Raw genomic sequence first — 55,128 nt, forward strand, 5'->3', positions numbered from 1 at the left:
TCTTCCGCCAGATGGTGTCAGAAATGGACGCCTATGACCGCTTTGGGCGCACCTGCTGGGACAAGATCGGTTAGTTTGCGCCACATACGCATTGTCAGGCCTCATTTCTCGCCGGCAGACGCCACCAGAACGCGAAATCCTTGCGCGCGTCGTCTGCTTGTGGCTCACTCCTGAAAGGACCAGATAACCGGGCTCGGGGGAGCAAGACACATGATCCTGTTCGTACATGGCGTACCGGATACGCCTTTTCTCTGGCAGCCGCTAATCAAGGCGCTCGCCCTCAAGCCTGACCAATGGATCGCGCCGGCCCTGCCAGGCTTTGGCTGCCCTGTGCCCGATGGGTTCAATTGCACCAAGGAAGCCTATGCCGATTGGCTGATCGGCCAAATGGAAGCCGTTGGGGAACCCGTGAATATCGTGGGCCATGACTGGGGCGCACTACTGACCCTGCGCGCATGTTCCCTGCGTCCGGATCTCGTGGAAAGCTGGTGCGTCACCAATGCCGTGATCGATAGCCAGTATTCAGGCCACCGCATGGCCCGCATGTGGGCAACGCCGCTGCTGGGTGAGTTGGTGATGCGCGGCATGCGCGACTCAGCCCGCCTGTCCGCCGCCCTGATCGAGAGTGGCCTGCCTGCCGCGATTGCCGCGCATGAGGTGCCACTGGTCGACAGGACGATGCGCCAGTCGATCCTCAAGCTCTATCGATCGGCAAGGGGCCTGCGTTTCTCGGGAGACTGGGAAGAGGACCTCGCGAACCTGCCGTCCAAGGGCCAGCTCTACTGGGGCGAGAACGACCCGTTCGTGAATCTGTCCGTGGCCCAGCGTTTTGCCCAGAACTGGAAAGTGCCGCTACATGTGGAGCCTGATGCCGGCCACTGGGCCTGCGCCGAACACCCTGGCAGCTTTGCCTTGGTCCTCAAGGAATTCTGGGCGACAAAACGGATGATGTGAGGCTGAAAGAAGCGCTCAGCGTCACGCCGCTTCGGCTTTTGGATTGCCCAGTTCCATTTTCACGCGCTCGGCCAGCTGGCGGGACGTGAACGGCTTGGCCAGGAAGGAGACCGCGCGGTCATCGTCCAGCTGCTTGGCAAGATCGCGCTCGGCATAGCCGGAGATGAAGATCACGCGGGCATGGCCCAGCAATTCCTTCGCCTCGCGGATCAGCGTCGGGCCGTCCATGCCGGGCATGACAACGTCCGAGATGACAAGATCGAAGGCGCCCGGATTGTCTTCGAGCACTTCCATGGCCTCTTCGCCGTCGCAGGCCTCGGACACTTCATACCCGCGCTTGCGCAGCTGCGTGGCCGTGATGGCACGCACGCCGTCCTCGTCCTCGATCAGCAGGATGCGGCCGCGACCGGAAATATCGACCGGCCGGTGGGCCTGCTTCTCGGCCTGGGTCAGCTCGACTGGCGCCGGGATGTCTTCGGCCTTCAAGGCCGGCAGGTAGATCTGGAACGTCGTGCCCTTGCCGACGGTGGACAGCGGGCAGATATAGCCACCCGACTGCTTGATGATGCCGTAAACCGTAGCGAGGCCGAGGCCTGTACCTACGCCGGCCTCCTTCGTCGTGAAGAAGGGCTGGAAGATCTTGTCCATCACTTCGCGCGGCATGCCGTGGCCCGTGTCCTCGACCTCGATCAGCATGTAATCGCCATCCTCGACATAGCCAAAGCCCTTGGCCTGCGCGTCCTTGCCGGTTGCACGCGCTGTGCGGATCGTGAGCTTGCCGCCATTATTGTGGCTGATCATGGCGTCGCGCGCATTGGTGGCGAGGTTGATGATGGCGGTTTCGAGCTGGTTCTTGTCAGCCTTGATGTGCGGCACATCGCGGCCGTGCTTCACGTCGATCTCGACGCGCTCATCGAGGATCTGGCGCAGCAGGATGGAGAATTCCGACAGGAAGTCCGTAACGTTGAAGATCTCGCGCTTGAACGTCTGCTGGCGCGCATAGGCGAGCAGCATGCGGACAAGGTCTTTCGCACGGATCGAGAATTCGTGGATGGATTTGAGGTTGTTGTACGAGGGATCGCCAACAGGGTGGCTGGTCATCAGGTCCTCATTGTTGAGGATGATGCCCTGCAGCACATTGTTGAAATCGTGCGCAACGCCGCCGGCGAGCTGGCCGATGGCCTGCATCTTTTCGCCGTGCGCAAGGCGCAGCTCCAGCTCGCGCTGTTCGGTAATGTCGATGACATAGGCAACCGACGGACGGCCATTATTGTCGAGCGTCACGAACACGTTGACGTGGCGTGGTTCACGACCGGCCAGTTTCAGGCCGACCGGTTTGTCGATGGCATCAATCAGCGAGCCATTCAGCGCTTCCTGGCCATCTTCGGCCACGAACAGGTTCGAGAAGCGGCCACCGGGCGTCGCTTCGCCGCCGGTCATTTCCATCAGCGCGCGGTTTGCATCGAGGATGATCGCCCCGTCCACGCCGTCGCCCTGCAGACGGACAGCGCCGAAGGGCGCATCATCGAACATCGGGTCGCCATCAAGACGTGGCGGGCGCGACGAAGAAGCAAAGTTCAGACGCTCTTCCTGACCGTTCAGCACCTGCTGGTTGGCCAGGATGATCGTGCGACCTGCTGCTTCCGAGCCACGGCCAGCCCAGGTCGTGATCGCCTGAACGGGCACTTCCACGCCGTCACGGGCACGCAGCTGGATATCGGCCCGGCCCGGCGCGCCCGACTTGCGGTCGCGCGCCAGCATTTTCACGAATTCAGGCCGCATGATGTCGTCGATGCGGATGTTCTTGGCCGATTCCGGCAGGCCGAGCATTTCGCGCAGCCAGCTATTGGCATAGGTGATCGTGCCATCCGGGCGGGCAGCGAAGAAGCCCATGGGCGCGTCTTCGACGTAAAGCGATTTCAGGTCCGAGGCGCCGGTCGCTTCCTGCTGGCCGGCGATGCGCCGGATACGCCAGAGAACGCGCTGGCGTGGCAGTGGCGAGACACCGATCTCGAACTGGGCGGGCACCTGCTCTGCGCCAATCGTGATCGGTGGCAGGACTTCGCGGCGGGCCTGACCGGCCTTCGCGGCCTTGGACAGGCGGTAAACGGGCGCGGCAAGGCCCGGATTGGCGCCGAACAGGCGATCGACCGTCACGGCCGCGCCGTCAGGCTGGCCGACCATCAGCGCGAGCTGGCTAAGCTCGGTATAGGATTCGTTTGCCGCCACAGGCGCGCCGCCCTGGTCTGTGATCAGCACGGACTCGTCGAGGGCCTCGATCCAGCCGAAACGGGGAATATTGGTCTGGACGGCGCGTGCCGCCGATCCGCGCTCGGGGAAGAGGCCGAGGAAACGCCCTGCCCCACGCACGCTCCACAGAAGGAAAACCAGGCCGCCGGATGCCATGGAGATCAGCAGGATCGGGCCGGGCGCGCCAGACGCCTTCGGCCAGGCCAGCGCAACACTGGCCGCCGCGATCGAAATCAGCAGGCAGCCCCAGAACAGGAGCTGCATGATGTCGAATCGTCCACCCATCGCAGCGAAACCTTCGCCGCCGGTGGTTTCGCCATCATCGCCAGAATTGGTCGCCTGCGTCAGTTCCAGGGAATCCATCGTGTTACGTCTCCTGCACCGGCAGCATAAATCGCGTACCGGATCACTCTACACTGATTCCACGGCGAGGGGCCGACTCAGCCGAAGCGGAATCTTAGTCCACATACTTTGACACCGCAAAGGTTAACGAAAGCGAAAAAAGCGTTAAGACTCACTGTGGAAATTGCATAAACCTCATCAGATTCCGGAGTTTCACATGATGCGTACCACCACCGCCATCGCAGCTGTTTTGCTGCTCGCTGCGTGCACCAGCCCGACCCCACCGGCAGCGCAAGAATCGGAGGTGTTGACGGTAACCGATGTCACCGTCGACGAGAGCGCGCGCTTAAATGATTGGTTTGAAGTCAAATTTCAGGAAATGGTCGCGCGCAGCCCGATGACGCAGACCTATCTGGGCATCAAGGACGATTACGGCCAATGGGATGATGCCAGTGATGACCATGCGCTGGGCGATCTTGAGCTGCAACGGGCCACAGTCGCTGAAATGAAGGAGTCCTTTGACTTCAACAAACTTGATCCGCAGGCGAAACTTTCCTGGCGCCTCGCAGAATACGAACTGGCCGATGCCGAGGCCCAGTTCCCGTTCCGCGACCATGAATACCTCTTCAACCAGATGCACGGCGTGCAATCGGGCATTCCGGCCTTCCTGGTGAACCAGCATAAGGTGACGAGCCTTTCCGATGCCGAGGCCTATGTCTCGCGGCTGAATGGCATTCCGGAATACTTGGGCCAGAATGTCGCCAATTCGCGCGAGGCAGCCGCAAAGGGCGTGATGCCGCCGCGCTTTGTGTACGACTATGTGATCTCCGATTCCCGCAGCATCATCACCGGCTATCCCTTCACGTCGGATGTGGCTGACGGGACCGAAGACAGCCCCCTGATGAAGGATTTCCGCAGCAAGGTCAGCGCGCTGGTTGAGGACGCGACGATCATGCAGGCCGAGGCCGATACGCTCCTTGCAGATGCAGCGACCGCTCTCGTCGAGAAAGTGGGCCCGGCCTATGAGGCCGCGATTGTCGAAATGCAGGCACAAGCTGAAGTGGCCACAACAGATGACGGCGTCTGGAAACTCCCCGACGCCGATGCCTTCTATGCCATGCGCCTCAAGCATATCACCACGACCGACATGAGCGCAGACGAGATCCACAATCTCGGCCTTGCCGAAGTTGCCCGCATCCAGGACGAGATGCGCGGCATCATGGTCAAGGTCGGCTTCGACGGAACGCTGAAGGAATTCTTCGAATTCATGCGGACCGACCCGCAATTCTTCAAACCGAATACGCCGGAAGGCAAAGCCGAATACCTCGCCGAGGCGACGGCCGCGATTGACCAGATGCGCGGCGACCTGCCCATGGTGTTCAAGACCTTCCCGAAGGCCGAGCTAATTGTGAAGGCCGTCGAGCCGTTCCGCGAAAAGTCGGCCGGCAAGGCCTTCTATTCCCGGCCTGCCCCGGATGGCAGCCGCCCCGGCACCTATTACGCCAACCTCTACCGCATGCAGGACATGCCGACTTACCAGATGCAGGCGCTGGCCTTCCATGAGGGCATTCCGGGCCATCACATGCAGATCGCGCTGGCGCAGGAACTGGAAGGCATCCCGAGCTTCCGCAAGTTCGGCGGCTATACGGCCTATACCGAGGGCTGGGGGCTCTATTCGGAACTCCTGCCAAAGGAAATGGGCTACTACTCTGATCCGTATGATGATTTTGGTCGCCTCGCGATGGAAATCTGGCGCGCTGCGCGGCTCGTGGTCGATACCGGCATCCATGACAAGCACTGGACCCGCGAACAGGCGATCCAGTACCTGCTGGACAATACGCCAAACCCGGAAGGCGACTGCAAGAAGGCCATCGAGCGCTATATCGTGATGCCGGGACAGGCCACAGCCTACAAGATCGGCATGCTCAAGATCGTCGAGATGCGCGAGATGGCAAAAGCCGAACTTGGCGACCGGTTCGACATCCGCGACTTTCACGATGTTGTGTTGCGGGATGGCGCTGTTCCGCTGGCCATCCTTGAACAGAATGTGCGAGCATGGGTGGATGAAACCAAGGCAAGCTGACAGGGGCCGGGGGCCACTATGGAAACCTGCGCTGGCGGCGCTCGGCCTTGTGCTGGTTGCGTCCTGCGCGTCCGTGCTGAAACCCGCTGTCACGACAGATGTGACGCGGGTCAAGGCCGGTGACTATGCCCTCGACACCGCACATGCATCTGTCGTCTTCCACATCAACCATCTGGGCTTCTCGACCTATACGGGCCGGTTCGAGGCCTTCGATGCGAGCCTCAGCGGCGATGCGACCCATCCAGCGGACGCGCGGGTGGAAGCCGTTATCGACATGACGTCCCTGGACGTCGCCAATGATGTCTTCGCAACCGAGCTGATGGGGCCAGGCTGGTTTGACGCGGCAAGCTTTCCGCAGGCCGTGTTCCGGTCCACCTCGGTCACCATGACCTCAGACACGACAGCCGACGTGGCGGGAGACCTGACCCTTCATGGCGTGACCGCACCAATTGTCCTGAAGGCCACGTTCAATGGCGCAGCCTTCGACCCGCTGCGCGGTGCGCAGGTTGCAGGTTTTTCAGCCACTACAGATATTGACCGCACGCAGTTCGGCGTCTCGAAATACGCCGGCCTGCTGACCGACACCGTCAGTATCGCGATCGAGGCAGAGTTCCTTAAGAAGGATCCCGATTGAGCCCTGCGAATGGAACACACCCGGCGCCGATGCGCTCTGTCCCCTGATACACGCAGGAGACAAGCAAAAGGGGCGAGGCCATGCTGGGCGACATCATCAATGAAGTATTCTCGACATCGGGGCTGTTCACGCTGCTGATGCTGTTGCTGCTGCAGGCCGTTCTGGGTTTCGACAACCTGCTCTACATCTCGATTGAGTCCAAACGCGTGGGCGAGGAGAAAGCCCCGATGGTGCGGCGCTGGGGCATCGGGCTCGCCGTCCTGTTCCGTGTCGTATTGTTGTTCATCATTGTCGGCCTGTTCGATGCCATCGCGGAGCCATTGTTTGGCGTGCATCTCTCCAAATTCATCACCGGGGAATTCACCTTCCAGGCGCTTGTGACGATCGCCGGCGGGGCTTTCATCATCTACACGGCCATCAAGGAAATCTCGCACCTCCTGACCGTTGAATTCATTGAACATACAGAGGGTGCCCACCCGAAATCCGTCGTACAAGCGATCACGAAGATCGTGGCGATGAATCTCGTCTTCTCCTTCGACTCCATCCTCTCGGCCATGGCGATTGCCAATATCAAGACGCTGGATGCGAGTGGCGATCCCGTCATCCACTACCAGATGGCGCTCATGGTGATTGCGATCATTGTATCAGGTATTGCAATGGCTGTGATGGCCGATCCGGTGGCGAACTTCCTCAAGAAAAACAGGATGTACGAAGTCCTCGGCCTGTTTATCCTCTTCCTGGTCGGCGTGCTGCTCGTCACCGAAGGCGCACACCTTGGGCACCTCACATTGTTCACCTACACCATCGAGGCGATGAGCAAGTCCAGCTTCTATCTCGTGATCTTCGTACTGGTCATCAGCGACATCATCTCGACCAATTACCAGAAGCGCCTCTGGGCCCAGAAGGAAGCCGAGCTGCGGGGTGACGGGTCGGAGCAGGCCTCACGTGACGGCGCCGATGCGCATATCAATCGCAAAAGAAAGCCCGCCTAGCGCAGGGCCGGGCCGCGCTTGGTGATCCGCAGGGCCATGTGAGCGCCCTTGCGTCCGATCTGGGCTTCGGCGGCGACCGGGCCGTTCCGTCCGCCTGACAGCAGCTCGACCGGCTGGTCGGCGGGCACGCCGAGAAGGAGGGTGGAACCCGCTTTCAGGTCTGTCAGGCGCGACAAAGGGACCGAGAGGCTGGCAATCCGCGCGGTAAGCACGGCGGTTACAGGGGCCGCGGATGGGGTATGGACCGGTGCGGCCATGACCGTTCCGTGTCCCTTCCCGGGTGCAGCTACGGTATCGAACAGGTCGTCGCTGGCCAGGATCAGGCGAGCCGGCATGCGCGATTGTTCGAAACGGACATCAAGATCAATGACATCAACAGCGCCGGGCCGCGCGAGGGCGACCGCAAACTCGGCATCGGTTTCGATGCGCGCGAAGCTGAGCGATGAGGAGATGCCAGCGCCGAGAGGACGCACGAGGCCTTCGAGCAAGGCAGCGTCAACGGGTGTCAGCTCGCGCGGCGTGAAGGCGCCCGGCTTGCCGCCACAGGCGCTTTCGATGAGGGCATTCGCCAGTTCGGCGCTGAGGCTGAGCATGGCGACAATCTCGCCATTGGGCGCCGCGAAGCAGGCAATCGCCTGCCCTGTCTCGGCTGTGGTCAGCGCAGATGCGAACGTGCCGTCGGAGACCGCCTTGACGGTGGCTGCCGCGCGCAGGCCGCAGCCCTGGCGCAGGGCGAGCGAGAGGCGGGCCGCAACGCGCAGGGCATCTTCCGGCACATCCGTACGCCGGGTCAGCGCGGCAGGCGTATCGAGGTCCGGGATCGCACGGTCAACCACTTTGGCAGGTGGCGGGGGCGCAGGCTCAGGCGCCATGTCCGACAGGTCCGGGCGCAGCAATGCCTCGATCTCGGCGGAGCTGAGCTTTTCGCGCAGGATAGGCTTCTCCTTCACCGCATCGAATGTTTCGAAACTGGTCGGCATTTCGAGCACGACGGCGCTTTCACGCCTTGGAGACATGTCCCATCCGTCATCGGCGGTGGATGGCAAAGGCCTGCTCATGGGGGCGATCAGTTATCCCGTCCGTTAAACATACACTTTGCCTCAAATAGAGTTAACGGGTGGTTAGGACTTTCGCCGTGCGACGGACTGTTCGCACAAGCGAACGCAGTCGAATCACCTCTGACATTAACCGAATCGGATGTCACGTTAAGCAAGCAGACCTTGCCTTAAGCCGATGGTTACATTCAAGTAACCCTGTGTTTGGACCTTGCTGCGATCATCCCCTTAACGCACGGGGCAAACGCAGATTCGCCATGGCGTTGGGTTGATGGACTAAAAAAGGCGGCGGCACTTCCGAAAACCGGGAGGCCGCCGTTCTTTATTCCGGGCGTGATCTGGAACGCTTGGCGATCAGTCGTCGCGCAGCGTCCGTTCCTTGCGCTCGTGACGCTCCTGCGCCTCAAGGCTCAGCGTGGCGGTCGGACGGGCTTCGAGGCGGCGCAGACCGATCGGCTCACCCGTCGCTTCGCAAAACCCGTAGGTTCCGTCATTGATGCGGCGAATGGCGCTGTCGATCTTGGAGATCAGCTTGCGCTGACGGTCGCGTGTACGCAGCTCCAGGGCCTTGTCGCTTTCGGCCGAAGCCCGGTCGACAATGTCAGGGAGCGAACCAGATTCATCCTGCAGGTTGTGGATGGTCTGTTTTGCGCCGTCGAGAATGTCCGCCTTCCAGTTCTCGAGCAACCGGCGGAAGAAAGCCAGCTGACGCTCGTTCATGAACTCCTCATCATCGGAGGGGCGGTAATCGTCTGATAGTTCAATACTCATAGCAGACACCTTCATTCAGGTTTGGCTCGATATAGAGCGGCTAGCGATTCACCGCAATCGGGAAAGCTGAGTTAATTTTCCCAATCTTTTCATGGAATTGCGCCAATTTCGCGTATATTTCATGTTATTGTGAACGCCAGAACCGTCTTCCGGAGCGCCAAAGCCGGTGCAATTTGCAGGCCAAGGCTTGATCTTTAGGCCAACGCCGCGCTCTATGATCCTTCGTCCAAAGTGCAGCTTTCGCAACGGTTAAAGCCCATGGCCCGCCGACGGAAAAGATCGATCCGCTCCTCAGGTTGGATGCAGGCTGTGATGTTCAATTCATTGCTGATCCTCATGCCTGTGATCGCCGCCCAGATCCTGGGCGCGGCCTTTTCGGGGGCGACCTTTTCCGATGCGCCCACCGTTGAGGCCATCGACCAGACGCGTCACAACATGGACGAATCCTTTGCCGCAATGGCACCGCGCAATGCGGGCGACAAATACAAGTTCTGGCACGATATCGTCTCGCGGGAACTGACGGCACGCGATGTCACCGCTGCGCGCGGCTTCCTGCTGACGGCGCCGCAGATGCTGAGCCGCGAAGAGGTCAAGGAACTGATGGCCGCGGCTGACGCGGAAGTGACGGGTACGGAAGACGAACGCATTGCACTGGTCGCCCTGCGCAAGCTTCCCGTCGAAGTGAGCCAGCGCTTCGCTGAGGCAAGTGGTGCGGCCCGCAACATGAACACGCTGACCGTGCCGGCTGAGGATGCCGTCGCCGAAACGCCCGCAGACGCTCCCGCACCGGCGCCTGCCGACGACGTGGCCCCGGAAGAAGAACCGTCACCCGTTGCAGAGGCCCGCTTTGCCATGCTTGGCACGCATGCCGATCTCGCAAACCATTCCGAACGCTGGCTCGAAGGCGACCGCGTGGACGAACTGGTGCTGAAGATCACCGGCATCGGCCTTGCCGAATCCAGCGAGCAGGATGCTTCAGCCGAAGCCAACATCCGCGCGCTGTCCATCCTGAAATCCGCCCGTCGGTCGCGGCGCATGACACCGGAATTCACCGATTACATTACGGCACGCGTGGACGCCGCCCTGCCCGACTCCGCGCTGAAGCCCGCGCTTGAAGAAGCCTTTGGCGATCTTGCGACCACCAAGGTGCGCGTGGAACGGGTGCGCAAGGCCTATGCCGGGGCGATCAATCCAAAAGGCCTCGCCCGGCTGGAATCCGATCTCGCACAGATCAACCGGATCGGTACGCTGACAGACCCGGCCGCCGCCGTGACCCTGATCGAGCAGGTCAAGGACAGCGCAGACCTGCGCCGCGTGCGCCTGATTGCCGAAGCCGGCGGGGACCGGTCCGTCGCGCTGGTCAAGCAGATGGGACCATCGGCCATGCGCATCGCCGATACCGGCGTGCGCTGGACACGCGAGCTGGTGCTGCAGTTCATGGGACTTACGGCTGCCGGGCTGGTCATGTTCTGGGTCACGCTGTCGACCCTGCGCCGCACGCTGCTGCGCCGCCGCCCCCGCCTCGAAGCGCCGCAATAGGCCTTAGCCGAGGTTGAAGGCGCCCTTGATGCCGTCGATCAGCAGCTGCACCGAAAGCGCCGCCAGGATCACGCCGAGTATACGCGTCAGCGCGCCGGCCACGCTGGCACCCATCAGGCGCACGAGCGGCGTGGCAATCAGGAAGATGGCCAGCGTCAGCAACAGGTTCAGCCCGATGGCGGACAGCACGACGGCTTTCTCGGTCCATACGGTGGCCTGGGACATGTAAAACATGGCCGTCGCGATGGAGCCCGGCCCGGCAATCATCGGGATGCCGATGGGGAACACGGAAATATCGTCCGGTTCCGTATTGGCGTCGTGGCCTTCCAGCAATTCCTCTGCGCGGTGTTCACGGCGTTCGGTGCGCTTTTCGAACACCATGTCGAGGGCGATCAGGAAGAGGAGCGCGCCCCCGGCCGCCCGGAACGCGTCGATGGAGATGTGCATGGCGCCAAGCAGCCAGGCCCCACCGAACGCAAACAGGAACATGATGATCGACGCGACGAAGGTCGACTTGAACGCCATGCGCCGCCGATAGGCCGCATCGCCCTGCGCCGTCAGCGTCGCGAACACGGGCGCCACGCCGGGCGCATCGATCAGCACGAAGAAAGTGACGAAAGTGGCGGTAAATAGGGAGATCAGTTCTGCGCTCATGCGCGAGGCCCCTAATCCCTATGGCCTGCGGCGTCGAGTATTTCCTGCACCAGGGGCGCGACTTTCAGCACACCGGAATGGGCCGAAAACTGGGAGAGATCAGCGGCGCCCGAAGCCAGCGCCACCATCATGCGGTGTCCGCGCAGGCGCTGCAGCAGGCCTTCCTCGCCGCGATGCCCGCTGGCGGTGGCTGTGCGGCCCTCACCAAGGTCGACAACAAGGCCTTCGCCCTTCCCGGCTTCCAGGCGCGCAATCGCCTCGTCGAGGCCAAGGCGGGCGTCTGGGGAGCGTGCGCGCGCTGTCATGAGGCTACCGTCCGGCATCAGGCGGCCTCTGCCGTCTCGCGCGCCATGAGTTTGCGGCAGCGGCTGAGGGCCCGGTAGAGGTCGGCGGCGGTCACATCGGCCGAAATTTCGAGCACGTCGGCCCGGTCTTCATCCTGCGCGGCATTGGCCAGCAAGGAGGCAATGGATTCAGCAGCCTGCGTATAGGCCGGCCCATCGACCTCGCCCAGCAGGTACATCTGCATCACGGCAAAATAGGCGCGGCGCACAGGCGTGGTTGCCTGCGCGGGGTGAAGAATATCCTTCTCACGCAGGACACGGGCCTGATTTTCCAGCAGCAGCACGCCGCGACGGTCGCCATTGCGCACGACGGCGCCATTGACGACGAACGTCTCGCCGGGCTTCAGGGAAAGCTTCAAGGGCATCGTAAGGAAATCCGATTCGACCTGATTTCCTTGAATTTTGCAGAAAGGCGTTAACGCTTGATTGCCACGCGTTAATCACGTCGCTGCGGGCCGGAACGCGGAAGCGGGATAATAGTGCCATGCGCCCGTTATCATCGGGCAGTTTGGATCATACGGCCTGCACCTGTCCTGAAACGCCCTTCCTGCATGGGAATGGCAGACCATGAACAGGCGCGACACTTAGCTGAAGCTGGTGCTCCGCGGCGGCGCGCATGGCATATTTCCTATACCACACCTGCCACATGCAGCGAAGATGTTTCCGCAAGGGAATGGCCGGATTACCACTTTTTCACGGAATGTCAGGCTTCCCGCCACGTCAAAGCTTGCTCCGCCCGGCGCGGCGCCTATTGTGAGCCCAATGAGTTACAAGAGGATAGAGCCCCATGCGTTTTGAAGGCACCAAGGACTATGTCGCCACCGAAGACCTGAAAGTGGCCGTCAATGCTGCCATTGCGCTGGAGCGGCCGCTTCTGATCAAGGGCGAACCGGGCACCGGCAAGACCGTGCTGGCCATTGAAGTGGCCAAGTCGCTCGGCTGCGAGCTGATCGAATGGCACATCAAGTCGACCACAAAGGCCAACCAGGGCCTCTACGAATATGACGCTGTTTCGCGCCTGCGCGATGGCCAGATGGGCGAAGAGCGCGCCAAGGACGTCAAGAACTATATCAAGAAGGGCAAGCTCTGGGAGGCATTCACGTCCAAGAAGCGCCCCGTCCTGCTGATCGACGAGATCGACAAGGCCGACATCGAATTCCCGAACGACCTTCTGCAGGAACTCGATCGCATGGAATTCTTCGTCTACGAGACGAACGAGGTCGTGAAGGCGAAAGTGCGCCCGATCGTGATCATCACGTCGAACAATGAGAAAGAACTGCCGGACGCCTTCCTGCGCCGCTGCTTCTTCCACTTCATCAAGTTCCCCGACGAAGAAACGATGCGCGAAATCATCGACGTGCACTTCCCGGACATCAAGAAGAAGCTGGTCGGCGATGCGCTCACCACGTTCTACGCCATGCGCGAACTGCCGGGCGTGAAGAAGAAGCCATCGACCAGCGAACTGCTCGACTGGCTGAAACTCTTGATGAACGAGGATGTCGACCTCGAAACGCTGCGCGAGCAGAACCCGGACAAGCTGACCCCGCCGCTGCACGGTGCGCTGCTGAAGAACGAGCAGGACGTCGCCCTCTTCGAACGCCTCGCCTTCCTCTCGCGCCGTCAGGACGGCCCCGGTGGCGGTCGACGCGGCCCGGCGGGCTGAGCCCGGATTGGGCCACAAAAGAAAAAGGGCGGGTCCTGATCGGATCCGCCCTTTTTCTTTGTCATATGCACCCCACAGGAATGCCTAACGCCCGAGAATATCCATACTCGTATGCGCTTCTTCGCGGTCGAGCGTGTTGGCGTTTGTATTGACGTCCTGACGGCTTTTCAGGAAGTCGGCCATCTTGGACTTGTCATAGCGCTCGTCGAGCCAGGTCTTCACGGCAATGCCGATCCAGATCGCATGGAAAGTCAGCCCGCCGGCAATCGCCACGAGGCCCGGGATGGGCCCGATATGCGCGCGGCGGATGAATTGCGACCATGTCTCCACATCCGTCGGATGGATGGCGATCTTGGCGAAATAGGCCGCGCCGAGAATGGCGAACAGCCAGCCGTAATTGCGGCGCAGGCGACGGCCAATCGCGCGGATCATCGATATCCGGTATTGCGGCTTTTCGTAATCGTCTGACAGGGCCGTGCCCCGGTCGAGCGGGATACGGGCGCCCTCCCCGCGCAGCATCGGCACATAGAAGGCGATCTCCAGCACCCGGGCCCGGAAGCGCCAGACATAGAAGAAACGATAGCGCCGCGATTCCAGCGTCAGGAACACAATGCAGAGCGCGCCAACCAGAACGATGGGAAAGGGCGAGGCCTGCGCGCTGGCAAACGAGACAGACAGGCCAATGCCGGTCGAGATGACCGCCCAGTTCGTCGTCTGGTCAAGGCGCTGGCGCCACACAGTGGAGCGGTACACTTCGGCGCGATAGAGGTGCGCAATCGCGCCCACTTCCTTGCTGCCACAAATCGCTTCCGGCGGGTCGCCGTCCGGATCGGCCATGTCATTGTCGAATTCGGTCATCGGTGCCCTTTATGGACTTGTTCAATGGCGACGCAAGGCCTTGCCGGTGAGGCCACTAGGTTAGCCGCCCTTCGTGTCGCCGGACTCAGGCGAATCTGTGTCCGACATGCCGGAATCTTGCAGGCGCAGCGGCATCGCTTCCGGGCGGAATGACAGGGTCGATTGCGGGAACGGGATGGTGATGCCCGCATCGTCCAGTGCCTGCTTCACGGCGAAGGCGACTTCATCATAGGAGCCGCGCTGGTCGGCCGGTTGGCTCTTCGTCCACCAGAGCAGGCGGAAATCGATGGAGGAGCCGCCAAACGACACGCACTGCACCTCCGCGTCGCGCTCGCTGCTGACGCTTTCGCAAGCCTCCAGCGCGCCCTTCAAGGCATCACGGGCCTCGGGCATGTTCGTGTCATAATCGACACCCACAACAAGCTCCTGCCGCTTCAGGGCGTGATCGGTCTCGATGGTCACCGGATTCTTGAACAGGAAGGAATTGGGCACGATCACCAGTTCCCCGTCCGTCTCGCGCACATGCGTCTCACGGATAAGGATATTCTCGACCCGGCCATAGACATCCTCGCATTCGATCATATCGCCGATCCGCATCTTCTCGCGGCTGAGAATGATGACGCCGGCGAGGAAATTCTCGAACACATCCTTGAAGGCAAAACCGATGGCAACCGAGGTGAGGCCCAGTCCGGCAATGATATCAGCCGGCGAGATGGAGGGCAGCAAAACGGTCAGCGCAATCGCTACGCCGACAATCCAGGCCGCAATCCCGATCAGGTTCTGTGCCAGTGTCCGCAGGGCATCCCGCACATTTGCCTTCTTCATCGCCGCAGACACAATGGCCCGTATAATGTGCGCCACCAGCATGATGGCGACCAGCACAACGATAGCGAGCACGAGGTTGGGGAGGCTCTTGAAAAATCCGGTCGCCATGCCGTCAAGAGACTCGCGAAGGTCGGTCAGGGGGGTAAGTTCCATGCGCGCTCTACGCATGAGTCTCAGAATTGTTCAGTCTACCGCGCGCAATAGCCTAATGAGACCACGGGCGCGTAGCCTTCCAGCGCCCCGCGCACATGGCGCGTATCATCCGCTGACGCCTCATTCCTTATACGAGCCGCCAGCGCGCCAGCATGGCCCGTGATCCGCGTACGCCAGAGGGCATAGCGCAAACTGTCCGGAGCTGCCGTCATCGCCACGGCCCGGTCAAATCCATTCAGGTCGCAGGCCTGCATCGATAGCTCCGCCAGCGCATGTCCGAAGTCGTATTTCTCGAAATCATCGCCCATGCCGCCGCGCGTATGCTTTGTCTGGGCCAGATCAAACATGGCCTGCGTCAGGCGGCGCTTGGTGGCGGCATCCGGCGCGAGGCGAACGCCAGCGGCCATGATTTCCGGGCGCCCCGTATTGAATGGCACGGCCCCGGCCCGGGCGCGCTGCTCAAATCCCTCCCAGCCGCTCTCGGCTACTACGGCGCGCGCCTGATCGGCCGTATAATCAATCGCCGGGCTGCGATGGATGGCGGACGCGCCCAGGCGGGCCTGCCATTGCTGCAGCAAGGCGGGACTACCCGCTTGCCTGACGGTTTCGAGGAAAAAGGGCTGGATCCGCGCCTTTTTCTCGGCCGGCAGGGGCGCAGCCGCCTCCCAGATCGCCTCGAACATGCAGGATGGCTCGTTCGCCCCGGCGCAGACGGGCGTATCCGCACGCGCCGTAAGGCCCAGCGAAAAACCGGCACACAGGATCAGGAAAGCCCTCAGCATGGGCCGTCTTCTAGGCCATTTGGGGTGAACCGGACATGAGCAGGCGCCCTTTTCGCTGCGTCAGCTTGGACATGGGCCCCAAGGCGGGTTATCTTTTCGCCAAGACGACAGGAAAGATGCCCATATGTTCCTCAACTTCTTCAATGAATTGCGCGAAGCCAAGGTCCCGGTGACGCTGAAGGAATACCTGATGCTCATGGAAGCCATGGACAAGCAGGTCATCGATTCGAATGTCGAGGATTTCTATTACCTGTCCCGCGCTGCCCTGGTGAAGGACGAGCGCAATATCGACAAGTTCGACAAGGTGTTCGGCCATGTCTTCAAGGGCCTCGACAGCATGGCCGATGCCGTCGATGTGACCGACATTCCCGAGGAATGGCTCCGCAAGATGTCCGAAAAATTCCTCTCGAAGGAAGAAATGGACGAGATCGAAGCCATGGGCGGCTTCGAAAAGCTGATGGAAACGCTGCAGAAGCGCCTCGAGGAGCAGAAAAAGCGCCACGAGGGCGGCAACAAGTGGATCGGCACGGGCGGCACCTCGCCCTTCGGCGCCAATGGCTACAACCCGGAAGGCGTGCGCATCGGGCAGGAGAAATCCCGCCACCGCCGCGCCGTAAAGGTGTGGGACAAGCGCGAATTCAAGAATTACGACGACAGTGTCGAGCTTGGCACCCGTAACATCAAGGTCGCCATGAAACGCCTGCGCAAATGGGCCCGCAAGGGCGCCCCGGACGAACTGGACCTCGACCAGACGATCCGCAACACGGCCCGCAAGGGCTATCTCGACATTGAGATGCGCCCGGAAAAGCGCAATGCGGTTTCCGTCCTGCTTCTGCTCGATGTCGGCGGTTCGATGGACCCCTATGTGCGGATCATGGAAGAACTGTTCTCGGCGGCCAAGTCGGAGATCAAGAACCTCGAATACTATTACTTCCACAACTGCCCCTACGAAGGCCTGTGGAAGGACAATCGCCGCCGCATGAACAACCGCATTCCGACCTGGGACGTGCTGAACAAGTTCCCGTCGGACTACAAGGTCATCGTCGTCGGCGACGCCACGATGAGCCCCTACGAGATCACCTATGCGGGTGGCTCGGTCGAGCATTGGAACGAGGAAGCCGGCGGCATCTGGATCCAGCGCTTCGTGCAGCGCTTCCCGAACATGGTCTGGCTGAACCCGGTCAAGGAGGGCGCGTGGGACTATACCGGCTCCATCAAGCTGATCCGGGAGCTGATCGGTGAGCACCGCATGTTCGAGCTGACCCTCAGCGGGCTCGACGAAGCGATGAAGGAACTCGGGCGCTAGGGCAGGTCATGCGTCTGGAGCCGGTCGACGAGGATATCTGGATCGCCGAAGGCCCCCTCGTCGACTTCTACGGTTTTCCCTACCCGACCCGCGCCGTGATCGTGCGTCTGCCCGACAAGACCCTCTGGGTCTGGTCGCCAATCAAGCTGGACGTTGACCTGAAGCAGGCGGTAGACGCCTTGGGTCCGGTTGGCCATCTTGTCAGCCCCAACAAGATCCATCACCTTTATCTCACCGAATGGCATGCGGCGTATCCTGAGGCGAAGCTCTGGGGCCCCGCCTCAACCATCGCCAAGCGCGGCGACCTGCCCTTCCAGCAGCCACTGGAAGATCTCGCGCCGGATGACTGGCAGGGTGCCTTTGTCCAGGCCTGGTTTCGCGGCTCCCCTGTGCTCGACGAGATTGTCTTCGTACACTCGGCATCGGCCACCGCGATCATGGCCGACCTTTCTGAGCACTTCAGCGAGGACTTCCTGAAGAGAAACTGGAAAGCCTGGCAACGCCCGATCGCGCGGCTTTGGGGTATTGTCGAAGGCAAAGGCTATGCGCCGCTGGAATGGCGGCTGAGCTGGTTCAACCGCAAAACTGCCCGCAAGTCTCGCACACGCATTCTGGACGCATCGCCAGAGCGGGTGATCATGGCCCATGGCGAATGGGTCCGTTCAGGCGGCCGCGCTTATCTCCAACGCGCCCTCGACTGGCTTTGAAGAAAGATTCCAGATGAACACACATCCTGCAGGCATCCTCACTGAAACGCGGGGCAATCTTTTTATCGTCACCATCAACCGCCCGGCCCGCCGCAATGCCGTGGACCGGGAGGCGGCCGAAGCGCTGTATCATGCATTCAAATCGTTCGACGCTGATGACGCGCTGTCCGTCGCAATCCTCACGGGCGCCGACGGCAATTTCTGCGCAGGGGCTGACCTGCAGGCGGTTGCCGCTGGCAAAGGCAATCCCGTGCGGCCAGAGGGAGACATGGGCCCGATGGGGCCGACACGGCTGGAGCTTTCCAAGCCCGTCATTGCTGCCATTGAGGGCTATGCCGTGGCGGGGGGCATGGAACTCGCGCTCTGGTGCGACCTGCGCGTGGTGTCGGACACCGCGCGCTTTGGCGTCTTCTGCCGCCGCTTCGGCGTGCCCTTGATTGATGGCGGTACAGTCCGCCTGCCCCGTCTGATCGGCGCTTCGCGGGCGACAGACCTGATCCTCACCGGTCGCGAAGTCGGCCCCGACGAGGCCATGGCCATCGGCCTTGCAAACTATGCCGCCGCCGCAGGCCAGGCCCTCGACCGCGCCATCCAGCTCGCCAATGATATCGCCGCCTTCCCGCAAACCTGTATGCGCGCCGACCGACTTTCCGCGATGCGCCAGTGGAGCCTCGACATGGACACGGCGCTCAAGGCGGAAGTCGAAGGCGGCCTGGGCGTGCTGAAATCCGGCGAAACCCTTCAGGGCGCGACCGCCTTCACCAAGGGCAAGGGCCGTCACGGCGTCTTCTAGGTTTCAGTCCTTGTGCCGGGCGAACCAGTCGGCACGCGTGACCTCCCAGACCAGCGACGCCCGCGTCGTGCCATCCGTCCGCGTACTCGTCACCTCGCCCTTGCGTTCAAAGCCGAGCCCATCGAGCAACCGATGCGTGGGCACGTTCTCCGGGCTCGCGGTTTCGCAAATCAGATCAAGGTGCAACGCGCGGAACATCCAGCTGAAGCTCATGCCGGCGCCCGCCGTTCCCCTGCCCTGATTATGAAGCGATGGATGCAGCGCCCCGCCAAGCTCGCCAGCCGCCCAGTGCGGCCAGACCTGGATGTCGGTGTAACCGACAATGCCGCCCTCACCATCCTCGCGCACGAAGAGCAGGCCCTCGCCTTCAGCCCGCTGGGCAATATGATCCGTGATGAAGGCCTCAACGCTGGCCTCGGTCAGCGGCCTGGGCAGCGTGTAGATTGGCGCGTGCACGGCGGGATCCGACAGGAAGGCCAGCAGCGCAGGTGCGTCCGATGCCCCAGCAAGGCGCGAGGCATCCGGCCCCTCGCCCAGATGCGTCACGCCGCAAACCGCGTCCCGGATCGCATTGATCCGGCTCATCGGCACCTCGATACGGGTAACGGGTATGCTGTCTGCCATCGCCTACTCGCTGCCATACCATGCGCTGAGACAACCCTGACGCGCGCCATAGGTGGCGGCCTTGTCGAGACAGGCCTGATAATGGCCGGGGCCGCGCTCATAGAAGAACTGGTCTGCCGCCGTCCACTCGCGCCGCAAGGTGTTGGGCGCGCGATAGGTCGGCACCACTTCCCGGCGCGATGGAGGGGCCGGCGCATCGGCGGTGTCATCCGCCGCGCTCGCAGCCTGTTCGGCAGCCTCGCGCGCGCGCAGCGCCTGCTCCTGGCGCAGGATCTGGCCGCCATAGGCAATCATCAGCTGGCGGTCGAAGTCATACCGGCCCCGCTCGGCCCGTATCCGCTTGTCCATAGCCCCGCCGACCCAGTGCTCCATCTCGTCCGGCGCAGTGGAATCATATCTGGCGTGCCATTCGGCCGCCTGCGCGCCATAGGCCGCCAGCATGTCGTCCCGGCAATTCATCCAGGCGAAGACTTTCTCGAAAGCCGCTCCTGTCTGCCGCAAGGCATCCCAGCCCATCGTATCGATCGTCTTTGACTGGCTCATGGGGGGCTGGTAGGCGGGGCTTGGTCCGCAGGGCGTCGCAAAGTCGAGGACGGTGTAATAATCGGCCCAGCCACGCGCGATGCCCACGCCCTTTGCCGCCGTATCCACATAGGGCTTCATGGTCACCGTATTGACCGACAGGAAGGGAAAGGCCTCTTCGCTCCGATAAGTCAGCTCTTCCCAGGCTTCATCGCCCGCCCGGCAAATGCCTGCCTCCCCGGGTTGTTCGAATGCAACGACCTGCGACTGCTGCGATGACGTGACCGCGATCCCCAGCACTTTCGCAGGCTTGTACCCGGCCGACCGGATGGCCGCCACCGCCGCATCTCTGAAAATGGGCGAGGTGCACTCGGCCGAGATATCCCTGATCTTGCCCGACCGGCCGACCTTGAACTGCGTCCGGCAGCACCCGCTCAGCCCCTCGCGCGCCGCCGGATCCGGGATCACGGGCACGATGGCGCCGTCCACGACGGGTGGCGACATTTGCGCCTGCCCCGGCTGCGCCCCGACCGCGCAGGCGACAAGGACGGCGGCGGCGAATGCCGTTGCGTTCCACTTCATCGGCGCGTCTCCGTTGGTCTTCCATCCAGTTAGTCTGATTTTCAGCGCGCGTCCGTTTCATAAAAGTCACGCACCGCTAAATAGGAGAGGCTATGCCCGCGCGCGGCCCTGCCTCACCGGATTCGGATGGGAGGAATCTCACAGCAAAGCCAGCGCTGCGCAAGGCGCACCGAGGTCAAGTCCTCATCCCCTTTCACAGTGATTGACCTTTGCGGAATTCACGCCCAAAGCGTGAACATGACCGACTCTCCCGCCTCCCGGAAACACGGCAAGAACGCGTTTTTCTTCGTCCTCGTAACGGTCGCAATCGATATGCTGGGCTTCGGCCTGATCATTCCGGTTGTGCCGAGCCTTGTGCAGGAAATGCTGCATGTCCCGCCTGAGGACGCCACGCTCTGGCTCGGTATGCTGGCCGCCACCTATGCCCTGATGAATTTCATCTTCGGGCCTGTCGTCGGCGCGCTGTCTGACCGGTTCGGCCGGCGTCTTGTCCTGCTCGTGTCGATTGGCACGCTGGTCGTGGATTTCCTGATCATGGGCATTGCCGGATCGATCTGGCTGCTCTTCATCGGTCGCGCCCTGTCCGGTATTTCCGGCGCCACCTATTCCACCGCGAATGCCTATATCGCCGACGTTACCGAGCCGGCAAATCGCGGCAAGGCCTTCGGCATGATCGGCGCCGCGTTCGGTTTCGGCTTCGTGTTCGGCCCGGTCATTGGTGGCTTCCTCGGCGAAATTAGCCCGCGGGCCCCCTTCTTTGCCGCCGCAGGCCTTGCGGCCGTCAATTTCTGCTACGGCCTCTTCGTGCTGCCGGAATCGCTGGCGCCTGAAGACCGCCGGCCGTTCGACATCAAGCGCGCCAATCCGTTCGGGGCCGTAAAGCATTTCTCCAAGCTGCCGCATATTGCCTGGTTCCTCGTGGCCGCCGGCATCTTCTTCCTCGCGCATACCGTGTTTCCGGGCACCTGGTCAGTGCATGGCGAGATCCGCTATGACTGGAGCCCGAAGCAGATCGGCTTCTCGCTCGGCCTCGTCGGCATTGGTGCTGCCGTCGTGCAGGCCGGCCTCATGGGCATGATCCTGAAACGGCTCGGCACCGTGCGGACGGCGCTGCTGGGCATGGGCACCAGCATTGTTTCGCTGACCGCCTTTGCCTTCGCGGAACAGGGCTGGATGGTCTATGCCATCATCCCCCTCGGTGCGCTTGGCGGCGTCACCGGGCCGTCCATCAATTCGCTGATGTCGACCCTGACGCCCCGCAATGCGCAGGGCGAACTGCAAGGCGCCAGTTCCAGCCTGAACTCGCTCGCCATGATCATCGGGCCGCTGACCATGAATGGCGCGCTCTACTGGTTCACACGCGAGAATGCGCCGGTGCATTTCGGCGGCGCGGCATTCCTGCTGGCGGCCGTGCTCACCGTCGTGGCCATCGTGCCCTTCCTGCGCGGCGTACGGGAGAACCGCTCGGCGATTCCGGCAGCGGCGGAATAGAAAGGGCGTCCCGGGCGCTAGGCCCTGCGCTTCACCAGCATGCCGGCGATCAGGCCAAGCACACTGCCACCCACCCCGCCTGACAGCAGGCTGTTGACGATATTCTTCGGCGCGGTCGCACCGGCCGCTGCGTCACCCAGCAACTGCACATTCGCTGCATCAAGACCGTAATGCGTCGCGATTCCGCCGATGATGCCGCCAAGAATCCCCCCGACGCTACTGCCACCCGTCAGCTTTGAAATGATAGGACCAAGCACCGCGCCACCGACAGCGCTCAGAATAAGCGATAGATATTGTTCCATTGGTTTTGCCCTCCCATGGGTCTTGCTGGAGGCTATTTACGGCCCCTCTAGATAGAGACAACGTCTTTTCAGCAGAGAGGTCCAGCCGTTTCGCCCCAGCGGCAAGTGTTGCAAGTTCGGCTGCGCGCGGGCAAAGAACGCCAAGATGACCTCCCAGCGTCCTGCCCTCTTCCTCGACCGTGACGGCGTGATCAACGTCGACAAGGGCTATGTCAGCCAGGTGGCAGACTTCGAATGGATTGAAGGCGCGGCCAAGACAATCGCGGCCTTCAAGGCCCGTGGCTGGTTCGTATTCGTCGTCACCAACCAGTCGGGAATCGCCCGTGACTATTACTCCGAGCATGACATGCACACGCTGCATGAATGGATGCAGGAACGCCTCGCCGAGCAGGGCGCCGCGATCGACCGGATCTATTACTGCCCCTATCATGACGAAGGCGAAAACCCGCGCTACCGGCGCGACAGTTTCGACCGCAAGCCCAAGCCCGGCATGCTGCTGAAGGCCATGGCGGACTTTCCCGTGAAGCGCGAATCCTCATTCCTGATCGGCGACAAGCAGACCGACATCGACGCCGCAAAAGCGGCTGGCGTGGCAGGCTTCCTGTTCAATGGCGGCGATCTCTTCCAGTTTGCCGAATGGACGCTCGCCGGCTTCGAGGAAGGCAATCGCGGATGAAACCGATCGGCATCATCGGCGGCATGGGGCCAGCCTCGACGGTCATCTATTACGAAACCCTCTGCCAGCTTGCCCGCAACCGTTACGGCGGCAATGCCAGCGCGCGCGTTATCATCGATGCGCTCGACTTCGGCGAGGTGCAGGCCCTGCAACAGGCCGGTGAATGGGACGAAGCAGGCCGCCAACTCGCCGCTTCCGGCAGGCGCCTCGAACAGGCGGGCGCAGGCCTCATCCTCCTCGCCACTAACACGATGCACAAGGTTGCTGCGCCGCTGGAGGCAGCTCTCAAAGTGCCGTTCGTGCATATCGTGGACGCGACGGCCGCCCGCCTCACCGCCGACGGCCGCACCGCCCCCGCCCTGCTCGGCACGCGCTACACAATGGAAGAGCCCTTCTATCCGAACCATTTCGCCGGGGCTTTCGGCGCGCCGCCCTTGATTCCCGATACGCCTGAGCGTGACGACATCCACCGCATCATCTTCGACGATCTCGTCAAAGGCATCGTGACGCCGGAAACGACGCGCCGCTATATCGAGATTGTTGGGGCATTGGCCACGCGCGGCGCGGACAGCGTCATCCTCGGCTGCACCGAGATCGGCCTTGTCCTCAATGCCGCCAACAGTCCCCTCCCCGTCTATGACAGCGCCCGCATCCATTGCGAGACGGCGATGGAACTGGCCTGCGCCTAGACCGGCGTCAGCGTTTTCGGATCAATCCCGCCCATCCGGCACACTTCCTTCCACTCCGATGCCAGCACAGGCTGCACCGAAAGGCGGAAGGATTTCACGAGGCTCATCTCTTCGAGTTTCGGGTTCGCTTTCACATCCTTCAGAGTCACGGGCTTGGGCATGTCGGCCAGTGCACGGATATGCACGCAGTCCCAGCGCTCATCATCGGTCGTGCTGTCCGGCGCGCTGAGCGCACAGACCTCTGCAATGCCGACCACCTCCAGCCCCTTGTTGGAATGATAGAAGAAGACCTGGTCACCCAGCTTCATGTCGCGCATGAAATTGCGCGCCGTATAGTTTCGGATGCCGGACCATTCCTCGCCCGCCTTGCCTTTGGCCTTCTGCTGTTCCCAGCTCCAGGCGTCGGGTTCGGACTTCATCAGCCAATACTTCATCTCTGTCTCCGGAATTGCCGTGCCCGCCTGATCTAGGCGGCGCTGCCCTTCACGTCCACCCGTGAGGCCGTCAGGCAAGCTGCGCCAGTGCAGCCCGCACGAGCCGGTCATGATCGGGCCAGCCCTTATAGTCAGCCAATGCTGGGTCAATGCCATCCCACGCAGCCTCGAAGGCCTGCCTGTGCGCAGCGTCCGGCAAGGCAGCGCTCAGCGGGTCGATACAGACGCGAATGGTGAACACGACTGCTCCGGTCTCCGGCAGTTTGGAAATCGTCTGCCGCTCGACCCGCAGGTGCAGCAGTTCCAGCGCCGCATCTTCAGGCGCCGTGCGGGCCATGGCCTTCAGCGGCTCGCTGCTCGGCGTGAAGCGCGAAGACCCTGCCTGGACCGTCCAGTTGAACCGCTCCAGCACATGGCCCGGTCGCAAGCCGTCAAACATGCGGGCAATGCGGTTCACAAGGCCCGGATTGGCGTTCGGCACCGGCCCGTGCAGGCCCGTCAGCGGCTCGCCGATCTTGTCTGCCAGCGACCAGAATGTCGGCGCAACGAGGCTCGCGGCGCGCAAGGTCCACAAGCCATCCGCATTGGGCATCAGCAGGCAGAAATCATCCGAAACCCGCGCCGCTGCCATCTCGAGCGGGCTTTCCCAGATATCCTCGCCCATCCCGGTCACCGCTAGCACGGCGCCCGCCAGTTCCTCAATCACGGCAGGAATACCTGTATCCGCGAACACGAGGTCACGGTGCGTGCGCATCAGCACGGTCTTGGCCGGCAACCAGGCAGCCGCCTCGGTATCGGGCACCAGCCAGCGTTCGGTATCAATGGGGGCAAGGCCGGGCGCGAGACTCGGCGGCCCTGCAAGATATGGCAGGTAGGGTGGAATACGCATGTGTATCAGGCCGCGCGGGCAGCGCCCCAGCTAACGAAGCCGGCCACTTTCGGCGTGGATGGCAGGTACATGGTTTCTGCCTCCTCCAGCCGGAAACCGGATTCGGTAAACAGCGCAGCCACATCGCGCGTCAAATGGCATCCACCTGCCAAGGGCTTCCAGACAGGTTCGATCCGGCGCTGCCACTTTGCGACGCTTTCATCCGGCGCCAAGCCATGCTCGGAGAACAGGATTCGTCCCTCGGGCTTCAGTACACGGCGCGTCTCGGCCAGTGCAGCGCGCCAGTCAGGGATCGTGCAAAGAACGAATGTGATGACAGCCGTATCGACGGAATTATCTTCCAGCGGAATGGCTTCCGCGCCCGTCTCCAGGAATTCGATATGGTTGCCAAAGCCGAGTGCGCCCGCCTCACGGCGCGCCTTCACCAGCATGCCGGGCGATGGTTCCAGCGCATAGAGATGCTCAACCTTGCTGGCATCATACATGGCGAAATTCGTGCCCGACCCGCAGCCGAGTTCCAGCACGCGGCCCTCCGCCTTCGGAACGACCTTCTCGCGCTGTTTCATGATCGGCTTGGTGCCGCAGGCGCAGGCGATCAGGTTGGGGACAACATAGCGCTCCCAGGGGTTCATTGCGCGCTGCCCCCGGTCGACTGGAAGCCCGGATAGGCGCCCTTTTGAATCAGAGTCTTGGTGGCCTCGGTCGGGCGCGCCACAAGGGCGTCCTGCGTGATATTCACATTGTATTCGAACCCGTCGCCCATTGGCTGATAGGTCGCCGAGCCGTATTGCGCATCAATGCCGAAACGCGGACCTTCCTTTTCGGCCAGCGCATGCACGTCGAGGCCGGGATTCTGCGTCAGGGCGATGCCGTTCGTCTGCGCCTCCGTTACAGCGTCAGACGAAAAGCGCTTGGCTTCGCGTCCTTCGATATAGTCAAGGCGGTAGATTGAATCATAGCCGAGCATGTTCGCCACAGGCTGGAACTTGATGACCTGCGCGCCGATCTCGAACTGGTTGCCCTTCAGGATCGGCTGCGCGCCCGTTGCCTCAAGCAGCTTCTGGCCATCGGAAAAAGTGACATCGACCTTGTACGTGTCCGGCGCGCCCTGAACGGCGGCAAACTTGATATTGGCCACATCGCGCTCGTAGGTCAGGCGCTTGTAGGTCTGCAGGTTGAGGCCTGCAAAGGCCACCACACCCGCGATACCGAGGAAGCCGACGCCGAAGAACAGCCGCCCGCCGCCCGCCATGGGCTTCAATTGCGCGAGTTTGCCGAAGCCTGCGAACAGCAGCATCAGGCCAATGACACCTGCCACAGCAGGCAAAATCCACCAGATCAGTCCCATTCAGCTTCTCCCTTTGCGGTTCGTGGCCTGCATCCCTCAGCCAGCCGCATCAACCCACACCTATATCATCTTCATGGCACGTGTTTAGCAAGCCGGTGCATACGCGATGCAGCCGTTCTTGTCAGGGTTAAACGGTCATTGCGCCCCATGCGTTCCACGCAACATAGGCTGCAACGACAAGGATCATGACCGCAAAGGCCGACCGGGCCGTCCGTACGCGCGACTTCAGCAGACGGGAAATCCCGATGCCCACCAGTCCGCCCACAGCCCCGCCGAGCAGCAACAGCAACACAAGGCGGCCATCAACGAGGCCGGACAGGGCATAATTCGCCGACGTTGCCGCCCCGAAAAGGGCAACGGAGACGAGCGAGGAAGCTGTCGCATTTGTCATGGTCATCCCTGCTGCCAGCATCAGGCCGGGCACGATCAGGAAACCCCCGCCAATCCCGAAGAAACCGGCCGCCATGCCAACCAGCAGGCCGAGGGGCGCCAGCCGCAGCATGATGGACCGTGTCAGGTGCACATCCGGATTGCCTGCGAAGGCCGGCTTGCGGAACATGGACAGTGCAATCACTGCCATCGCCGCCGAGAAGGCCAGCAATAGCTGTGTTCCGTCCACCTGTTTCGCAATACTGGAACCGATGATCGATCCGGCAAAGCCCGACAGTGCGAACACGATCGCGCAGGGCCATTTCACATTGCCTCCGCGCCAGTGGCCAATCAGGCTGAACAGCGCAATCGCCGCCACCGCTGCGGCAGACGTGCCGATGGCCACATGCGGATCCCTGACCCCCACGACATAGAGCAATAGCGGTGCGGCCAGCACCGAGCCCCCGCCGCCGAACGTGCCGAGGAACACGCCGATGATCGCACCGCTGATGATCGCGGCAATAATGATGTCGGGGGTGAGGGCGAAGGTCATGATACTGATCCCGCCTTACGGTTCCACGGCATCACAGCCAGCACATGCGCCGTGCCGCACCAGCCGCTGATCCCGGCGAAAGTCAGCCCGGCCGTATCCACGCCCGACAGGGGCAGTGAAATGGCCCCGCCAATATGCTCGCGGCCATATTCATCGGCCTCGCGTATATCGACGAGTTTCAGCTCACCGCTTTTGATACGGTCAGCAGCGGTTTGGGGGTCAAGTCCGGTCAGGGTCATCGAGCATCTCCGGGCAATAGATCGCCGCCAGCGTCATGATCACCTTGATCGCGGCCGGATCGGCAATTCTGTAATGGATCGACTGTCCCTCGCGCCGGTTCGCCACGAGATTTTCATCGCGCAGCACCGCTAGGTGTTGCGACAGGGCCGATTGCGACAGGCCGATATGGCCCTGTAACTCACTCACCGTCATTTCCCCTGCCCCGAGACGGCAGAGAATCATCAGACGGTGTTCATTACCCATGCTCCGCAGCAGCCTAGCCGCCTCGGAAGCCTTGTCCCTGAAGAGGGCCGGATCGAGGAAAGTCATTGTCATGGGCCATATATATTAGCTATTGCTAATTTAGCAATAACTAATATATACCCTCGTGAAAGGAGCCAAAAAATGCTCAAGACAGAAGCCTATTTCGACACCGCCACCTCCACCGTCACCTATCTCGCCTGGGATGAGGCAACACTGGAGGCCGCCATTATCGACCCCGTCATGGATTACGAGCCCCATGCCGCGCATCTCTCCACGGCCTCGGTCGATCGCATCCTGGCTGACGCAAGGGATCGCGGCCTGAAAATCATCTGGGCCCTCGACACCCATGCCCATGCCGACCACCTCTCAGCTGCCCACCATGTGCGCGACGTGACAGGCGCCAAGGTCGGCATTGGCGCGCGCATCACCGAAGTGCAGCGGGCCTTCTCCGCACTGTTTCATGCAACCGATGTCTGCCCGAACGGCGGCGCCTTCGACGCCCTCTTCAAGGACGGCGACACATTCCCGCTCGGCGAGCTGAACGTGAACGTGCTTCATACGCCCGGCCACACGCCAGCCTGCGTTACCTATCTGATCGACAACGCGGCCTTCGTTGGCGACACGCTTTTCATGCCGGACTATGGCACAGCCCGGGCAGATTTCCCCGGCGGCGACGCGGCAACGCTCTATCAGTCGATCCGCCGCATCCTCGACTTGCCGCCCGAAACCCGCGTCTTTGTCGGGCACGACTACCTGCCAGCGGGCCGCGACAAGCCAGCCTGGGAAACCACAGTGGCAGAGCAGCACGCGGCGAATGTGCACGTCCATGACGGCGTGGACGAAGCCACCTTCGTTGCCATGCGTCAGGCCCGCGACGCGACACTTGGCGCCCCGCGCCTCATCCTGCCTTCGCTGCAGGTGAATATCCGGGGCGGCGCACTGCCGCCTGCTGAGGATGACGGCCAGATCTACCTGAAAATCCCGGTCAACCGGCTGGGCGTCTGATATGCATTCGGGCAGGGCAAAAGGCCCTGCCCTTCGCCCCCAAAGCCTGATATCGGGCCCTAATGGCTTTTCGTGATTTCATTCTTCTCTTCGCCGTTTGCCTCGTTTGGGGTCTCAACATCGTGCTCAGCCGCTGGGTCGTGGCCGATGTCGGCGTGCCGCCGCTCTTCTTTGCGGCTGTGCGCTTCACAGGCGTTGCCCTCTTCCTGATCCCGTTCCTGCGGCCGAAACCGGAAGACCTGAAAACCCTTTTTCTGATCGCCCTCATGATCGGCTCGCTCAACTTTGCACTCCTGTTCATTGGCCTCACCACAGCGGAGGCCTCGGCTGCTGCCGTGACAGGCCAGCTCGGCGTGCCGATCTCCACCCTCCTCTCCATGGCCTTTCTCGGTGAGACAATCGGCTGGCGGCGCGGCCTCGGCATCATGCTCGCCTTTGCCGGCGTCGTGCTGATCGCCTTTGATCCGGGCAGTTTCGGCATCTCCGTGGGCCTGCTCTATATCGTCGCCTCGGCATTCATCGGCTCGGTGGGCGGCATCCTGATGAAGCGCATGGCCCCGGTCACCGGCCTCCAGCTGCAGGCCTGGGTCGGCCTCTTCAGCTTCCTGCCGCTCTTCCTCTTCTCCTATCTCTTCGAGTCGAACCAGATCGGCAGCTATATCGGCGCCGGCTGGCCCGTCTGGCTCGCCAGCCTCTTTGCCATTGTCGGTGTCTCCATCTTTGGCCACGGCGCCTTCTATACGCTTCTCAAGAGATATGACGTCTCGATGATCTCGCCTTTGACACTGATGACACCGATCTGGGGCGTCATCTTCGGGATCGTGCTGCTCAACGAGCCGATCACCGCGCGCCTGGTCCTCGGCGCCGCCATTTCCCTCTCCGGCGTCTTTGTCATCGCCATCCGGCCTAATCGCCGCATGCCCGAGGCCGCGCTCGGCAAGAAGATCGGGCCCGGAGACAGCTGATGCAGGTGGAACAGGTCCCCAGCCCCAATTTCAACGACCGCAAGCACAAGGTCGACATGCTGGTCCTGCACTATACCGGCATGGAAAGTGGCGAGGCGGCCCTCACACGCATGTGTGATCCGAGCGCCGAAGTCTCGGCCCATTACATGGTTTGGGAAGATGGCCGCATCACCCAGCTTGTCGCCGAAGACAAGCGCGCCTGGCACGCCGGCGTCTCCGTCTGGCAGGGCGACACGGACCTGAACTCCCGCTCTGTCGGCATCGAGATCGTCAATGGCGGCCATGATGTGCCCCTGATAGACGGCACCCTGGCCCCTTATCCGGATGTCCAGGTCGATGCCCTGATCGCGCTCTGCAAAGGCATCCTGTCGCGCCACGACATTCCGGCGAGCCGCGTTGTCGCCCATTCCGACATCGCCCCGGCGCGCAAGACCGATCCCGGTGAGCATTTCCCTTGGGCGAGGCTTGCCGCAGACGGCATCGGCCTCTGGCCATCATCCGCCGCGCTCAGTCTCGACGAGTCATCGCTCATGCCGGGCGACAGCGGCCCGGCGGTCAGCGACCTGCAGAACATGCTTCACGCAATCGGTTACGGGCTGGAGGCAAACGGCACCTATGACGAAACCACCCGCCTTGTGATCAGCGCCTTCCAGCGCCGCTACGTGTCCGCCCAGATTACGGGCGCCGCCGATCCGGAAACGCTGGAACGTATCGCAAATGTCTATGGGCTGATCGCTGGCGCGGCCTGATCTGCGAGATCAGATTGTAATCGCGCCGTCTGCGCCGGCTTCGTCTTCCTCGGCAATCAGGCCTTCGCGCGGCAGACGGCTCGCCCATTCCACGGCCAGCGCCGCGCCCAGCAGCAGGGCCGAGACCGAAACCGACAGCCAGATGAAGCCAAGGATCACAGAGGCCAGCGCCCCGTAAAAGGAATCCAGCGCCGAGAATTTAAGGTAGATGTGGAACGCCCATGTCACGCCCAGCCAGGCCAGAGACCCCGCCGCCGCGCCGGCGGCCTTGGCCCGGTTGCCCTTGATCCGGCCGTGCAGCGACAGCGCGATGATCATGTAGAAGATCGCAAAACAGGCGAGCCCCTTGCCCAGCCACAGGCGCGAGGCGATGTCCGACAGGCTCTGCGCCAGGTCGAACGCGATATAGCCCTCATTCTCGGTGATGAATGAGGCCATCAGCTGCAGCGCGCCGAGGATCCAGACGGCCAGGATGAGCAGTGCCGTCATCAGGATCGAAACGCCCTGGAAGCGGATGATCTTGGTCGCCCGCTCGCTGCCCGTCACCATGCGGATGCCGGTGATCGCCGCCTTGGCGCCGGAACTGGCCGTGTAGAACACGACAATGATCGCGCCGATGGCCTGCAGGGTCAGCGTCCGCGCGGTCATGCTGCGGATCGTGTCGAGATCCGCCTTCGACAGCGGCGCCACGGCCGAGACCAGCACCTGGTCAATCGTGTCCGACAATTGGCGGCTGAGATCGGCCGGCAGCAGGGTGAACAGCAAGGTCACCGTCAGATAGACAAGCGGGAAGATCGAGAACAGGGCGTAGAAGCTGATCCCGCCGGTCACGATACGGATTTCGGGCTTGGACAGGCGCACGATGGCGCACCAGAGCGGCATCAGCAGCCAGTGCTTCACGGCCTCGGGCACGGGCATTCGGTCTATCAGCTTGCGCATTCGGCCTCCGGGAGGATTCGATCAGGCTTTGTGCCAGGCTCAATGTGAACCGATCCGGCCTTTAAGGCCATGCTTGATCCTGACTTGAGCAACAAGCCCATTTCGCCTATTTTATAGCGATCAACCTCTATTGCCGCGGCTGCTGACCCGACAATATGAGGAATGAAACATGTCACATCCCGTCTCACGGGCGGCGCGGCGCGCGCTTGCCCGCAAACATGGCGACCGCAAGGTCGAGCCTACCTATCGCGGATTCGCCGAGAAAAACTGGAAACTCGTCTATTTACGCCATAACAAGCTGCACCGTGCCCGCCAGCTCGGAAAGATCTGGCCGCATAAGGAGTGGAAGAAGCTGATGACCGATAGCGAGCCCGTGAAAGTGCTGTTCGTATGCAGCCGCAACCAGTGGCGCAGCCCCACCGGGGAAGCCGTCTTCTCGCGCATCGACGGCGTATCCACGCGCTCGGCCGGCACGGCCAGCAATGCCCGCCGGAAAATCTCGGTCACCGACATCCGGTGGGCCGACCTGATCCTTGTCATGGAAGACAAGCACAAGTCCCGCCTGCGGGCCGAGTTCCGGCAGGAAGTCGCCTACAAGCCCGTGCACGTCCTCGATATCCCGGACGACTATAAATACATGGATGCAGACCTGGTCGAGCTGATCCGCGCCAAGGCCGAGCCCCTGATCTTTGATCAGGGGTGAACGCCCTGCGGGACTCGAACTCCGGCGCATTACCCGCTATATGCGCCCGATGACCAGACGGCCGGGCAGCCGCTGGTGGTGGGGTAACCTGCCATTGGAGGAAAGTCCGGGCTCCAGGGAGACAAGGCGGCGGATAACTTCCGCCCGGCGCGAGCCGAGGGAAAGTGCCACAGAGAGCAGACCGCCTGCCGCTTCGGTGGCAGGTAAGGGTGAAAGGGTGGGGTAAGAGCCCACCGCGGACCTGGTAACAGGTCTGGCAAGGTAAACCCCGCCTGGAGCAAGACCAAGTAGGGGGCGCACATGGGATGTCTTCAGCCCGCGCCCCGGGTGTGTCGCGAGAGGCAGGCTGTGAGGCCTGTCGCAGAGGAATGGTTGCCGAACCGATGTCCCGAGAGGGCGCGGGGAACAGAACCCGGCTTACAGGCCGTCTGGTCATATATTATCTCGCCTAAATAGATATTGATCACACCTCAACCTCAGTTCATCTGGCCCCCTGCGAGCTTTTCATGCATTATTGGTACATCGGCTGCCCTTTATGGCGTTCAGTTGACTGAGAGATGCTCGCGCTCCCGCCTATCTGCTGGAGTCGTAAATGTTCAATAGTGAAGCCCACCCGGGCAACCGCCTGCTTGCAAGCCTCCCCCTCGGGGAACACGCTATGGTATCAGCCGCCGTCGAGCGCACGACGCTTGAAATTGGCCAGACACTTCATCGCTCAGGTGAAATGATCGACCATGTCTATCTGGTTGAAAGCGGCTTCATTTCCGCCATGGCGGTCCTGTCTGATGGCCAGCCCCTGGAAGTGGGACTGATCGGCTCCGAAGGCGTGGCAGGCGGCACTGTGCTGCTCGGCGCGCAGACATCCTATTGCGAAACCATGTGCCAGACAGGCGGCGAAGCCTTGAGGATACGAACCAGCAAGTACCTCCGCCTCATGGAGTCTTGCCCCATTTTTCGGGCCGTGACGCTCAAATACCTCCATATGTTCCACGCGCAGGTTGTCCAGACCGCCGCCTGCAATGCACATCATGATCTCTCTCAGCGACTGGCCCGCTGGCTACTCAGCGCGCATGACCGCAGCGGCACGCCGGAACTATCCCTGACGCAGGACCTGATATCGATCATGCTCGGCGTAAGGCGCTCCACTGTGAGTGTGGCAGCCGCCACCCTGCAGCGGGCAGGCATCATCCGTTATCAGCACGGCAAGATAACGATCGTCGATCGAGTCGGCCTCGAGAACGCCGCTTGTGAATGCTATGAAGCCATATCGGGCGAATACCGCCGCCTGTTCGGTGAACATCCTAAGGATATTGTCCGGCCCCATCGTTTCACAACATGACCAAGCCGACTTCGAGGCCCATATCATATCCGCCGAACAAGGCGCTTACGAACTAAGAACAGCAAGAGTCCGCTACCGTACCGACTACCCACCCCCCCACGCGTAAAAGTTAATTGGGAGGTATAGCAATGCACTTTTCATGGGCGAATTCGCAAGTAGGCATTTCCGCAGGAGCCATCGGCACTAAAACGCCGCGGTTGGGACGCATCGGGAAGTTAGAACTATTCCAATTAAGCCAATTAAGGGTGGAGCTGGAAAAATCTCATGAACAGATCCTCCATCTCGAGGCGCTGCTCCGTGAAGCAGATCACCGTATAAAGAACAGCCTTCAAGTTGCATCCAGCCTGCTGAAAGCCGAGGCGAGGCGGAGTGTAAGCGACGAATTACGCGACGCCCTCATCAGCGCAGCATCAAGGGTAAGTGCCATCAGCATGGTTCACGACGCCTTGCAGGGAAGCGGTGGTGAAAGCCTGCTAGATGTCAGCCACCTCATGGAGAGGATGTGTCATTCGATGCAGGACCTGTGTGAGGGCAAGGCCGAGATACATCTTGATCTCGGCGAGACGCTGCCCGCCCTGCCTGTTATATTTGCGCGCCCGCTCATGCTGCTCGTCAACGAGATCATCATGAATGCGCTGCGCCACGCCTTCCCCCCAGACCGGCTGGGCACGATTTCCGTGTCCCTCGAACGCGACGGCCATGACATCATTGTTGTCGTAAAGGATGATGGCGTCGGGATGACGATTACAGAAGCCGGTCATGCCGGTTTTGGCACCAGACTTATTGAAATGATGACTCGGCAGATCGATGGCGAACTGGTCAGGGATATTACGTCGGGAACCTGCTTTACACTGACGGCTCCGCTCCCTTAGAAGAAATATGCTGCATAGCGCGCATCGCAATGTCCGATCTATTCAGATTCCAAAACGATCAATAGTGACTTGAACCAGTGAAAACAGGCAGACCGCACCTCGCGGTTTTCTGAATCACTCCGACCCTTGCCCGCGGCCTTGTCCCAGGCCGAGCGCATGACGCACCGTGGCGGCATACCTCCCTGCGCAATCGCCACGGTGCGCTTTTTTTAAGCCTTCCCCGCATATTTGTCCGTCGCGCGGATCAGCTGGTCAAGAATGCCTGGCTCCGAATACGCATGCCCCGCCCCCTCGATCAGGTGGAAATCCGCCTTGGGCCAGGCCTTGTGCAGTGCCCACGCATAGCGGGCCGGGCACGGCATGTCATAGCGTCCGTGCACGATCGTGCCCGGAATATCCTTCAGTCTGTCGGCATCGCGCAGCAACTGGCCCTCGTCCAACCATCCGCGATGCGTGAAATAATGGTTCTCGATCCGCGCGAAGGCGAGCGCAAACTCGTCCTCGCCAAACACATCGCTGGTCGAGGGTTCTGGCAAGAGCGTAATCGTCTGGCCCTCCCACTGGCTCCAGGCCAGCGCCGCCTCGATCTGCACGGCCTTGTCATCGCTGGTCAGGCGCTTGCGATAGGCGGCCATCATGTTGCCGCGCTCGGCCTCCTGGATTGGCGCAAGGAAACGCTCCCATTTCTCCGGGAACATCTCCGACACGCCGAACTGGTAATACCAGTCCATCTCCGCCTTGGTCAGGAGGTAGACGCCGCGCAGCACCAGCTCGCTCACGCGCCCAGGGTGCGTCTCGGCATAGGCCAGCGCCAGCGTCGAGCCCCACGAGCCACCGAATACCTGCCACGTCTCCACGTCCATCGTCTCGCGCAAGCGCTCAATGTCCGCCACCAGGTGCCACGTCGTGTTCGCCTCCAGCGAGGCGTGCGGCGTGGACTTGCCGCACCCGCGCTGATCAAACAGCATGACGTCATAAAGCGCCGGATCGAACAGCCGCCGGTGGCTCGCCGAAAACCCGCCGCCCGGCCCGCCATGCAGGAACACGGCAGGCTTTGCGCCGTGCGTGCCCGACCGCTCCCAATAGATCACATGCCCATCCCCGACATCGAGATGGCCGGACGCATAGGGCTCGATTTCAGGATAGAACGTTCTGAGTTCAGGCATGGACAGGTCCTTTAATTCCAAAGTTCGATATCGTCGATCCATAGGCGACGCGGTCCGTCAGTCTGGTAACTCTCCCAGCCGAGATTGATTGTCTCGATCTGGGGCAGCTCCCACGCATAGTCCGACGGCTGGTAGAGACATCCCTGACCCGTCCCCTTCACCGTCATTGCAGGCACGGGCTTGCCGTCAATCGACATGGCCACCACCGCGTTCCCCCCAAAGCTCCACTCAATCTCGACCCATCGCCCGGTCGGCATCACGTCCGTCTCGGCCGCATGGTGCCAGCAGTCCGATCCGGGGGCAGACGTGTCGGTATAGGATTCCGGTGTCTCGTAATTTGCCATCAGGCGACTTCCACCTGCCACAGGGTGCTGGCCGCCTATACGCACTTCCGCGATATGCCCGTCGCTGGGTCGATGACCGCGCGCCTCGATCAGCGTCCAGTGCACATCGCCCTCCGGTGCTGCTTCGAGGAAGACACGCATCCGCCCGGACCGCGCCCCGCCGGTCGACAGGAAGGCGCCGCCCTTTCCCGCGATGTCGAACCGGGCGGCCTTTGTGCCGGAAACGGCATGCGTGTCGTCAACAACCACGGCCCCGTTGGCCGTATCGACCGTCCACGGCCCGGCGGGCGCGTCACCCACAGCATAGTTTTCAAACGTCTCCGCTCCCTGCAGCGCGTCCGGTCCCTGAATCACACAGGCCGTCAATCCAGCTGCCAGCACGGCGAGGGCGCAGGCGGATCGGGTGGGTGTCATGGATCAGAGCTCCTGAAGGTCGAGATGGAAGAACTGGTTGAAGTCGCTCTTCTCATAGTCCCCAAATGCCCCGCCCTCAACGAAGCCGTTGCGGCGATAGAGCGTCAGCGCCGGACCGAAGGCCGGTCCGCTCCCCGTCTCGAGGCTGAGGCGATGATAGCCCCTCCTCTTCGCCTCGCCGATAATGTGCGCCAGCAGGTGCGCCGCGACGCCCTTCCTCAGGTGCGCCTCATAGGTCCGCATCGACTTGATCTCGCCCGCACCGCCGCCGAGCGCCTTCAGCGCGCCCATGCCGAGCAGCGTCTCGTCCTCCCACGCCGTGTAGAAGCTGATTTCAGGCGCCTTCAGGCCCGTCAGGTCGAGTGCGAATACATTCCCCGCCGGCGAATTGGCATGCATGCCCGCAAGCTGCACGCGCAACAGGTCCAGCACCCGCGCATCCTCGAAGTCACCGGGCCGAATATCCATTCCGCAAAGCTCACACGCCGGGGCGCATCTCCGCAATAAATGCGTCGGCATCCGCGATGGAGCGTTCCATGTCCGCGATCAGGCTCTCGACATTCGACTGCAAGCCCGCCGTCTCCGGCTCCAGCGCGGCAATCGCCCGCGCATTCAGGTTGTGCTTGAGGTACAGCACGCGGTCGTGGAACATCACCAGCACCGGGTCCATCGAGGCCGCCGCCGCATCCATCTTCGCCACCAGCGTGTCATAACGCGCTTCGGTTTCCGCCAGCTGCTCGGCGGCCTTCTGGCGCAGGCCCGGATCGGAATATTCGGTCAGCTCGCCATTCCATTCCTTGAACAGGTCACGCGCCACCGATTTCACGTCCTTGATGCGCGAGCGCACCTTCTCCGCCTTGTCGACCGACCGGTCATAGGACTTTGACAGGCTGTCATAGCTGCTTTCGAGTGCGCCCGGCTCGACATAGACCACCGCGCGGAACGCTTCCAGCGCATTGGCAAACTCTGTCTTGGCCGCCTCCTGGCTGCGGGCCGTATCAGAGACGCGCTGTACGAGGAGATCACGCTTCTCGTACCCGATCTTTTCCATCGCGCCATAATAGGTGGACGCACAGCCAGCGAGTGTCGATGTGGCCAGTAGCGCGCCGATCAGGCCCGCCCGAAGAATCGTTTTCATGGTCGAATCCCCTCCAATCGGCCTTTACTTGCCGTGATCCGGCCCATGGGTCCAGAGTTTACGAGCCAAAGCGGCGCGAAGCTTTCATGAACCCGCCGTAATCTGAGCGCATTTGGTGTATGATGTGAGTCGTATGGACGCAGCGGCTCGCCTTCCCCTCGCGCTCTTCCGCACGATAGATGCGGACCCTCGCCATTGGCAGATCATCGCCCTCGCCGGTCTTTTTCTGTTTTCCTACAGTACCAGCAGCTTCGGTGCCGAGCCGTCCGCCCTCTTCTTTGCCTTCTCCGGCGCCATGCTCGCGCAGGGCCTCGGCACGGCGGTTTTGAACCTGCGCGCAGGCCGCCCCCTGTTCCACGGCTTCGAACCCAAATCTGCCCTCATCACCACGCTCGGCGTCACGATCCTCCTGCGCGCCGCCGCCCCGTGGATCTGGTTTGCCGCCGCTTTCACCGGCATTGCGCTGAAATTCCTTGTGCGCATCAAGGGCAAGCACGTGTTCAATCCGGGCTGCATCGGCATTGTCGCCATGATGCTGCTCCTTGGGCGAGATGCCTGGGTGTCGCCCGGCCAGTGGGGCCAGATGCCGCTCATCCTCGGCTATGCCCTCGCCCTCGCCGCCCTCACGCTCTCCAGCGCCAAGCGGCTCGATATTGCGCTCGGCTTCCTGGGCACGTTTGCCGCCATCCTCTTCGCCCGTGCGCTATGGCTCGGCGACCCTATGGCCATCCCGCTGCACCAGCTCTCCTCCGGCTCGCTGCTGATCTTCGCCTTCTTCATGATCACCGATCCGCGCTCGACACCCGACAGCCGCGCCGGCCGCGTGCTCTTCGCCATCGCCGTTGCCGGCCTCGCCGCCTGGTTCATCATCGGCCCCAACCAGCGCGGCGCGCCCTTGATGGCGCTCGCCGCGCTCGGCCTGCTGACGCCCCTGCTCGACCGCGCCCTGCCCGCCCGCCGGTTCGAATGGCCGCATGGCACGCCAGCGCCCGGCGCGCGCCGACCCGATTTCACGCCTGCAACGATAAGTCCTTGGGGGACAAAGGAGACACCAAGACCATGAAACTGAAGCACCTGATTGCCAGCCTCGCGCTGCCGCTAGCCGGCCTCGCCTTTGCCGCGCCCGCCAGCGCCTTTTGCGGCTTCTATGTCGCCAAGGCCGACACCGACCTCTTCAACGATGCCTCCAAGGTCGTCCTCGCGCGTGACGGCGACCGCACCGTCATCACCATGGCGTCCGACTTCCGCGGCGACGTGTCGGAATTCGCCATGGTCGTGCCGGTCGTCTCGGTGCCTGAACGTGAACAGATCAATGTCGCCAATCCGGCCCTCGTCGAACACCTCGACGCCTACACGGCCCCGCGTCTCGTCGAATACTACGACGAAAACCCCTGCGAACTCCAAATGCAGTACCGGAAAATGCAGGAGACGGCCGCCATGGCTGCGCCCGAGGCCGACATGATGATGGAAGACGCCGAATCCCTCGGTGTCACCATCGAGGCGGAATACGAAGTCGGCGAATATGACATCCTCATTCTCTCGGCCGAGGAATCCGATGGCCTGATCAAATGGCTGAACCAGAACGGCTACAAGATCCCTGACGGCGCCGAGGAGACGGTCGGCGCCTATCTCAAACGCGGCATGAAATTCTTCGTCGCCAAGGTCAGTCTCGAACGTCATGACGGCTCGGCCATGCTGCGGCCCATCCAGGTCGCCTATGAGGATGAGGACTTCATGCTCCCCATCCGCCTCGGCACGGTCAATGCCGAGGGCAAGCAGGAACTCTTCGTCTTCGCCCTCACCAGCAAGGGCCGCGTCGAGACCAGCAATTACCGCACCGTGAAACTTCCGTCCGACATGGACGTGCCAATCTATGTGAAGGACGAATTCGCCGACTTCTACAAAGCCATGTTCTCCCATCAGGTGGAGAAGGAGAATGGCAAGGCCGTCTTCATGGAATATGCCTGGGACATGTCATGGTGCGATCCGTGCGCGGCCGAACCGCTCGCCAATTCCGAACTACGCGAGCTTGGCGTGATGTGGCTAGATGACGCACCTGAGGGCCTCACGCCCCGCGGAATGGCCCCTTCCCCGGTCGATGTTTTCGTCACGCGGCTTCATCTTCGCTATGACGCGAAGACTTTTCCGGAGGACCTCACATTCGAAATTACAGGCGACCGGGAGAACTATCAGGGCCGCTATGTCCTGCGCCATCCCTGGCGTGGTGACTACACATCGTGCAGCGCTGCCAGTGAATACGCCAGTTCACTGGTAGAACGCTGGGATGCCGAAGCCGTGGCCTTGGCAAAGCTCACGGGATGGGATGTGAATGACATTCGCGACAAGATGGCTGACGGCGGATATTCCGCTGCCGCAATCCGGGGCGTGGATGTAGAGAAGCCCGTCAACAAAAAATCATGGTGGAAACGCCTCTGGGGTAATGGCTAAACTGCAACAAATATTGTAGGTTGCACCCGTTGGGAAATCCATTATGAATGCGCTGCGAATGCTTCTTAGTTGCGAGAAGTATACTTTCTGCCTTTGAGGAAATGCTAATGCCGCGTCCGGTGGGTGCACGGAACCATGACTTCAAAGAGAAGCGCGCCGCTCTGGTCGACGCTCTGACCGACTTTGCCCTTGAGGCAGACCTGCGCCGTCCATCTTTGCGCCAGTTTGCGATTGCCGCCGAAGCATCCGAGCCCACCCTGCGGCACTATTTCGACGACCGCGCGGGCGTCGTCGTTGCCATCCTCGAAAATATCGGCCAGCGGGGCGCGCCGATCTGGAATACGATTTCCGTTCCGGCAGAAAGCCCGATGGAGGCCGTCGAGCAATATTACCGCGTCGCCGACGCTGGCATGCGCTTCGCAAACTTCACCCGCGCCCACGCTTTCGGCCTGATCGAGGGCATCGCCGACGAAAAAGCCGGCAAGGCCTATCTCAAGAACATGCTGGAACCGGCGCTGACCTCGATCATGGACAAGTTGCGCGGCTCGCCCGGTTCCCCCCAAAGCGTGAATGCCCTGCGCGCCGCCGCCCTGGCCATCATGTCTCCCTTGCTGATCATGTCGATCCACCAGGGCCTGCTGGGCGGCGATACCGAGGCCCCGATCGACGCGGAAGCCACAATCGGCTTCCTGCAATCATGGCTGGGCACCGCCCTTTCCGCCTGAACGGCTCAGCCCATGGCTGTGGCAACCGCGCTGATTTCGTCATCCTGGGTCGCCCAGGAACAGACGAACCGGTGGCTGCCATCTGGCCAGGGATAGAATTTCGCGCCTGCGGCTGTCAGCGTCTCGGCCAGCCCTTCAGGCAGGCGCGCGAACACTTCATTGCCGCCCGGTTTGGTCACCAGATGCACGCCCGGCTGCGCCATCAGCGTCGCCGCCAGCTTCAGCGCCGCCTTGTTGGCGCGTCCTGCGAGATCCAGCCACAATCCGCCATCCAGCATCGCTTCGGCCTGCGCCGCCAGGTAGCGCATCTTCGGCGGCATATGACCGGAGCGCTTGGCCCGCGCCTTCAGCTCGCCCCACTTCTCACGCGCCTTGCCGAACAGCATGATGATCTCACAGCCCATCGCGCCCGTCTTGGTCAGGCCGAAGGTCAGAACGTCCACACCCGCCTTCCAGCTCATCTCTGCCGGGCTCGCCCCGGTCGCCACCAGCGCATTGCCAAAGCGGGCGCCATCAAGGTGCACCACCAGGCCCGCGCCATGCGCCTTCGCCGCCAGATCCGTCACCTCCGCAACACTATAGGCCGTGCCGCTTTCGGTCAGGTTGGTCAGCGACAGAACATGCGCCGGCGTCTGGTGCACGAAACCATAATCGATCTGCGCCAACGCCGCTGCCAGCGTATCTGCCCCGATCTTGCCGCCCGTCCCGGCCAGCAGTTGAAGCTTGCCGCCACCGGAGAAGAATTCCGGTGCGCCACGCTCATCAATCGCGATATGGGCGGCGTCATGGCAGAGCACGGCGCCAATCGACGGGCAGAAGCATGACAGGGCCAGCGCATTGGAAGCGGTGCCGGACGCAGTCATCCAGAAATCGAAATCCTCGGTCTCGAACAGCTCGGCCAACTGCCCGCGCAGCCGGGCCGTCACGCTGTCGCCGCCATAGCTGGCCTCATTTCCCGTATTCACGCGGGCAAGCGCCGCCAGGACATTGGGATGGGCCGGCGCGGACGTATCGGATGAAAAGTTCATGTTACCTCAGATTTGTGTGTCGGGCGTCTGCCACATCAGGTGCTGGCCGCCATCGGCGGCGATCATCTGGCCGGTCACGCTGCTCGCCGAAATCAGGTAGCGCAGCGCCCGAACGATCTCATCGGGGCTGGAGCCCTCCTGCGTCAGCGTCGCCTGCTTTTCCGCTTCAAACTCCGCTTCGCTCTGGTGCACGCTCTTCAGCGTCGGGCCGGGACCGATCCCGTTCACCCGCACATGCGGCGCGAGCGCCTGCGCCAAGGTCTGCGTCGCCTGCCACAGCGCCGCTTTCGAGAGTGTGTAGGTGAAGAATTGCGGGGTCAGCTTCCACACGCGCTGGTCGATCAGATTGACCACAAGGCCCTTCTCGCCGGGCGCGAGCCCCGCTGCCATCTGCTGCGCCAGATGCACAGGTGCGCGCAGGTTCGTGTCCATGTGCGCGTCCCAGTCGGCCCGCGTGTGGCTCGCCGCGCTGTCATCGGTGAAGACGGAAGCCGAATTAACCAGCAGGCTCACCGGTTGGCCGAGTTCCGCTCCTGCCTGCCCCACAAGGCCCGCAACCTGGGTTTCGTCTGCAAGGTCCGCCTGTACCAGTGTCGCCCGTCCGCCAGCCGCCTTGATGGCATCATGCGTTTCCCGCGCGCCATCCTTTGAAGAGCGATAGTGAACGGCAACAGCCCAGCCATCCTGCCCCAGCGCTTCGGCCATGGCCTTGCCAACCCGCGCCCCCGCGCCTGTCACAAGGGCCGCACCGGCCCTCATGCGCCTGCCGGCTGGAACAGGCCAAGAATGTTGAACCCGTTGATCAGTCCGTAAATATAGATCGCATAGATCAGCAGCAGCAGGATCCCGGCCAGCCGGCCGACCTTTGCCCTGGTCAGTATCAGCAGCGCGATGATCGCCGCCGCGAGGCCGATGGCCCAATGGTCATATTGCCGGAACGTCGGTGCGACATCGATCGGCCCGAAGAAGGAAATGATCCCGCCCGCGCCAAGGATGTTGAACACGTTGGAGCCGAGAATGTTGCCGATCGCCACATCGCCGCGCTTGCGCAGCGCAGCTGCAACACTGGCGCCAATCTCCGGCATCGACGTGCCGATCGCCAGCAGCGTCAGCCCGATCCATTCCTGCGGGACGCCGTAGAACTCGGCCATGCCGACGCCGCCGGCAATGATCAGCTGCGCGCCGAGGATCAGTCCGGCAATGCCCAGCGGGATATAGGACAGCGCCCGCCACAGGGCCATGTGCGGGTCATCCTCCACCGCCACGCCCGGGTCGATCCCGGCCGCCACGGCCTTGCGCGCAGAAATCAGCGTGTAGCCGCAATAGCCGAGCAGGATCAGGATGAAGAAGAAGCCGATACCGGCCGTCAGCGGCATGATCGCCGTCAGGCCGATCCACAGCGCGGTCGCCAGCAGCATCGCGCCAAGCGCGCGGCCCTCCCCCTTCCCGCCTGCAAGAAATGGCGAGATCAGCGCGGGAAAGCCCAGCACAAGACAGACATTGGCAATGTTGGAACCGACAATATTGCCCAGCGCCAGCCCGGGCTGTCCGCCAATTGCAGCGTCGAGCGACACGACCATTTCAGGCGCGGACGTACCGAACCCGACAATGAAAATACCGGCAATAAGCGGCGAGACGCCAAACCTTCGGGCCACCGCCACCGCGCCATTGACCAGGAAATCCCCGGCAAAGGCCATGATGGCGAGCCCCCCCAGAAGGGCGGCAATCAGCGTCAGGTCCGGCATGCTGCCTGGGCGTCCCTAGTCGAGACGCTTGAATTCGATGAGGTTCAGGATGCCGAACACGAGCACGATCGTGCCGATGGCAATCAGTGAGGGATGGATCATTGCACCGTCTCGCTTTTGTCTGTTTTTGCAGCTGTTATTACTAGTTGCCCCGTCCTTACAGCGCGTTGCCCCCCTTGGCGAGCCTCATTCGCACGATAATCGGACCATTCCCGGACCGCTTTTGCGTAAAAAGGGCCCATCGTGAGGGACGCGGAAGGACGGGTCACGGTACGCGCGCGCATCCTTCGACTTCGCCCAGGATGAGCGCTAGGGTGCCCCATTGCTGCCCGGAGACCCTGCATTGGCCACGCTTCGCACCCGCCTCTTCCACACCTATGCGCGCCTGCGCCGCCCGATGACGCTGGGCGTGCGCGCGGCGGTCGAGAATGAAGCGGGCCGCGTCTTCCTCGTGCGCCACACCTATGTGAAGGGCTGGTACATGCCGGGCGGCGGCGTGGAGCGCGGCGAACCCGCCATCGAGGCCCTGTCGCGCGAACTGGTCGAGGAGGCTGGCGTCAAACTGACCGGCCTCCCGCAGCTGGTCGGCTTCTATTCAAATCACCACGTCTTCAGGAACGATCATGTCCTGCTCTACCGCGTCCGCCATGGCAGCTGGACGGAAACGCCTCCCACTTCGTTCGGCGAGATTGCCGAAACCGTCTGGGCCGATCCGCTTGATCCGCCCGAGGACGCAACACCCGGCACCGTTAAACGCCTCGCTGAGATCTATGGGAATGAACCGGCCAGCCCCTATTGGGCCGGACCGAAGTCCTAAGCCCCGGCAAAGGCGAGCATGGCCGGTACGCACAGGAACAGGAGCGCCGCCAGGATGAAAGCGAGGAATTTGATCTCGGGAGCAACGCGCTTTTTCATGCGTCCAGAATTTGCCTGCGATTGAGGCCGATCACGGGCGGAATACAGACCGTGTTGCGAATTCTTCGCCTCATTCCTGCCTTGGGTCTTAACGCGGCATTAAGGAAATTCGCCGAGGATTAGAACGTGATCAGGATGCTTCCCCATCCTGTCGCGCGCATGACCCCTCGCGGCCCGGTTTCTTCCCCTTGCCGGCGCGCCGCACCGAACAAGAACGCCGGCCTACGTCCATGTAAGGTCGGCGTTTTGCGTTCCGGCAGGCTCAGCGCCGCGTTGCGCGGATGTAACGCCAGCCCGTGATCAGCGACAGCGCCGCCGCCACCCAGAGCAGGCCAACCAGCATGTACGAGCCGATCACGAACACGAGCGGCGTTGCCCCGCTCGCATCCGCCGCCATGTCAGCCGGCGCAAAGGCCAGCGGCAGCATCAGGCCAATGATGGCCGCCATCTCGAAACCGGTCTTCCACTTGGCGAGGTTGGATGGATCGACCACGGCCTTCCCGGCTGGCGTTGTGCGCAGCCAGGTCATGAACACGTCCCGCCCGATAATCGCCGCCGCCGGCAGGTAGATCAGCCAGGTCTTCAGCACCATGGCGAGGCCCAGCAGCGCCGCGCCAACCAGCAACTTGTCGGCAATCGGGTCGAGCCAGACCCCAAACCGGCTCTGCGCCTTCAGCTTGCGGGCAAGGTAGCCATCAAGGAAGTCGGTCAGGGCGCCGGACAGAAAGCCAAGAAGGGCGAACTGGTACCAGAGCTGCTGCATCACCGTGTGCCGCAACAGGTCTTCCGGCGGCATGTCCGGTGTCACCGCGCCCGCGGCCACACCCGAAAGCTCGGCGTTCCATATTCCCCATATGACGAGACCCGCAAACGCACAGCGGGCAATCGTCAAGGCATTCGGTATCCATTTGAAATCCATGCCACTGCATTGCCAGCGCTTGGCCGCCCCGGCAATGGGCCCGCGTCACCTAGCGCCGAAAAGGCAGCGCGTCGGGCGTCTTCAGCGCCACATCCGGCAGCACGATCTCGCTCACCTTGCCGCCGGCCCGGTCAATCGCGAATATCGTGCGTCCCTCGCCGGGCGCGAAGGAAAAGGCCTGCCCGCCAACGCCCAGCTTGATCGTCGCGACATGGATCATGGTCGGCCCCATGCTGGGGCGCGCCAGCACATACATTTCCGGCAGGTCATGGCCCAGCACATAGAGCAGGTCGTCCGGCCCGATGGCCCCGCCGGACGCCGCGTGCGGCGCCATGCGCTTGATCACGCCCTCCGGGAACAGCCAGCCACCGGTGCGGCGCCAGTCCTTGTCGAAGGTCACGACGCTGGAATAGGTGCTGTCCTTGAACGGCACGCCGCCATTGCCGGAATAATGCGCGAAGGCAGCAAGGCGCCCGCCGTCGATATCATCGAACCAGGTCAGCGAACCTTCATCCATCATGCCGAGCGAATGCGTGGCGACATGCGTCATGTTCGCCGCATCGAACACTTCGATCGATGAGCCCATCGGCACCAGCGAATAGTTCGAGTTCGCGCACCAGAGTTTCGCATTCCGCGCATAGCAGGAATTCATGTGACGGATCAGGCCCTTGTGCGGCGCCGTGAAGCGCGCCACCAGCTGGCCCGTGTCGCGCCGGTACTTGCCGATCACCGTATTGTCGAGCGCATAGAAGAAGTCCTCATCCACCGCCACTCCCTGGTCAGCCTCCGGCGCGTCATAGATGCGCACTGTCTTCGCTTCCAGCTGCGCCACCGGCGGGGCGACATAGTCCGGCACGGCGTCCAGATCGACAATCGCCACGGCCACCGGTGCAGCAGCGACCTCGCCGCTCACACAGGCCGGCACCGATAACGCGGCTGCCACACAAAGGCCGACGGCCCGGAACGTATGTCTCATGTCAAACCCCTTGAATGAGGATAACCAGCCCCCGCAAGGGGACTGGCATCCGATTGGGAAATCACGCCCGCCCTAGAAGCCGTAGCTGAAGCCGAGATAGACCGTGCTGCCGACATATTCGTATTCCGTGTTGCGCGCCTTGACGCGTCCCTGGAATTCCGTGGTCGGCTCATTGTTGAGGTTCACGCCCTCGATGAACACTTTCATGTTGTCGCGCAGCTCATAGGACACTTTCGCATCCCAGCGACCGAACTCGCCCTGGTCGAGATCATTGTCGCTATTGTTGAGGTCCACGTCCGTCAGGAAGCTGCCATTATAGGCATAGCTGACGGAGGCATCGATTCCATGGTTCTGGTAGAAGGCCGTCAGCGAATAGGTCTGCTCGGCCTGGTTCACCAGCGGCAGCGTTTCGCCATTCACCTTGGTCTCGCCATCAAGGAAGGTCGCGCTGGCCGCCATGCCGAAACCTGCGAGATAGTCAGGCAGGAAATTGTCGAACTGCGTCTGCGCGATCAGTTCAAGCCCCTTCAGCGTGCTCGACCCGGCATTGACCGTCGTTGATGTATCGAGCTGCGTCAGCTCGGTCGGGTCAATCGCCCCGGTCAGGCCGCGACGCTCCAGCTCGGCCACGATCTCGGCCTGCGTGGTGAACTTTTCGGAGAGGCCCACGAGATCGTCGGAAATGTCCTTGTAGAACACGGCCGCCGACAGAAGCGTCAGCTCGTTCGGATACCATTCCACCGACGCATCATAGTTCCACGACACCCGCGCCTCGAGATCGGGATTGCCAATCGAGAGGTTCGCAATACCAAGCTCTTCGCTATAGGAGGAGCGCGGCGCAATCGCATCATATTCCGGCCGCCCAAGCGCCCGCGTGATCGAGCCACGCACTTTCAGCGAATCCATCACGTCCCAGTTGACCAGCAGGTCCGGCAGCACGGTGAGATAGTCGCCGCCATCAGAGATTTTCGTCACCTCTTCCCCGTCGAGCAGGTAGCCGGACGAATCCACATCCGTCGCCTCAAGGCGTACACCGCCGATCACCTGCACCGGCCCCATCTGGCGCACACCCATGACATATCCGGCCAGCACGGTCTCGGTGATGTCATAGTCGGAGGCATAATTGTTGACGAATGTGTCGCTCGTGTTCAGCGCGAAATAGTCCGCATTCGCCGGATCGGCGAGGAAGGCGTTCATGGCATCCACGTCCATGAACAGGTTCGGGGCGCACATGACGTCATTGCAGTTCGTGAACGCGCCCTTGGTGAAGCTCGCCGACGTGCCAAGGTTCAGGTCGGACGATCCGCCGTCATAGCGGGTCGTTGCATAGTCCCACGACCGGTCGGTCTGGCGGAACTTGAGGCCGGCCTTGAGCCACGTGTCCGTGTCACGGTCCCAGCGCACGTCGAACTGACCCGTCAGGCCGTCTTCATCCATCTTGCTGGTCTGGAAGCGCGCACGGCGGAAGTCGATCAACGACGGGTCCTGCCGGTCAGGCGTGCCCGCGTCCGGCGTGATCGTCACCACACCGTCGCCCGAAAGCGTCCAGTGATTGGGCCCGAAATCCTTGCCCGAACGCCATTCCCAATAGGCGTATGGCTCGTCCAGCTTGTTCTTGTTGAGATTGACCTCGTAATTGAATGTCAGCGCATTCACGATATTCTCGCCGCCAGCGGCCAGCGAGAAGATGTCCTTGTGCGGCTCTTCGAGGCGAATGTTCATCGCGATCCGGTTCTCGCCGGACGTGCCGGATGTCGGCGTGTCGAACACGATATCGGTATCGAAATTCTGCTCATAGCGGTTGCGGTGCTGGTATTCGTCCCAGGTCGCATAGAAGGCGCGGGCGAAATATTTCGAAGTGTCTGTGGGGCGGAATTCCACCGTGCCACTGAGGTTCAGGCGTTCACGCCCGATCACGTAATAATTGTTCTTCACGTTGACCGGCGCATTGCCGCCGACCGAACCCGTTGCCGGGTCGGCCTCATAGCTCGCCCAGTCATCGGCATAATAGCCCGGCGCGATATATTCGCGGTCAGACCATGAACCGGCCAGCAGCCAGCCGAACGTGCCCGCATTATTTTGCCCGGCAATCGTGCCATCCAGGGAATACGGGTTGGAGCCGCCATAGGCGCGGTCGTCCGGCTTGATGTCCTCGAAGCCATAGCGGGCATTTGCATAGCCCCACAGCGTCTCGTCCTTGTCGAAGGGCGACTTGGTCTCGACGTTCACCGTGCCGCCAATGCCCTGCCCGTCGAGATCCGGCGTCAGCGCCTTGATCACCTGCACGGCGCCCAGCACACCGCCGGAAATGATGTCGAGCGGCGCGTTGCGACCGCCGCCTTCGGTCTCCGGCGAGCCCATGTTGGCGCCATTGATCGTGACATTGTTCAGCGACGGATTGATGCCGCGGATCTGGACGTAACGTCCCTCGCCCTTCTCCACCAGCATCGAGACACCGGCAATCCGGTTGAGGCTTTCGCCGACATTATTGTCCGGCAGCTGGCCCAGCTCATCAACGCCAAGCGCATCGATGACCGACAGCGCATCGCGCTTTTCCGCAATGCCTTTGAGGCGTGACAGCTGGCTGCCCTGCACGACAACAGTGTCGAGCACGCGGTCGTCATCAGCGGGTTGTTCCTGCGCAGCGACATGGCCCGCAAGGATGGAAAGGCTCGCAGTGAGCAGGATGATGGAACGGAATGACATGGACTTGACCCTCGGATAAATGACCCTCGGGGCGATCCGTTAACGGCGCTTCATGACACTTGCGTAATGCTCGTGTGAACTGTTTTCGACACAATCACGCCCCGTCCCGCGAGGGTTGCGAGCGCGTGGAAACGTCAGGTCCGTCCGGTAGAAAGAGGCGTCAGCCCAGCAGCTCGAACACGAGGAAGATCGCCGCCGACAGGCCGCCAGCCGCCGGAACGGTAATCACCCAGGCCGCGATGATCGTCATGAAATGATGGCGGCGCACGAGGCGGCGATAGCGCGGCTGGTCGCCGCCGGCCGGCTCGTCGCGGTCCGGGTTGCGCGGGTTGCGGGCGATATAGTCGCGCCGCCGCTTCGAGTTGGCCGTATACCATTCGCGGAAGAAACCGACGCCGAAGACCGCCCCCACGGCGATATGCGTCGAGCTGACCGGCAGACCGAGCGCCGAGGCCACGATCACCGTGATCGCCGCCGACAGGGCCACACAGAAGGCCCGCATCGGGTTCAGCTTGGTAATCTGGTCGCCCACCATGCGGATCAGTTTCGGCCCGAACATGATCAGCCCGAACGAGATGCCGAGCGCGCCGATGGCCATGACCCAGAGCGGAATGCCGACCTTGGCCGCCACGGCGCCCGACTGCGCCGTCGACACGATCGCCGCCAGCGGCCCGATTGCATTGGCCACGTCATTGGCCCCGTGCGCGAAGGAGAGCAGCGCCGCCGAGAAGATGAGCGGCAGCTTGAACAATTCCCGCAGCGACTTGTTGCGGTTTTCCATGCCGACCGACTGGCGCTTGATCAGCGGCCGGGCGACCAGCCAGGTCAGCACGGTCATGGCCACACCAATCAGGCTGGCGGTTGTCAGGTTGATCTCGATCAGGTGCTTCAGGCCCTTGGTCGCGAGGTAGGTCGAGAAGGCGCCCGCCATCACGGCCACCAGCAGCGGCACCCAGCGCCGCGCGGCGGCAATCTTGTCGTCCTGATAGATGATCGCCGTCTTGATGAAGGCGAGGAAGCCCGCCGCAATGATGCCGCCCAACAGTGGCGAGATCACCCAGCTGGCCGCAATCTGCCCCATGGTCGGCCAGTTGACAGCCGCAACGCCTGCCGCCGCGATCCCGGCCCCGGCCACACCGCCGACAATCGAGTGCGTCGTCGATACCGGCGCGCCGAACACGGTCGCGATATTGATCCACAGCGCCGCCGCGATCAGGGCCGACATCATGAGCAGGATGAACGTATTGGCATCGGCGAGGCCTGCCGGGTCGATAATACCCTTCGACACCGTGCCGACGACATCTCCGCCTGCAATCAGCGCGCCTGCGCTCTCGCAGATCGCCGCAATCGCCAGCGCGCCCATCATTGACAGCGCTTTCGACCCCACAGCCGGGCCGACATTATTGGCGACGTCATTGGCGCCGATATTCAGCGCCATATAGGCCCCGATTGCGGCCGCAATGACGATGATCAGGGCGCCGGGCGTATCTTGGATAATCGTGCTGACAACCAGCGCGCACACGGCGATGAAGACGAGCGCCAGTCCCGGCATCAAAAGCGAACGTGAGACCGAATGCGAGGCCTGCTCGATCTGTCCGACCTTTGAAAGGTCCTTGTCGAGGGTCGGCTTCATTCCGCTGGATTGGGGCATGCTGGCTGTGTTTCCGTCTTGCTTGGCCGCGCGGTAGCACGCCTTGCAAGCCGGATACAGGATTCGCGTTCAGATTTCAGGACGAATTTCTGGGACTGTGGCCGGGGCCCTCAGGGCGCAAACCGCGTCAGCAGCGTGCTCAGCTCCGGACAGTCCACTTTCGCCGCCGCCTCGCCGGGCGAAAACCAGCCGACTTCGCGCTGCCCGGCTTCCGGGAACCTGGCCACCTGTTCGCGCACTTCCAGCGCATAGACGGTTGCCTCGCACTCCATCACGGTTCCGGCGCCGATCCGCTTCTCGTAATGGAAGCTGCCCACCGGCGACGGGTCCAGCGCGCCGCGCACACCGGCCTCTTCATAGGCTTCGACCCCCGCCATCTCGTCGTCAGGCTTGCCCTCTTTCGGCCAACCCTTGGGCAACATCCACTGGCCGCGTCCGCGCGTCGTCACCAGCAGCACTTCATGCCCCTCCCCCACACGCCGCCAGCAGAGCGCAGCCACCTGCTGGGCCACGGGCGGGCGCAGCCACGCCCCCGTCACCAGGGCGGCCAATTCGCGCTTAAGACTGAACTCTGTAGATTTCATGACAGTAATGTGACGGTATTCGCTGCAACCTGCAATGGCGCACGTGCACAAGCGCCGCTACGCCCTCGCGCATGCCTATATACCTGCCATTATTAAGAATCCCTGCTGAATCAGGGAGCAAGCCTCAGCGCGGCGCGTCCACATCCATCTCCGCGACGGAAATCGCGTGGATCCGCCAGCCCCCGTCCACATTGCGATAGAGCAGGTCAAATCGTATCGCGCTCGGCCTGTATTCGAAAGCACCCCTCAGGCGCAGGTTACCCTCGAAATCGAGGGCCGGTTCAAGATAATAAGTCGGTGTGATCAGGATCGCCCGGCCGACATCCACGCGCCGGTTGCGCAGCGGTGCAAACACACCCGCCAGTGCTTTAGGACTATTGGCTTTCTGGAACTGGGGCGTGCCGAGCTGCTGCAGCACGTCGTAATTGCCTGTCCTGTTGGCATTGTCGAGCGTGACCATGGTCGACCAGACCAGCCGCGCGAGGCCCGTCTCGTCGGGCACGGATTCCGCGCGCGCCACCGACGCGCCTGCGGTCAGGATCAGCGCAGCCAGCAGGCCCAGGACCCGCAAGACCACGCCCCGCCAGAAGGCAGGGCGTGGAGCCTGGTGGGAACGCAAGGTGGACACAAAATCCCCTTACCAGGCAGCCGAGAAGCCGACACGTCCGCCCGTGCCGCCATTATTCATGCCCGAGGCAACGCCAGCATCAATTTGCCAGGCGTCATTAAGGCGATAACCCGCCGAGGCGCCAATCGCGCTCTCGCTGTCATAGAAACCGTAGCCGCCATTGATCGCGAACTTCTTGCCGACCGGCACATAGGCCGTGTCGAGCGCGAAGGCCGCCGCAATGCCCGCCCGGTTGTCCCGGATATCATCCTGGCTACGCGCAATCAGGTTGGCATTGGCGCTGAGGCCGGATGAAAGAGAATAGTCCGCAGCGAGATTGCCGTGCTGGTCCGTCGTCACCACGCCGACCTGCCCGCTCTGGGCTGCTGTACTCGCCGCCGAGCTCACACCGGCCAGTGTGTACGTATTGTCAGCCGTGCCCAGCGCGACCTGGTTAGCCCGCGTGGTCGTTGCGCCATTGCCAATCGCCATCGAGTTCGCAAATCCGGCGCTTGCCTGGTTGCCGAGGGCCGTCGCGAAATCAGCAGACGCATTCGCCGCTTCGCCAATCGCCGTCGAGCGCACACCAGATGCACTGGCCAGGTGACCAAAGGCATGCGCGCGCTCAGCCGTGGCAGAAGATTGCCAGCCAAAGGCCGTGGCCGCCGTACCATTTGCCGTGGCTTCACCACCGACAGCGGTTGACGAATTGCCGTTGGCAACCGTCGTCGTACCGATGGCAATCGCGTCAGCGCCCGTGGCCGAGGCCTGGTTGCCTTGGGCAATGCTCTCGAGGCCATTGGCCGTTGCCGCTTCGCCGACGGCCAGCGAGCGGATGCCCGATGCCTTGGCGAGGTGACCGAAGGCATGGGCGCGCTCTGCCGTTGCGCCGGACTGCCAGCCAAACGCCGTTGCCGCCACACCATCTGCCACGGCTTCACCGCCGACAACCGTTGTCGAATTGCCGTTGGCAACCGTCGTCGTGCCGATGGCGATGGCGTCGACGCCTGTCGCCGAGGCCTGGTTGCCTTGCGCGATACTCTCGAGGCTGTTCGCAACAGCGGCCTCACCCACTGCCAGCGAGCGGATGCCGTTCGCCTTGGCGAGATGACCGAAGGCCTGCGCGCGCTCTGCATTGGCGCCGGACTGCCAGCCGATCGCCGTCGCGCCGGGTCCTGTCGCAACCGACTCGCCGCCCACAGCCGTGGTCGAATTGCCCGTCGCAGTGGCATCCGTGCCCACAGCCATCGCGTCAACGCCGGTCGCCGCCGCGTCCACGCCGCACTCCAGCGCGGTGGCCTCCCCGGCATTGGCATTACAGTCAGGTGTCGCATCGGCAAAAGCCGGCAGCGCAGGTACCAGGAAAGCGCCCAATACCATGGCCGTCAGTAGGCCGCTTGATTTCAGCAGATTATGTTTTTTCATCACCCGTTTCCCGTTCCATAGACGCAGGGCGGAATGCCCGGCCGCTCTCCTCGCCATAAAATATAGCGTGTAGAATAATTTACGGGCAGCGCCGGAAACTGGATCAGTGGGATTTAAAGATTTTGCTAACTATTTCGCGACCTGCAGCAAACACGGCAGATATCAGCGATAGAGAATGGGAAGCGGAGGGGCTTGCCCCCCGCGCCGGGCAAGCGGGACTGGGAGTGAGACCAGCCCCGCCGCCCCCCGCAAGAGCCTGTCGGACCGTAAGGGGGCGGTCCGGCAAGCCCTGTCAGTGACTGTGCGCCGCCGATGCCGGGGCCGCAGGCCGGTAGGCCCCCGCATCCGTCGTGAACTCGGCATGGCCATAGCGCGCCAGCAATTTGCGTATCTTCGCCGTCAGGCGCCGGTCGGCGAGCCCCTTCAGGCCCGGTGTCGCCAGCGCCAGCTTGTACGCCGCCATCTTCAGCGCGATCCCGGTGCCCATCACGGCGGCGACGGCATAGTCCAGGTTGCTGACCGGCACACCCATGTCGGCGGCCGCCTTGCGGTCCCCGCCCAGGAATTGCTGGATGAACACGATCCGCGAAAACCGCTTCTCGATGGCGTCGAACACGCGGCTGCCGAATGATTTGTCCGGCGGCATATAGGCCGCCAGCGTCGCCCGCACGAGCGCCCCGCAGGTCGCGTCGTCAAACCCGTCGCGGATCGATCCGCCCCGCGCATTCATGATGTCGATGATCCCCTGCGGCGTATCCATCAGCAGGTCTTCCGGCAGGCCCAGCAGGTAACAGCGATAGCGGCTGAACTCGACCCGCGCGCGCTCTTCGGCGGTAAATTCCGTGCGCCCTTCGGCCACCATCTGGTAGGCCAGCAGGAAGACGTCGATCAGGCCCGCCGGCATCTGGTCCACCTGCGGGATCGGGATACCGTACACGGACACGTCCCAGCCCTTCACCCGCCGCAGCACATTGAACCGCACCATGGAGTGCATCAGTCGCACCATGGCGGCGGCCTTGAAGCCCTCGCCATGCGGCTCCATCGCGCCCGGCAGGGTCGTCACGGTAAAGAAGGTCGCCGTCTCGTTGACGCGCCGCGCCGCCGTCGTGCCGCTCAGTGTCCCGGTCAGCGCCATCGGCAAGGCGGTATACTTGTTCAGGAAGGTCGCCAGGAAAGAGCCGCGGATCATCCACGGCGCCGCCACGGCCATGGGCAGCCGGTTCAGCCGCGCGCCCTCGCGCACCAGATCCATGTCCAGCCAGTCCGGCTTGGTCTCCATCTCGGCGATCAGCGCGACCAGTTCCGCCGGCGCGTCCGGCACGGCTTCGATACCCTTGTCACAGGCGGTCTGCAGCATGTCGACCAGCGTCTTGAAGCCATACTCGCCCATCAGGGCCGCATAGGCATCGGCGGTCACATCGCCCAGCATCGTATAGGCGCGCACGCGCTCCACCATGTCGGCCGGCGGCGTGGGGAACTTGTCGGCATAGGAGGCAATCGAGCTTGCCGAAACGTCCTCGGTATAGCGCTCGGGCAGGACCGAGAAATCGACATCCCCGTACATGGCCGGTAAAGTGGCCTTCTGCTTGGCGATGCGCGTATGGATGGACGCTTGAACATCAGACATGTTTCGACCCTTCTGACCGCTCTATTGGCAGCATAATCTATATATGTGAGTATTGCTCATGTTTTCTACTCGCTTAGCGCGAACGGAACGCACAAGCGCAGGGGGGATTCCAAGTGACTGATAAAAAAAGAAGAAATCCAAAACAAGCGCGGGCGCAGGCAACTGTAAATGCGATACTCGAAGCGACATTTCACATTCTGGAGGCCGAAGGCCTCGCCAATCTGACAACAAATGGCATCGCCGAACGCGCCGGTGTGAGCATCGGCACACTCTACCAGTATTTCAGCGATCGCGACGCGATACTGGCGATGCTCGGTCAGCGCCAGTCGGATGGTATCGGCGAGCGCATCCTGGAAATCATGCAGGATACGTCCGAGCCGGACGGCATCCGCAAGGTCGTCCGCGCGTTGATGCACGGCGTGCAGGGATCGCCCGAAACCCGTATTGTGCTCAGCGACGCCCTGTTCCGCG

58 protein-coding genes, 1 other RNA gene and 2 pseudogenes (2 of these 61 only partly in view) are annotated in these 55,128 nt (G+C 62.3%); 25 read left to right on the forward strand and 36 right to left on the reverse strand.

Annotated features, from left to right (window positions below; genetic code table 11):
* Both HY30_RS00535 and HY30_RS00540 read left to right on the forward strand, forming a co-directional pair.
* Positions 1–74, forward strand: partial view of a hypothetical protein gene (locus HY30_RS00535; protein ID WP_034735865.1) — the 3' end only. Its footprint begins 730 nt before the window's first position; the window shows 74 of its 804 coding nt (coding positions 731–804); its start codon lies beyond the left edge, outside the window; the stop codon is at positions 72–74.
* A 136-nt stretch (positions 75–210) separates the two neighbouring features.
* Entirely contained in the window at positions 211–954 is a 744-nt protein-coding gene (locus HY30_RS00540; protein ID WP_034735867.1) for an alpha/beta fold hydrolase, read from the forward strand.
* 21 nt (positions 955–975) lie between these two features.
* Here HY30_RS00540 and HY30_RS00545 read toward each other — a convergent pair whose 3' ends face one another.
* Positions 976–3,567, reverse strand: coding sequence for a response regulator (locus HY30_RS00545; RefSeq protein ID WP_034735869.1), 2,592 nt, complete (start codon positions 3,565–3,567; stop codon positions 976–978).
* A 196-nt stretch (positions 3,568–3,763) separates the two neighbouring features.
* Here HY30_RS00545 and HY30_RS00550 point away from each other — a divergent pair, with 196 nt between their 5' ends.
* From HY30_RS00550 to HY30_RS00560, 3 genes are all read left to right on the forward strand, one after another.
* Positions 3,764–5,629 carry a DUF885 domain-containing protein gene (locus HY30_RS00550; RefSeq protein WP_241765602.1) on the forward strand — a complete coding sequence of 622 codons (1,866 nt, stop codon included), beginning with the start codon at positions 3,764–3,766 and terminating at the stop codon, positions 5,627–5,629.
* Positions 5,610–6,263: a YceI family protein gene (locus HY30_RS00555; RefSeq protein WP_162176872.1), complete on the forward strand. Its 654-nt coding sequence runs from the start codon at positions 5,610–5,612 to the stop codon at positions 6,261–6,263. The genes HY30_RS00550 and HY30_RS00555 overlap by 20 nt, the downstream gene beginning before the upstream one ends.
* A gap of 80 nt (positions 6,264–6,343) precedes the next feature.
* Positions 6,344–7,255 carry a TerC family protein gene (locus tag HY30_RS00560; protein ID WP_051614556.1) on the forward strand — a complete coding sequence of 304 codons (912 nt, stop codon included), beginning with the start codon at positions 6,344–6,346 and terminating at the stop codon, positions 7,253–7,255.
* On the opposite strand, the gene HY30_RS00565 is transcribed toward HY30_RS00560, so the two are convergent.
* Together HY30_RS00565 and dksA are read right to left on the reverse strand one after the other, a co-directional pair.
* Complete coding sequence (locus tag HY30_RS00565) at positions 7,252–8,313, reverse strand: FliM/FliN family flagellar motor switch protein (protein ID WP_081811986.1); 1,062 nt, start codon at positions 8,311–8,313, stop codon at positions 7,252–7,254. The genes HY30_RS00560 and HY30_RS00565 overlap by 4 nt on opposite strands.
* 351 nt (positions 8,314–8,664) lie before the next feature.
* Positions 8,665–9,081, reverse strand: a complete 417-nt coding sequence (gene dksA / locus HY30_RS00570; protein ID WP_034735873.1) for an RNA polymerase-binding protein DksA — start codon at positions 9,079–9,081, stop codon at positions 8,665–8,667.
* A gap of 312 nt (positions 9,082–9,393) precedes the next feature.
* On the opposite strand from dksA, the gene HY30_RS00575 reads away from it, so the two are divergent.
* Positions 9,394–10,620, forward strand: a complete 1,227-nt coding sequence (locus HY30_RS00575; protein ID WP_155839197.1) for a hypothetical protein — start codon at positions 9,394–9,396, stop codon at positions 10,618–10,620.
* Positions 10,621–10,623: 3 nt separating this feature from the next.
* Here HY30_RS00575 and HY30_RS00580 read toward each other — a convergent pair whose 3' ends face one another.
* From HY30_RS00580 to flbT, 3 genes are read right to left on the reverse strand one after another with little or no spacing between them, the layout of a single operon-like run.
* On the reverse strand, positions 10,624–11,274 hold the full coding sequence (locus HY30_RS00580) for a MarC family protein (RefSeq protein ID WP_034735877.1): 651 nt from the start codon (positions 11,272–11,274) through the stop codon (positions 10,624–10,626).
* Positions 11,275–11,285: 11 nt separating this feature from the next.
* On the reverse strand, positions 11,286–11,579 hold the full coding sequence (locus HY30_RS00585) for a hypothetical protein (RefSeq protein WP_155839198.1): 294 nt from the start codon (positions 11,577–11,579) through the stop codon (positions 11,286–11,288).
* A gap of 17 nt (positions 11,580–11,596) precedes the next feature.
* The gene (gene flbT / locus HY30_RS00590; RefSeq protein WP_034735881.1) at positions 11,597–11,983 is read right to left on the reverse strand and encodes a flagellar biosynthesis repressor FlbT; all 387 of its coding nucleotides are present in this window, start codon (positions 11,981–11,983) and stop codon (positions 11,597–11,599) included.
* Positions 11,984–12,405: 422 nt separating this feature from the next.
* Here flbT and HY30_RS00595 point away from each other — a divergent pair, with 422 nt between their 5' ends.
* Positions 12,406–13,281 (forward strand): AAA family ATPase, encoded by an 876-nt coding sequence (locus HY30_RS00595; protein ID WP_034735883.1) that lies wholly within the window; start codon positions 12,406–12,408, stop codon positions 13,279–13,281.
* Positions 13,282–13,365: 84 nt separating this feature from the next.
* On the opposite strand, the gene HY30_RS00600 is transcribed toward HY30_RS00595, so the two are convergent.
* The 3 genes from HY30_RS00600 to HY30_RS00610 are packed head-to-tail and all read right to left on the reverse strand — an operon-like array spanning position 13,366 to position 15,899.
* Complete coding sequence (locus HY30_RS00600) at positions 13,366–14,139, reverse strand: DUF2270 domain-containing protein (protein WP_081811987.1); 774 nt, start codon at positions 14,137–14,139, stop codon at positions 13,366–13,368.
* A gap of 60 nt (positions 14,140–14,199) precedes the next feature.
* Complete coding sequence (locus HY30_RS00605) at positions 14,200–15,117, reverse strand: mechanosensitive ion channel family protein (RefSeq protein ID WP_051614558.1); 918 nt, start codon at positions 15,115–15,117, stop codon at positions 14,200–14,202.
* A 35-nt stretch (positions 15,118–15,152) separates the two neighbouring features.
* On the reverse strand, positions 15,153–15,899 hold the full coding sequence (locus HY30_RS00610; protein WP_034735885.1) for a hypothetical protein: 747 nt from the start codon (positions 15,897–15,899) through the stop codon (positions 15,153–15,155).
* Between the two features lie 124 nt (positions 15,900–16,023).
* Here HY30_RS00610 and HY30_RS00615 point away from each other — a divergent pair, with 124 nt between their 5' ends.
* From HY30_RS00615 to HY30_RS00625, 3 genes are read left to right on the forward strand one after another with little or no spacing between them, the layout of a single operon-like run.
* A complete protein-coding gene (locus HY30_RS00615; RefSeq protein ID WP_034735886.1) occupies positions 16,024–17,205 on the forward strand; it encodes a vWA domain-containing protein in 1,182 nt (393 codons plus the stop codon).
* 8 nt (positions 17,206–17,213) lie between these two features.
* The gene (locus HY30_RS00620; RefSeq protein WP_034735887.1) at positions 17,214–17,912 is read left to right on the forward strand and encodes a hypothetical protein; all 699 of its coding nucleotides are present in this window, start codon (positions 17,214–17,216) and stop codon (positions 17,910–17,912) included.
* A 13-nt stretch (positions 17,913–17,925) separates the two neighbouring features.
* Positions 17,926–18,705, forward strand: a complete 780-nt coding sequence (locus HY30_RS00625) for a crotonase/enoyl-CoA hydratase family protein (RefSeq protein WP_034735888.1) — start codon at positions 17,926–17,928, stop codon at positions 18,703–18,705.
* A gap of 3 nt (positions 18,706–18,708) precedes the next feature.
* On the opposite strand, the gene HY30_RS00630 is transcribed toward HY30_RS00625, so the two are convergent.
* Positions 18,709–19,329 (reverse strand): GNAT family N-acetyltransferase, encoded by a 621-nt coding sequence (locus tag HY30_RS00630; RefSeq protein WP_034735889.1) that lies wholly within the window; start codon positions 19,327–19,329, stop codon positions 18,709–18,711.
* A gap of 3 nt (positions 19,330–19,332) precedes the next feature.
* Positions 19,333–20,433, reverse strand: a complete 1,101-nt coding sequence (locus tag HY30_RS00635; RefSeq protein ID WP_034735891.1) for an energy transducer TonB — start codon at positions 20,431–20,433, stop codon at positions 19,333–19,335.
* Positions 20,434–20,670: 237 nt separating this feature from the next.
* On the opposite strand from HY30_RS00635, the gene HY30_RS00640 reads away from it, so the two are divergent.
* Entirely contained in the window at positions 20,671–21,924 is a 1,254-nt protein-coding gene (locus tag HY30_RS00640) for a TCR/Tet family MFS transporter (RefSeq protein WP_034735893.1), read from the forward strand.
* Between the two features lie 17 nt (positions 21,925–21,941).
* On the opposite strand, the gene HY30_RS00645 is transcribed toward HY30_RS00640, so the two are convergent.
* Positions 21,942–22,226 (reverse strand): hypothetical protein, encoded by a 285-nt coding sequence (locus HY30_RS00645; RefSeq protein ID WP_034735895.1) that lies wholly within the window; start codon positions 22,224–22,226, stop codon positions 21,942–21,944.
* Positions 22,227–22,371: 145 nt separating this feature from the next.
* Between HY30_RS00645 and HY30_RS00650 the strand changes: the two genes are divergently transcribed.
* A complete protein-coding gene (locus HY30_RS00650; RefSeq protein ID WP_034735897.1) occupies positions 22,372–22,902 on the forward strand; it encodes a D-glycero-alpha-D-manno-heptose-1,7-bisphosphate 7-phosphatase in 531 nt (176 codons plus the stop codon).
* Positions 22,899–23,591, forward strand: a complete 693-nt coding sequence (locus HY30_RS00655; protein ID WP_034735899.1) for an aspartate/glutamate racemase family protein — start codon at positions 22,899–22,901, stop codon at positions 23,589–23,591. The genes HY30_RS00650 and HY30_RS00655 overlap by 4 nt, the downstream gene beginning before the upstream one ends.
* Here HY30_RS00655 and HY30_RS00660 read toward each other — a convergent pair.
* The 8 genes and pseudogenes from HY30_RS00660 to HY30_RS00690 all read right to left on the reverse strand — a co-directional run bounded on the left by HY30_RS00660 (position 23,588) and on the right by HY30_RS00690 (position 27,733).
* Positions 23,588–24,025 carry an EVE domain-containing protein gene (locus HY30_RS00660; RefSeq protein ID WP_034735901.1) on the reverse strand — a complete coding sequence of 146 codons (438 nt, stop codon included), beginning with the start codon at positions 24,023–24,025 and terminating at the stop codon, positions 23,588–23,590. The two genes, HY30_RS00655 and HY30_RS00660, sit on opposite strands and share 4 nt — an antisense overlap.
* A gap of 70 nt (positions 24,026–24,095) precedes the next feature.
* A complete protein-coding gene (locus tag HY30_RS00665; RefSeq protein ID WP_051614560.1) occupies positions 24,096–24,914 on the reverse strand; it encodes a heme-dependent oxidative N-demethylase family protein in 819 nt (272 codons plus the stop codon).
* Positions 24,915–24,919: 5 nt separating this feature from the next.
* The gene (locus HY30_RS00670; RefSeq protein ID WP_034735903.1) at positions 24,920–25,546 is read right to left on the reverse strand and encodes a class I SAM-dependent methyltransferase; all 627 of its coding nucleotides are present in this window, start codon (positions 25,544–25,546) and stop codon (positions 24,920–24,922) included.
* Complete coding sequence (locus HY30_RS18915) at positions 25,543–26,262, reverse strand: hypothetical protein (protein WP_051614562.1); 720 nt, start codon at positions 26,260–26,262, stop codon at positions 25,543–25,545. The genes HY30_RS00670 and HY30_RS18915 overlap by 4 nt, the downstream gene beginning before the upstream one ends.
* 127 nt (positions 26,263–26,389) lie before the next feature.
* Positions 26,390–27,184 (reverse strand): sulfite exporter TauE/SafE family protein, encoded by a 795-nt coding sequence (locus HY30_RS00680; protein WP_034735905.1) that lies wholly within the window; start codon positions 27,182–27,184, stop codon positions 26,390–26,392.
* A pseudogene (locus HY30_RS20625) lies at positions 27,181–27,294 on the reverse strand (hypothetical protein); the annotation flags it as partial. The pseudogene HY30_RS20625 and the gene HY30_RS00680, both read right to left, overlap by 4 nt.
* Before the next feature lie 15 nt (positions 27,295–27,309).
* Positions 27,310–27,423: pseudogene (locus tag HY30_RS20630) on the reverse strand (rhodanese-like domain-containing protein); the annotation flags it as partial.
* On the reverse strand, positions 27,404–27,733 hold the full coding sequence (locus HY30_RS00690; RefSeq protein ID WP_241765604.1) for an ArsR/SmtB family transcription factor: 330 nt from the start codon (positions 27,731–27,733) through the stop codon (positions 27,404–27,406). The pseudogene HY30_RS20630 and the gene HY30_RS00690, both read right to left, overlap by 20 nt.
* 75 nt (positions 27,734–27,808) lie before the next feature.
* Between HY30_RS00690 and HY30_RS00695 the strand changes: the two genes are divergently transcribed.
* From HY30_RS00695 to HY30_RS00705, 3 genes are all read left to right on the forward strand, one after another.
* A complete protein-coding gene (locus HY30_RS00695) occupies positions 27,809–28,672 on the forward strand; it encodes an MBL fold metallo-hydrolase (RefSeq protein WP_034735912.1) in 864 nt (287 codons plus the stop codon).
* Between the two features lie 62 nt (positions 28,673–28,734).
* The gene (locus HY30_RS00700) at positions 28,735–29,637 is read left to right on the forward strand and encodes a DMT family transporter (RefSeq protein ID WP_034735914.1); all 903 of its coding nucleotides are present in this window, start codon (positions 28,735–28,737) and stop codon (positions 29,635–29,637) included.
* Positions 29,637–30,386: an N-acetylmuramoyl-L-alanine amidase gene (locus HY30_RS00705; RefSeq protein WP_034735916.1), complete on the forward strand. Its 750-nt coding sequence runs from the start codon at positions 29,637–29,639 to the stop codon at positions 30,384–30,386. Before HY30_RS00700 ends, HY30_RS00705 begins: the two co-directional genes overlap by 1 nt.
* 9 nt (positions 30,387–30,395) lie before the next feature.
* On the opposite strand, the gene HY30_RS00710 is transcribed toward HY30_RS00705, so the two are convergent.
* Positions 30,396–31,325 (reverse strand): YhjD/YihY/BrkB family envelope integrity protein, encoded by a 930-nt coding sequence (locus HY30_RS00710; RefSeq protein WP_051614564.1) that lies wholly within the window; start codon positions 31,323–31,325, stop codon positions 30,396–30,398.
* A gap of 169 nt (positions 31,326–31,494) precedes the next feature.
* Between HY30_RS00710 and HY30_RS00715 the strand changes: the two genes are divergently transcribed.
* The 4 genes from HY30_RS00715 (at position 31,495) to HY30_RS00725 (ending at position 34,239) form a co-directional block, all read left to right on the forward strand.
* On the forward strand, positions 31,495–32,028 hold the full coding sequence (locus HY30_RS00715) for a low molecular weight protein tyrosine phosphatase family protein (protein ID WP_241765605.1): 534 nt from the start codon (positions 31,495–31,497) through the stop codon (positions 32,026–32,028).
* Between the two features lie 53 nt (positions 32,029–32,081).
* An RNA gene (gene rnpB / locus HY30_RS18995) (RNase P RNA component class A) lies at positions 32,082–32,464 on the forward strand.
* Positions 32,465–32,620: 156 nt separating this feature from the next.
* Positions 32,621–33,367, forward strand: coding sequence for a Crp/Fnr family transcriptional regulator (locus tag HY30_RS00720; protein WP_081811988.1), 747 nt, complete (start codon positions 32,621–32,623; stop codon positions 33,365–33,367).
* Positions 33,368–33,495: 128 nt separating this feature from the next.
* Positions 33,496–34,239 (forward strand): sensor histidine kinase, encoded by a 744-nt coding sequence (locus HY30_RS00725; protein WP_034735919.1) that lies wholly within the window; start codon positions 33,496–33,498, stop codon positions 34,237–34,239.
* Between the two features lie 209 nt (positions 34,240–34,448).
* Here the strand turns inward: HY30_RS00725 and pip are convergent, their stop codons facing one another.
* The 4 genes from pip to HY30_RS00745 are packed head-to-tail and all read right to left on the reverse strand — an operon-like array spanning position 34,449 to position 37,301.
* On the reverse strand, positions 34,449–35,405 hold the full coding sequence (gene pip, locus HY30_RS00730; RefSeq protein WP_034735921.1) for a prolyl aminopeptidase: 957 nt from the start codon (positions 35,403–35,405) through the stop codon (positions 34,449–34,451).
* Between the two features lie 11 nt (positions 35,406–35,416).
* Complete coding sequence (locus tag HY30_RS18920) at positions 35,417–36,163, reverse strand: hypothetical protein (protein WP_051614567.1); 747 nt, start codon at positions 36,161–36,163, stop codon at positions 35,417–35,419.
* Positions 36,164–36,166: 3 nt separating this feature from the next.
* The gene (locus tag HY30_RS00740; protein ID WP_034735924.1) at positions 36,167–36,631 is read right to left on the reverse strand and encodes a GNAT family N-acetyltransferase; all 465 of its coding nucleotides are present in this window, start codon (positions 36,629–36,631) and stop codon (positions 36,167–36,169) included.
* A 10-nt stretch (positions 36,632–36,641) separates the two neighbouring features.
* Positions 36,642–37,301, reverse strand: coding sequence for a DUF2959 domain-containing protein (locus HY30_RS00745; protein WP_051614569.1), 660 nt, complete (start codon positions 37,299–37,301; stop codon positions 36,642–36,644).
* Positions 37,302–37,434: 133 nt separating this feature from the next.
* Here HY30_RS00745 and HY30_RS00750 point away from each other — a divergent pair, with 133 nt between their 5' ends.
* The 3 genes from HY30_RS00750 (at position 37,435) to HY30_RS00760 (ending at position 40,474) form a co-directional block, all read left to right on the forward strand.
* Entirely contained in the window at positions 37,435–38,364 is a 930-nt protein-coding gene (locus tag HY30_RS00750) for an RnfABCDGE type electron transport complex subunit D (RefSeq protein WP_051614571.1), read from the forward strand.
* Entirely contained in the window at positions 38,361–39,749 is a 1,389-nt protein-coding gene (locus tag HY30_RS00755; RefSeq protein ID WP_034735927.1) for a DUF2330 domain-containing protein, read from the forward strand. The genes HY30_RS00750 and HY30_RS00755 overlap by 4 nt, the downstream gene beginning before the upstream one ends.
* Before the next feature lie 107 nt (positions 39,750–39,856).
* Positions 39,857–40,474: a TetR/AcrR family transcriptional regulator gene (locus tag HY30_RS00760; protein WP_034735929.1), complete on the forward strand. Its 618-nt coding sequence runs from the start codon at positions 39,857–39,859 to the stop codon at positions 40,472–40,474.
* 5 nt (positions 40,475–40,479) lie between these two features.
* On the opposite strand, the gene HY30_RS00765 is transcribed toward HY30_RS00760, so the two are convergent.
* Genes HY30_RS00765 through HY30_RS00775 form a run of 3 tightly spaced genes read right to left on the reverse strand, consistent with a single transcriptional unit; the run spans position 40,480 to position 43,247 of the window.
* Complete coding sequence (locus HY30_RS00765; protein ID WP_034735931.1) at positions 40,480–41,502, reverse strand: threonine aldolase family protein; 1,023 nt, start codon at positions 41,500–41,502, stop codon at positions 40,480–40,482.
* 6 nt (positions 41,503–41,508) lie between these two features.
* Complete coding sequence (locus tag HY30_RS00770; RefSeq protein WP_034735933.1) at positions 41,509–42,261, reverse strand: SDR family oxidoreductase; 753 nt, start codon at positions 42,259–42,261, stop codon at positions 41,509–41,511.
* Positions 42,258–43,247 (reverse strand): calcium/sodium antiporter, encoded by a 990-nt coding sequence (locus HY30_RS00775; protein WP_034735936.1) that lies wholly within the window; start codon positions 43,245–43,247, stop codon positions 42,258–42,260. The genes HY30_RS00770 and HY30_RS00775 overlap by 4 nt, the downstream gene beginning before the upstream one ends.
* A 343-nt stretch (positions 43,248–43,590) precedes the next feature.
* Here HY30_RS00775 and HY30_RS00780 point away from each other — a divergent pair, with 343 nt between their 5' ends.
* Positions 43,591–44,064: an NUDIX domain-containing protein gene (locus tag HY30_RS00780; RefSeq protein WP_034735938.1), complete on the forward strand. Its 474-nt coding sequence runs from the start codon at positions 43,591–43,593 to the stop codon at positions 44,062–44,064.
* A gap of 360 nt (positions 44,065–44,424) precedes the next feature.
* Here HY30_RS00780 and pgsA read toward each other — a convergent pair whose 3' ends face one another.
* From pgsA to HY30_RS00820, 8 genes are all read right to left on the reverse strand, one after another.
* Positions 44,425–45,081, reverse strand: a complete 657-nt coding sequence (gene pgsA / locus HY30_RS00785; RefSeq protein ID WP_051614573.1) for a CDP-diacylglycerol--glycerol-3-phosphate 3-phosphatidyltransferase — start codon at positions 45,079–45,081, stop codon at positions 44,425–44,427.
* Between the two features lie 49 nt (positions 45,082–45,130).
* Positions 45,131–46,057, reverse strand: coding sequence for a hypothetical protein (locus HY30_RS00790; protein WP_155839199.1), 927 nt, complete (start codon positions 46,055–46,057; stop codon positions 45,131–45,133).
* A 72-nt stretch (positions 46,058–46,129) separates the two neighbouring features.
* On the reverse strand, positions 46,130–48,763 hold the full coding sequence (locus tag HY30_RS00795; protein ID WP_034735941.1) for a TonB-dependent receptor: 2,634 nt from the start codon (positions 48,761–48,763) through the stop codon (positions 46,130–46,132).
* Positions 48,764–48,923: 160 nt separating this feature from the next.
* A complete protein-coding gene (locus HY30_RS00800; RefSeq protein WP_034735944.1) occupies positions 48,924–50,414 on the reverse strand; it encodes an inorganic phosphate transporter in 1,491 nt (496 codons plus the stop codon).
* A gap of 110 nt (positions 50,415–50,524) precedes the next feature.
* The gene (locus HY30_RS00805) at positions 50,525–50,998 is read right to left on the reverse strand and encodes an NUDIX hydrolase (protein ID WP_034735946.1); all 474 of its coding nucleotides are present in this window, start codon (positions 50,996–50,998) and stop codon (positions 50,525–50,527) included.
* Positions 50,999–51,122: 124 nt separating this feature from the next.
* The gene (locus HY30_RS00810; protein WP_162176873.1) at positions 51,123–51,626 is read right to left on the reverse strand and encodes a hypothetical protein; all 504 of its coding nucleotides are present in this window, start codon (positions 51,624–51,626) and stop codon (positions 51,123–51,125) included.
* Between the two features lie 9 nt (positions 51,627–51,635).
* On the reverse strand, positions 51,636–53,030 hold the full coding sequence (locus HY30_RS00815) for a YadA C-terminal domain-containing protein (RefSeq protein WP_034735949.1): 1,395 nt from the start codon (positions 53,028–53,030) through the stop codon (positions 51,636–51,638).
* Between the two features lie 292 nt (positions 53,031–53,322).
* The gene (locus HY30_RS00820) at positions 53,323–54,657 is read right to left on the reverse strand and encodes an oxygenase MpaB family protein (protein WP_034735952.1); all 1,335 of its coding nucleotides are present in this window, start codon (positions 54,655–54,657) and stop codon (positions 53,323–53,325) included.
* Between the two features lie 113 nt (positions 54,658–54,770).
* Between HY30_RS00820 and HY30_RS00825 the strand changes: the two genes are divergently transcribed.
* A protein-coding gene (locus HY30_RS00825) for a TetR/AcrR family transcriptional regulator (protein ID WP_034735954.1) crosses the window boundary here: on the forward strand, positions 54,771–55,128 show its 5' portion. It continues 257 nt past the right edge of the window; 358 of the gene's 615 nt are visible here — the first part of the coding sequence; the start codon lies at positions 54,771–54,773; the stop codon falls past the right edge of the window.

Origin of the sequence: Hyphomonas chukchiensis (genome assembly GCF_000682695.1) — a bacterium.
Lineage (GTDB): Bacteria > Pseudomonadota > Alphaproteobacteria > Caulobacterales > Hyphomonadaceae > Hyphomonas > Hyphomonas chukchiensis.

Coding starts and splice junctions, on each gene's coding strand:
- HY30_RS00790 (WP_155839199.1), bottom strand. CDS start 46,057: ATGAGACATACGTTCCGGGCCGTCGGCCTTTGTGTGGCAGCCGCGTTA.
- HY30_RS18915 (WP_051614562.1), bottom strand. CDS start 26,262: ATGGGACTGATCTGGTGGATTTTGCCTGCTGTGGCAGGTGTCATTGGC.
- HY30_RS00715 (WP_241765605.1), top strand. CDS start 31,495: ATGTCACATCCCGTCTCACGGGCGGCGCGGCGCGCGCTTGCCCGCAAA.
- HY30_RS00725 (WP_034735919.1), top strand. CDS start 33,496: ATGCACTTTTCATGGGCGAATTCGCAAGTAGGCATTTCCGCAGGAGCC.
- HY30_RS00605 (WP_051614558.1), bottom strand. CDS start 15,117: ATGGAACTTACCCCCCTGACCGACCTTCGCGAGTCTCTTGACGGCATG.
- HY30_RS00600 (WP_081811987.1), bottom strand. CDS start 14,139: ATGACCGAATTCGACAATGACATGGCCGATCCGGACGGCGACCCGCCG.
- HY30_RS00690 (WP_241765604.1), bottom strand. CDS start 27,733: ATGACTTTCCTCGATCCGGCCCTCTTCAGGGACAAGGCTTCCGAGGCG.
- HY30_RS00745 (WP_051614569.1), bottom strand. CDS start 37,301: ATGAAAACGATTCTTCGGGCGGGCCTGATCGGCGCGCTACTGGCCACA.
- HY30_RS00650 (WP_034735897.1), top strand. CDS start 22,372: ATGACCTCCCAGCGTCCTGCCCTCTTCCTCGACCGTGACGGCGTGATC.
- HY30_RS00595 (WP_034735883.1), top strand. CDS start 12,406: ATGCGTTTTGAAGGCACCAAGGACTATGTCGCCACCGAAGACCTGAAA.
- HY30_RS00645 (WP_034735895.1), bottom strand. CDS start 22,226: ATGGAACAATATCTATCGCTTATTCTGAGCGCTGTCGGTGGCGCGGTG.
- HY30_RS00545 (WP_034735869.1), bottom strand. CDS start 3,567: ATGGATTCCCTGGAACTGACGCAGGCGACCAATTCTGGCGATGATGGC.
- HY30_RS00550 (WP_241765602.1), top strand. CDS start 3,764: ATGATGCGTACCACCACCGCCATCGCAGCTGTTTTGCTGCTCGCTGCG.
- HY30_RS00815 (WP_034735949.1), bottom strand. CDS start 53,030: ATGAAAAAACATAATCTGCTGAAATCAAGCGGCCTACTGACGGCCATG.
- HY30_RS00555 (WP_162176872.1), top strand. CDS start 5,610: ATGAAACCAAGGCAAGCTGACAGGGGCCGGGGGCCACTATGGAAACCT.
- HY30_RS00560 (WP_051614556.1), top strand. CDS start 6,344: ATGCTGGGCGACATCATCAATGAAGTATTCTCGACATCGGGGCTGTTC.
- HY30_RS18920 (WP_051614567.1), bottom strand. CDS start 36,163: ATGACACCCACCCGATCCGCCTGCGCCCTCGCCGTGCTGGCAGCTGGA.
- HY30_RS00635 (WP_034735891.1), bottom strand. CDS start 20,433: ATGAAGTGGAACGCAACGGCATTCGCCGCCGCCGTCCTTGTCGCCTGC.
- HY30_RS00640 (WP_034735893.1), top strand. CDS start 20,671: ATGACCGACTCTCCCGCCTCCCGGAAACACGGCAAGAACGCGTTTTTC.
- HY30_RS00805 (WP_034735946.1), bottom strand. CDS start 50,998: ATGAAATCTACAGAGTTCAGTCTTAAGCGCGAATTGGCCGCCCTGGTG.
- HY30_RS00775 (WP_034735936.1), bottom strand. CDS start 43,247: ATGCCGGACCTGACGCTGATTGCCGCCCTTCTGGGGGGGCTCGCCATC.
- HY30_RS00630 (WP_034735889.1), bottom strand. CDS start 19,329: ATGGCAGACAGCATACCCGTTACCCGTATCGAGGTGCCGATGAGCCGG.
- HY30_RS00695 (WP_034735912.1), top strand. CDS start 27,809: ATGCTCAAGACAGAAGCCTATTTCGACACCGCCACCTCCACCGTCACC.
- HY30_RS00655 (WP_034735899.1), top strand. CDS start 22,899: ATGAAACCGATCGGCATCATCGGCGGCATGGGGCCAGCCTCGACGGTC.
- dksA (WP_034735873.1), bottom strand. CDS start 9,081: ATGAGTATTGAACTATCAGACGATTACCGCCCCTCCGATGATGAGGAG.
- pgsA (WP_051614573.1), bottom strand. CDS start 45,081: ATGGATTTCAAATGGATACCGAATGCCTTGACGATTGCCCGCTGTGCG.
- pip (WP_034735921.1), bottom strand. CDS start 35,405: ATGCCTGAACTCAGAACGTTCTATCCTGAAATCGAGCCCTATGCGTCC.
- HY30_RS00625 (WP_034735888.1), top strand. CDS start 17,926: ATGAACACACATCCTGCAGGCATCCTCACTGAAACGCGGGGCAATCTT.
- HY30_RS00665 (WP_051614560.1), bottom strand. CDS start 24,914: ATGCGTATTCCACCCTACCTGCCATATCTTGCAGGGCCGCCGAGTCTC.
- HY30_RS00800 (WP_034735944.1), bottom strand. CDS start 50,414: ATGCCCCAATCCAGCGGAATGAAGCCGACCCTCGACAAGGACCTTTCA.
- HY30_RS00660 (WP_034735901.1), bottom strand. CDS start 24,025: ATGAAGTATTGGCTGATGAAGTCCGAACCCGACGCCTGGAGCTGGGAA.
- HY30_RS00820 (WP_034735952.1), bottom strand. CDS start 54,657: ATGTCTGATGTTCAAGCGTCCATCCATACGCGCATCGCCAAGCAGAAG.
- HY30_RS00710 (WP_051614564.1), bottom strand. CDS start 31,325: ATGCGCAAGCTGATAGACCGAATGCCCGTGCCCGAGGCCGTGAAGCAC.
- HY30_RS00720 (WP_081811988.1), top strand. CDS start 32,621: ATGTTCAATAGTGAAGCCCACCCGGGCAACCGCCTGCTTGCAAGCCTC.
- HY30_RS00615 (WP_034735886.1), top strand. CDS start 16,024: ATGTTCCTCAACTTCTTCAATGAATTGCGCGAAGCCAAGGTCCCGGTG.
- HY30_RS00750 (WP_051614571.1), top strand. CDS start 37,435: ATGGACGCAGCGGCTCGCCTTCCCCTCGCGCTCTTCCGCACGATAGAT.
- flbT (WP_034735881.1), bottom strand. CDS start 11,983: ATGCCCTTGAAGCTTTCCCTGAAGCCCGGCGAGACGTTCGTCGTCAAT.
- HY30_RS00755 (WP_034735927.1), top strand. CDS start 38,361: ATGAAACTGAAGCACCTGATTGCCAGCCTCGCGCTGCCGCTAGCCGGC.
- HY30_RS00670 (WP_034735903.1), bottom strand. CDS start 25,546: ATGAACCCCTGGGAGCGCTATGTTGTCCCCAACCTGATCGCCTGCGCC.
- HY30_RS00700 (WP_034735914.1), top strand. CDS start 28,735: ATGGCTTTTCGTGATTTCATTCTTCTCTTCGCCGTTTGCCTCGTTTGG.
- HY30_RS00620 (WP_034735887.1), top strand. CDS start 17,214: ATGCGTCTGGAGCCGGTCGACGAGGATATCTGGATCGCCGAAGGCCCC.
- HY30_RS00765 (WP_034735931.1), bottom strand. CDS start 41,502: ATGAACTTTTCATCCGATACGTCCGCGCCGGCCCATCCCAATGTCCTG.
- HY30_RS00770 (WP_034735933.1), bottom strand. CDS start 42,261: ATGAGGGCCGGTGCGGCCCTTGTGACAGGCGCGGGGGCGCGGGTTGGC.
- HY30_RS00760 (WP_034735929.1), top strand. CDS start 39,857: ATGCCGCGTCCGGTGGGTGCACGGAACCATGACTTCAAAGAGAAGCGC.
- HY30_RS00585 (WP_155839198.1), bottom strand. CDS start 11,579: ATGACAGCGCGCGCACGCTCCCCAGACGCCCGCCTTGGCCTCGACGAG.
- HY30_RS00580 (WP_034735877.1), bottom strand. CDS start 11,274: ATGAGCGCAGAACTGATCTCCCTATTTACCGCCACTTTCGTCACTTTC.
- HY30_RS00565 (WP_081811986.1), bottom strand. CDS start 8,313: ATGAGCAGGCCTTTGCCATCCACCGCCGATGACGGATGGGACATGTCT.
- HY30_RS00575 (WP_155839197.1), top strand. CDS start 9,394: ATGTTCAATTCATTGCTGATCCTCATGCCTGTGATCGCCGCCCAGATC.
- HY30_RS00740 (WP_034735924.1), bottom strand. CDS start 36,631: ATGGATATTCGGCCCGGTGACTTCGAGGATGCGCGGGTGCTGGACCTG.
- HY30_RS00540 (WP_034735867.1), top strand. CDS start 211: ATGATCCTGTTCGTACATGGCGTACCGGATACGCCTTTTCTCTGGCAG.
- HY30_RS00795 (WP_034735941.1), bottom strand. CDS start 48,763: ATGTCATTCCGTTCCATCATCCTGCTCACTGCGAGCCTTTCCATCCTT.
- HY30_RS00680 (WP_034735905.1), bottom strand. CDS start 27,184: ATGACCTTCGCCCTCACCCCCGACATCATTATTGCCGCGATCATCAGC.
- HY30_RS00705 (WP_034735916.1), top strand. CDS start 29,637: ATGCAGGTGGAACAGGTCCCCAGCCCCAATTTCAACGACCGCAAGCAC.
- HY30_RS00610 (WP_034735885.1), bottom strand. CDS start 15,899: ATGCTGAGGGCTTTCCTGATCCTGTGTGCCGGTTTTTCGCTGGGCCTT.